Origin of the sequence: Actinomycetospora rhizophila, from assembly GCF_042657905.1 — a bacterium.
Taxonomy (GTDB): Bacteria; Actinomycetota; Actinomycetes; order Mycobacteriales; family Pseudonocardiaceae; genus Actinomycetospora; species Actinomycetospora rhizophila.
The window spans coordinates 1-44,856 of sequence record NZ_JBHSKG010000031.1 but is presented as its reverse complement, the minus strand read 5'-3'; the positions used below and the strand labels follow the sequence as shown (position 1 = coordinate 44,856).

42 protein-coding genes, 1 tRNA gene and 1 pseudogene are annotated in these 44,856 nt (G+C 74.8%); 24 read left to right on the top strand and 20 right to left on the bottom strand.

Annotation, left to right across the window (positions count from 1 at the left end; translation table 11 throughout):
* Nucleotides 1-461 (bottom strand): DUF222 domain-containing protein (locus ACFPK1_RS32515; RefSeq protein ID WP_378025072.1); only part of this gene is annotated, 461 nt, incomplete at its 3' end.
* Between the two features lie 536 nt (nt 462-997).
* Between ACFPK1_RS32515 and ACFPK1_RS32510 the strand changes: the two genes are divergently transcribed.
* Nucleotides 998-1,630 carry a maleylpyruvate isomerase family mycothiol-dependent enzyme gene (locus tag ACFPK1_RS32510; protein WP_378025071.1) on the top strand — a complete coding sequence of 211 codons (633 nt, stop codon included), beginning with the start codon at nt 998-1,000 and terminating at the stop codon, nt 1,628-1,630.
* Between the two features lie 3 nt (nt 1,631-1,633).
* On the opposite strand, the gene ACFPK1_RS32505 is transcribed toward ACFPK1_RS32510, so the two are convergent.
* Both ACFPK1_RS32505 and ACFPK1_RS32500 read right to left on the bottom strand, forming a co-directional pair.
* A complete protein-coding gene (locus ACFPK1_RS32505) occupies nt 1,634-1,918 on the bottom strand; it encodes a hypothetical protein (protein WP_378025070.1) in 285 nt (94 codons plus the stop codon).
* A 32-nt stretch (nt 1,919-1,950) separates the two neighbouring features.
* Complete coding sequence (locus tag ACFPK1_RS32500) at nt 1,951-3,075, bottom strand: sodium:calcium antiporter (protein ID WP_378025069.1); 1,125 nt, start codon at nt 3,073-3,075, stop codon at nt 1,951-1,953.
* A 572-nt stretch (nt 3,076-3,647) separates the two neighbouring features.
* Between ACFPK1_RS32500 and ACFPK1_RS32495 the strand changes: the two genes are divergently transcribed.
* The 4 genes from ACFPK1_RS32495 (at nt 3,648) to ACFPK1_RS32480 (ending at nt 10,440) form a co-directional block, all read left to right on the top strand.
* Nucleotides 3,648-4,244 carry a TMEM165/GDT1 family protein gene (locus tag ACFPK1_RS32495; protein ID WP_378025068.1) on the top strand — a complete coding sequence of 199 codons (597 nt, stop codon included), beginning with the start codon at nt 3,648-3,650 and terminating at the stop codon, nt 4,242-4,244.
* 246 nt (nt 4,245-4,490) lie between these two features.
* Nucleotides 4,491-5,408 carry an N-acetylmuramoyl-L-alanine amidase family protein gene (locus ACFPK1_RS32490; RefSeq protein ID WP_378025067.1) on the top strand — a complete coding sequence of 306 codons (918 nt, stop codon included), beginning with the start codon at nt 4,491-4,493 and terminating at the stop codon, nt 5,406-5,408.
* A gap of 126 nt (nt 5,409-5,534) precedes the next feature.
* Nucleotides 5,535-6,941, top strand: coding sequence for a dihydrolipoyl dehydrogenase family protein (locus tag ACFPK1_RS32485; protein ID WP_378025066.1), 1,407 nt, complete (start codon nt 5,535-5,537; stop codon nt 6,939-6,941).
* Nucleotides 6,942-7,188: 247 nt separating this feature from the next.
* Nucleotides 7,189-10,440: an acetyl-CoA carboxylase family protein gene (locus ACFPK1_RS32480; protein WP_378025065.1), complete on the top strand. Its 3,252-nt coding sequence runs from the start codon at nt 7,189-7,191 to the stop codon at nt 10,438-10,440.
* Between the two features lie 70 nt (nt 10,441-10,510).
* Here the strand turns inward: ACFPK1_RS32480 and ACFPK1_RS32475 are convergent, their stop codons facing one another.
* Entirely contained in the window at nt 10,511-11,101 is a 591-nt protein-coding gene (locus ACFPK1_RS32475) for an NADPH-dependent FMN reductase (protein WP_378025064.1), read from the bottom strand.
* Between the two features lie 75 nt (nt 11,102-11,176).
* On the bottom strand, nt 11,177-11,806 hold the full coding sequence (locus ACFPK1_RS32470; RefSeq protein ID WP_378025063.1) for a uracil-DNA glycosylase family protein: 630 nt from the start codon (nt 11,804-11,806) through the stop codon (nt 11,177-11,179).
* A gap of 106 nt (nt 11,807-11,912) precedes the next feature.
* Between ACFPK1_RS32470 and ACFPK1_RS32465 the strand changes: the two genes are divergently transcribed.
* The 6 genes from ACFPK1_RS32465 (at nt 11,913) to ptsP (ending at nt 17,518) form a co-directional block, all read left to right on the top strand.
* Nucleotides 11,913-12,392, top strand: a complete 480-nt coding sequence (locus ACFPK1_RS32465; protein ID WP_378025062.1) for a DUF4396 domain-containing protein — start codon at nt 11,913-11,915, stop codon at nt 12,390-12,392.
* 99 nt (nt 12,393-12,491) lie between these two features.
* A complete protein-coding gene (locus ACFPK1_RS32460) occupies nt 12,492-12,944 on the top strand; it encodes an FAS1-like dehydratase domain-containing protein (protein WP_378025061.1) in 453 nt (150 codons plus the stop codon).
* On the top strand, nt 12,941-13,339 hold the full coding sequence (locus ACFPK1_RS32455; protein WP_378025060.1) for a MaoC/PaaZ C-terminal domain-containing protein: 399 nt from the start codon (nt 12,941-12,943) through the stop codon (nt 13,337-13,339). The genes ACFPK1_RS32460 and ACFPK1_RS32455 overlap by 4 nt, the downstream gene beginning before the upstream one ends.
* Nucleotides 13,340-13,464: 125 nt before the next feature.
* Entirely contained in the window at nt 13,465-14,466 is a 1,002-nt protein-coding gene (dhaK, locus tag ACFPK1_RS32450) for a dihydroxyacetone kinase subunit DhaK (protein WP_378025059.1), read from the top strand.
* Entirely contained in the window at nt 14,466-15,110 is a 645-nt protein-coding gene (dhaL, locus tag ACFPK1_RS32445) for a dihydroxyacetone kinase subunit DhaL (RefSeq protein WP_378025058.1), read from the top strand. The genes dhaK and dhaL overlap by 1 nt, the downstream gene beginning before the upstream one ends.
* Entirely contained in the window at nt 15,107-17,518 is a 2,412-nt protein-coding gene (gene ptsP, locus ACFPK1_RS32440; protein ID WP_378025057.1) for a phosphoenolpyruvate--protein phosphotransferase, read from the top strand. The genes dhaL and ptsP overlap by 4 nt, the downstream gene beginning before the upstream one ends.
* Before the next feature lie 66 nt (nt 17,519-17,584).
* On the opposite strand, the gene ACFPK1_RS32435 is transcribed toward ptsP, so the two are convergent.
* The 3 genes from ACFPK1_RS32435 to ACFPK1_RS32425 are packed head-to-tail and all read right to left on the bottom strand — an operon-like array spanning nt 17,585 to nt 20,675.
* Nucleotides 17,585-18,541 carry a fumarylacetoacetate hydrolase family protein gene (locus ACFPK1_RS32435; RefSeq protein ID WP_378025056.1) on the bottom strand — a complete coding sequence of 319 codons (957 nt, stop codon included), beginning with the start codon at nt 18,539-18,541 and terminating at the stop codon, nt 17,585-17,587.
* On the bottom strand, nt 18,538-19,482 hold the full coding sequence (locus ACFPK1_RS32430) for an MBL fold metallo-hydrolase (RefSeq protein WP_378025055.1): 945 nt from the start codon (nt 19,480-19,482) through the stop codon (nt 18,538-18,540). The genes ACFPK1_RS32435 and ACFPK1_RS32430 overlap by 4 nt, the downstream gene beginning before the upstream one ends.
* Nucleotides 19,482-20,675, bottom strand: coding sequence for a cytochrome P450 (locus tag ACFPK1_RS32425; protein ID WP_378025054.1), 1,194 nt, complete (start codon nt 20,673-20,675; stop codon nt 19,482-19,484). Before ACFPK1_RS32425 ends, ACFPK1_RS32430 begins: the two co-directional genes overlap by 1 nt.
* A gap of 103 nt (nt 20,676-20,778) precedes the next feature.
* Here ACFPK1_RS32425 and ACFPK1_RS32420 point away from each other — a divergent pair, with 103 nt between their 5' ends.
* Nucleotides 20,779-21,369: a TetR/AcrR family transcriptional regulator gene (locus tag ACFPK1_RS32420; RefSeq protein ID WP_378025053.1), complete on the top strand. Its 591-nt coding sequence runs from the start codon at nt 20,779-20,781 to the stop codon at nt 21,367-21,369.
* A gap of 1 nt (nt 21,370) precedes the next feature.
* Here ACFPK1_RS32420 and ACFPK1_RS32415 read toward each other — a convergent pair whose 3' ends face one another.
* The 3 genes from ACFPK1_RS32415 to ACFPK1_RS32405 are packed head-to-tail and all read right to left on the bottom strand — an operon-like array spanning nt 21,371 to nt 24,056.
* Nucleotides 21,371-22,309 carry a 3-hydroxyacyl-CoA dehydrogenase NAD-binding domain-containing protein gene (locus ACFPK1_RS32415; protein ID WP_378025052.1) on the bottom strand — a complete coding sequence of 313 codons (939 nt, stop codon included), beginning with the start codon at nt 22,307-22,309 and terminating at the stop codon, nt 21,371-21,373.
* Complete coding sequence (locus tag ACFPK1_RS32410; RefSeq protein ID WP_378025051.1) at nt 22,306-23,205, bottom strand: beta-keto acid cleavage family enzyme; 900 nt, start codon at nt 23,203-23,205, stop codon at nt 22,306-22,308. Before ACFPK1_RS32410 ends, ACFPK1_RS32415 begins: the two co-directional genes overlap by 4 nt.
* A complete protein-coding gene (locus tag ACFPK1_RS32405) occupies nt 23,202-24,056 on the bottom strand; it encodes a TetR family transcriptional regulator C-terminal domain-containing protein (RefSeq protein ID WP_378025050.1) in 855 nt (284 codons plus the stop codon). The genes ACFPK1_RS32410 and ACFPK1_RS32405 overlap by 4 nt, the downstream gene beginning before the upstream one ends.
* 125 nt (nt 24,057-24,181) lie before the next feature.
* Here ACFPK1_RS32405 and ACFPK1_RS32400 point away from each other — a divergent pair, with 125 nt between their 5' ends.
* Both ACFPK1_RS32400 and ACFPK1_RS32395 read left to right on the top strand, forming a co-directional pair.
* Nucleotides 24,182-24,751, top strand: a complete 570-nt coding sequence (locus ACFPK1_RS32400; protein ID WP_378025049.1) for a hypothetical protein — start codon at nt 24,182-24,184, stop codon at nt 24,749-24,751.
* A gap of 106 nt (nt 24,752-24,857) precedes the next feature.
* Nucleotides 24,858-26,336, top strand: coding sequence for a class I SAM-dependent methyltransferase (locus tag ACFPK1_RS32395; RefSeq protein WP_378025048.1), 1,479 nt, complete (start codon nt 24,858-24,860; stop codon nt 26,334-26,336).
* Here ACFPK1_RS32395 and ACFPK1_RS32390 read toward each other — a convergent pair.
* Nucleotides 26,302-28,164 (bottom strand): serine/threonine-protein kinase, encoded by a 1,863-nt coding sequence (locus tag ACFPK1_RS32390; RefSeq protein ID WP_378025047.1) that lies wholly within the window; start codon nt 28,162-28,164, stop codon nt 26,302-26,304. The genes ACFPK1_RS32395 and ACFPK1_RS32390 overlap by 35 nt on opposite strands.
* Before the next feature lie 121 nt (nt 28,165-28,285).
* Entirely contained in the window at nt 28,286-29,170 is an 885-nt protein-coding gene (locus ACFPK1_RS32385; protein WP_378025046.1) for an AraC family transcriptional regulator, read from the bottom strand.
* A 125-nt stretch (nt 29,171-29,295) separates the two neighbouring features.
* Here ACFPK1_RS32385 and ACFPK1_RS32380 point away from each other — a divergent pair, with 125 nt between their 5' ends.
* Nucleotides 29,296-30,252: an alpha/beta hydrolase family protein gene (locus tag ACFPK1_RS32380; protein WP_378025045.1), complete on the top strand. Its 957-nt coding sequence runs from the start codon at nt 29,296-29,298 to the stop codon at nt 30,250-30,252.
* Between the two features lie 67 nt (nt 30,253-30,319).
* Here the strand turns inward: ACFPK1_RS32380 and ACFPK1_RS32375 are convergent, their stop codons facing one another.
* Both ACFPK1_RS32375 and ACFPK1_RS32370 read right to left on the bottom strand, forming a co-directional pair.
* On the bottom strand, nt 30,320-31,600 hold the full coding sequence (locus ACFPK1_RS32375; protein ID WP_378025044.1) for an MFS transporter: 1,281 nt from the start codon (nt 31,598-31,600) through the stop codon (nt 30,320-30,322).
* A gap of 155 nt (nt 31,601-31,755) precedes the next feature.
* The gene (locus ACFPK1_RS32370; protein WP_378025043.1) at nt 31,756-32,871 is read right to left on the bottom strand and encodes an NDMA-dependent alcohol dehydrogenase; all 1,116 of its coding nucleotides are present in this window, start codon (nt 32,869-32,871) and stop codon (nt 31,756-31,758) included.
* Nucleotides 32,872-33,083: 212 nt separating this feature from the next.
* Here ACFPK1_RS32370 and ACFPK1_RS32365 point away from each other — a divergent pair, with 212 nt between their 5' ends.
* The 8 genes from ACFPK1_RS32365 (at nt 33,084) to ACFPK1_RS32330 (ending at nt 40,215) form a co-directional block, all read left to right on the top strand.
* Nucleotides 33,084-33,509 (top strand): Zn-ribbon domain-containing OB-fold protein, encoded by a 426-nt coding sequence (locus ACFPK1_RS32365; RefSeq protein WP_378025042.1) that lies wholly within the window; start codon nt 33,084-33,086, stop codon nt 33,507-33,509.
* Entirely contained in the window at nt 33,506-34,660 is a 1,155-nt protein-coding gene (locus ACFPK1_RS32360) for a thiolase family protein (RefSeq protein ID WP_378025041.1), read from the top strand. Before ACFPK1_RS32365 ends, ACFPK1_RS32360 begins: the two co-directional genes overlap by 4 nt.
* A complete protein-coding gene (locus ACFPK1_RS32355) occupies nt 34,657-35,196 on the top strand; it encodes a hypothetical protein (RefSeq protein WP_378025040.1) in 540 nt (179 codons plus the stop codon). Before ACFPK1_RS32360 ends, ACFPK1_RS32355 begins: the two co-directional genes overlap by 4 nt.
* Nucleotides 35,193-35,939, top strand: coding sequence for an SDR family oxidoreductase (locus tag ACFPK1_RS32350; RefSeq protein WP_378025039.1), 747 nt, complete (start codon nt 35,193-35,195; stop codon nt 35,937-35,939). Before ACFPK1_RS32355 ends, ACFPK1_RS32350 begins: the two co-directional genes overlap by 4 nt.
* Before the next feature lie 20 nt (nt 35,940-35,959).
* Nucleotides 35,960-37,039 (top strand): CaiB/BaiF CoA transferase family protein, encoded by a 1,080-nt coding sequence (locus tag ACFPK1_RS32345; protein WP_378025038.1) that lies wholly within the window; start codon nt 35,960-35,962, stop codon nt 37,037-37,039.
* A gap of 65 nt (nt 37,040-37,104) precedes the next feature.
* Nucleotides 37,105-37,779 (top strand): GntR family transcriptional regulator, encoded by a 675-nt coding sequence (locus tag ACFPK1_RS32340; protein WP_378025037.1) that lies wholly within the window; start codon nt 37,105-37,107, stop codon nt 37,777-37,779.
* Nucleotides 37,780-37,864: 85 nt separating this feature from the next.
* Nucleotides 37,865-39,397 (top strand): class I adenylate-forming enzyme family protein, encoded by a 1,533-nt coding sequence (locus tag ACFPK1_RS32335; protein WP_378025036.1) that lies wholly within the window; start codon nt 37,865-37,867, stop codon nt 39,395-39,397.
* Nucleotides 39,394-40,215 (top strand): SMP-30/gluconolactonase/LRE family protein, encoded by an 822-nt coding sequence (locus ACFPK1_RS32330; RefSeq protein ID WP_378025035.1) that lies wholly within the window; start codon nt 39,394-39,396, stop codon nt 40,213-40,215. Before ACFPK1_RS32335 ends, ACFPK1_RS32330 begins: the two co-directional genes overlap by 4 nt.
* Nucleotides 40,216-40,245: 30 nt before the next feature.
* Here ACFPK1_RS32330 and ACFPK1_RS32325 read toward each other — a convergent pair whose 3' ends face one another.
* From ACFPK1_RS32325 to ACFPK1_RS32310, 4 genes are all read right to left on the bottom strand, one after another.
* Complete coding sequence (locus tag ACFPK1_RS32325) at nt 40,246-41,172, bottom strand: LysR family transcriptional regulator (protein WP_378025034.1); 927 nt, start codon at nt 41,170-41,172, stop codon at nt 40,246-40,248.
* A 41-nt stretch (nt 41,173-41,213) separates the two neighbouring features.
* Complete coding sequence (locus ACFPK1_RS32320) at nt 41,214-42,380, bottom strand: acyl-CoA dehydrogenase family protein (protein ID WP_378025033.1); 1,167 nt, start codon at nt 42,378-42,380, stop codon at nt 41,214-41,216.
* A gap of 50 nt (nt 42,381-42,430) precedes the next feature.
* A complete protein-coding gene (locus tag ACFPK1_RS32315; RefSeq protein ID WP_378025032.1) occupies nt 42,431-43,309 on the bottom strand; it encodes an HTD2 family dehydratase in 879 nt (292 codons plus the stop codon).
* A 253-nt stretch (nt 43,310-43,562) separates the two neighbouring features.
* Nucleotides 43,563-43,635, bottom strand: a tRNA-Arg gene (locus ACFPK1_RS32310).
* 664 nt (nt 43,636-44,299) lie between these two features.
* Between ACFPK1_RS32310 and ACFPK1_RS32305 the strand changes: the two genes are divergently transcribed.
* The gene (locus ACFPK1_RS32305; protein WP_378025031.1) at nt 44,300-44,734 is read left to right on the top strand and encodes a DUF6194 family protein; all 435 of its coding nucleotides are present in this window, start codon (nt 44,300-44,302) and stop codon (nt 44,732-44,734) included.
* On the opposite strand, the pseudogene ACFPK1_RS32300 reads toward ACFPK1_RS32305, so the two are convergent.
* Nucleotides 44,731-44,856 (bottom strand): annotated as a pseudogene (locus tag ACFPK1_RS32300) (IS630 family transposase); the annotation flags it as partial. The gene ACFPK1_RS32305 and the pseudogene ACFPK1_RS32300 overlap by 4 nt on opposite strands.

Here is a 44,856-nt window from a genome sequence, read left to right as displayed (position 1 = left end):
TCGGCGACCGCCTGCAACCCCCGCGGTCCCAGCCGGGTGGCCTCGTCGGCCAGCCGCTGCTCGGCGTCCACCCATTCCTGTCGGGGCAGCCCGTCGACGCGGTCGAGGCGGCGCATCGTGGCCCGGATGATCCCGATGTGGGCCGGGCCGATCCGGCCGGCCGCGGCCACCGTCGCGGTGGCGGGCAACCGCGCCGCCAACACCTCGCCGGTCATGGAGCGGCGACCGCACAGGTCGCGGGCCTGGTCGACCAGCCGGCGGGCCTCGAGCGCCCCGACCCGCCAGAGCTGTTCGAGCACCCGCGCGGTGGAGCGGTCCCCGGTCACCTCCGCGACCTGCAGCTCCTCGAGCTCGGCGACCTGCTCCAGACGCACGTAGGCCTCGCGGCGGCGGGCGGTCTCGGCGAGGCGGGCGCGCTCGATCGCGTCCCGCTCCCTCACCCCGAGCACCCGTTCGCTCACGCGTTCGATTCTAGCGGACATCTACGACAGTAGCGACACCCGCGACACCAAGACTGCCTCAGCGATCTCGCGAGGGCCGCGTTCGCCAGCCCGACCCACCCGTCGATCACGCGCACCGTGCCGCTCGCGCCCGGCGCCGTCGCGGCGAGGGGCACCCCTCGCCCCTCTATCCGAGCGAAGGTGCCACTCGCTCAGAGTCGCCGGGGTGAGCAGCCCGACCAGCCCGTTGATCACGGGCACCTGGTGCACCGTCGGCGCCAGGCGGACGTGCACGACGTGCCCGTGATCTCCACGAGCCGGCGCGGCGTACGCCGGCCACCGTTCGGACACCGGCGAGCGGCACGTTCTGCAGCCCGCCCCATCCGCTGATCATGGGCACGGTGCCGCTCGCGCCCCGCCACCGTTCCGGCGAGGGGCGCCCCTCGCCCGTCTATCCGACCGAAAGTGCTTTTCGCTCAGAACGGGTCCGATGAGTCCCGGCCCTCGCGTCCGTCCACCTCCCGACACGCGTCCGCGAGGAAGGGATCCTGATGCAGATGACCACCGACGCCACCGTGCTCGCCGCGACCCGTGCCGAGCGGGCCGCGCTCGCCGACGACCTCGCGGACCTCACCGACGCGCAGTGGGCGACGCCGTCGCTGTGCGGCCGGTGGACGGTCGAGGACACCGTCGCCCACCTCACCGCGGCGGCGAGCGTCGGCCCGTGGCGCTGGGTGCGCAGCGTGCTCGGCGCCCGGTTCGACTTCGACCTCCACAACGACCGGCGCCTCGCCGAGCACCGCGGCGCCACGCCGGCCGAGACCCTCGCGCGGTTCCGGGCGATCATCGGCAGCACGACGTCGACGTGGGGCCCGAAGCAGGCGTGGCTCGGTGAGGTCGTCGTGCACGGCGAGGACGTGCGCCGCCCCCTGGGCCTCGTCCGCACGCCACCGGTCGAGGTGACGACGGAGGTCGCCCGTTTCGTCGCGAGCCGCGACTTCACGGTCGCCGGCAAGACGATGTCCGCCGGCCTGCGCCTCGTCGCCACCGACGGCCCGTTCACGGCCGGCGAGGGACCGGAGGTCACCGGCCCGACGCTCGCGCTCGTCATGGCGATGGCCGGACGTGCCGCGCACCTCGACGCCCTTGACGGCCCCGGCGTGGCGACGCTGCGCGAGCGTCTCGCCTAGACGTCAGCCGTCGTCATCGTCGTCGTCGCCGTCGGTGTCGCCGGGCTGTTCCTGCTGCTGGGGGGCGGGCTGCTCGGCCTGGCCGCCCGGCGCGGGCTGCTGCACCTGACCGGGGGCGGGCTGGCCCGGGGCCGGCTGGCCCGGCACGGCGGGGGCGACCTCGCTGGTCTCGGGGCCGTCGTCGTCATCGTCGCCGCCGGGCTCGGACTGGGGGAACTGGAAGACCAGTACCAGTCCGATGATGGCGGCGAGGACCGCGAGACCCGCTCCGACTCGATCCTTGGTCACTGTCGTCGTCCTCTCTGGCGGTGCGGAGCGGGTCAGTCGTCGACGGGGACCTCGCCGAAGAGCACGAGGCTCAGGACGAAGTAGGTGACGTAGAGGGCGAGCAGGACGACGCCGTGCCAGCGCCGCAGCTTGCCGGTGGCCAGGAAGACCGCGGAGAGCACGGTCATCACGAGCAGCACGGGCAGGTGCCAGGCCAGGGTGTCGTCGTCGACGAGGATCGCCCCGCCGACCAGCAGGATGATGCCGAGCTTGCCGGTCACCGAGAACACGACGCTGCCGATGACGTTGGCGATGCCGATCTCGGGGGCCCCGCGCCTCGAGGGTTCGACCGAGAGCAGGATGTCCTCGAGGGTCAGCGCGAGGGTGGCGATGGTGACGCCGAAGACGGTGCCCTCGATCTCGAAGGTCTCCAGGATGCCCTCGGTGCCCTGCCCGGCGATCAAGGCACCGACCACCAGCCCGATCAGGGCGACGACCGCGAGGATGATCGTGCCGGCCGGGGAGGTGGCGCGGGCCTTGAGGAAGCCCTGGTCGACGCGCAGATCCGGCGGCAGGTCGAAGCGGTGCGGACGGCCGCTGTCCGCGGTGGTCGTGTCCCCGCCGGTCGTGTCCCCGCCGCCGCCCTCGCGGGTCAGGGTGGCGGTGGCCGTTCCCCCGCCGGCGCCGACGCCGGCCTTCTCGAGCTGTTCGTAGAGCTCGGCGTTGCGGAACACCGGGCGCCGCGCGGAGTACTCGCGGTAAGCGATCCAGCCGACGAACGCCACGAACGCCACGATCAGCACGATCCCGATGCCCGTACCCAGGGTGCCGGTCAGCGCCAGCAGGTACATGACCACCGGGGCGGCGACGAACAGCGCCAGGTAGCTCTTGGGCACGTCGATCTCGCACGGCGCCACGATCGCCATCAGCGCGAGCACGATGCCGGTCATCGCGATCGTGGTCCCGATGACGGTGCCGAGGGCGACCTCGCTGAGGTCCTCGAGGTTCAGCGCGATGCCGAAGGCCAGGTCGTCGAACTCGATGCCGGTGAACACCACCGCGATGAGGAACAGCGACACCGCCCAGCGGCTGGCCACCCCGACCAGATAGCCGATGAGCTTCTCCGCGCTGTACACGAGCACCGCGATGCCCAGGACGAACTCGATGATGGGGATCACGGCACCACAGCTCCTCGATACGCCGATGTCGCAGAGAGATCGCGTCGCAGGTGATGGTGGTGGTGATCATCCGGCCAAGCAACGGTTGACTTGCGTCACACCGTGTGTATGGGTGCGGCCGAACGGCCCCACGGCGGTGTCACGGCGTCCCCGGACGGGACGAGCGTGGCGGAACCGGGTGACCTGGGCCGACTCGCCGCGACCCCTGCCCCGGCCGCCGCGGAGGTCGGCCGGCCCCACCGCGCCGCACGCCGGGGCCGAACCACGATTTCCGGCGCTCCCCGAATTCGATTTCGGCGCGCCGAAACAATTCCTGCGGGTGGCCGACATCGCCTCGTCCGTGGTCGCCGTCACGCATTGTTGGAAATGGCGCGCGCCATTCGCTATGTTGGTCGCAGCGAAGGGGAGTAGCTCCCAACATCGCGGTCGACACGCTGACGCCCCCGGGCGTCCGGCCGCGGCGGCCGCCGGTTCCCGGCGGCGGGCGAGACCTTCGGCGACGGCCCGTTCGACACGGGTCGGGCCGGAGAGTGCGCCCTCGGTCCGACCGACCGAGAGGAGCACACGCCCCCGTGACCGGCTTCCTCGCCGCCACCGCCCTGAGCTTCGCCGTCATCTTCGTCGCCGAGCTGGGCGACAAGTCCCAGCTGATGGCGCTCACGTTCGCGACGCGCTTCCGGGCGCTGCCGGTCCTGCTCGGCATCACCGCCGCCACGGCGGTCACCCACGCGGTCTCGGTCGGCGTCGGCCACCTGCTCGGCGCGACGCTGCCGACGTTCTGGATCGCGCTGGCGGCCGCGGTCGCGTTCATCGTGTTCGGCGTCTGGACGTGGCGCGGCGACGCGCTCTCCGACGAGGAGAAGAACAAGAGCAGCGCCACCAAGCGTTCGGCGTTCGTCGCCGTCGCGATCGCCTTCTTCCTCGCCGAGCTCGGCGACAAGACGATGCTGGCGACCATCACGCTCGCCACCCAGTACCCGGGCGCCGGCGGCGTCACCGGCGTGTGGGTCGGCTCGACGGTCGGCATGGTCGCGGCCGACGCCCTCGCGATCGTCGTGGGCCGCTGGCTCGGGCGGAACCTGCCCGAGAAGGCCATCCGCATCGGCGCCGCGGTGCTGTTCCTCGTCTTCGGGGCCTGGCTCGGGGTGGAGGCGTTCCTCGGGGCCTGAGGCGGGACGCCCTGAGAGCCCGGTGCGCCTCTCGGCGCAGCCCGTTGCCCCTCCACGGCGTGTCGGACACGCGGGGATGATCGTTCGCCGTGCCGGGACCGCCGCCGGTCGCAGCCGCCGGCGGGAGCTCTCAGGGTCGTCCGGGGCCGCGCCGGCGCCGCTCTAGCCTCACGCCCCGTGATCGGACCGACACAGCCCGGCGGAAGTGCGTGACCCGTGGGTCGACACCACTCCGACACCCCCGGCGTGCGGACCCGGAGGGGACCGCGCCGGGCCCTCGAGGCGGCCGTCGTCGCGCTCCTCGCCGCGGCCTCGCTCGTCCTCGGCGTCGCGTCGCAGGAGGAGAGGGCCCCGAGCGGCCCACGCGGTGGGGCCGCGGCGGCCCCCGCTCCCGACCCCGTCGCCGTCGACCCGGCCGCTTTCCCGCCCGGCGGGTGCCTCCGGCTGCCCCCGAGCGGCCCGGGCCCCGCGGCCACGGTCGCCCTCGACGCCGGGCACGGCGGACCGGACCCGGGCAGCGAGGGCACCGTCGACGGGACGGTGCACCGGGAGAAGGAGCTCACGCTCGCCGTCGCCCGCGCCGCCGCGGAGCGCCTGCGCGCGCGGGGGACGACCGTCGTGCTCACCCGCAGCACCGACGCGCTGGGCACCCCGCTCGCGCGCGGCGCGGTCCAGGACGGCGCGCTGACCACCGACGCGAGCCAGCGCGACCTGCTGGGTCGTGTGCGCTGCGCCAACCTCGCGCGCGCCGACGCGCTGGTGTCGGTGCACTTCAACTCGTTCGCCGACGCGGAGGTCGGCGGCACCGAGACGCTCTACGAGCCCGAGCGCTCGTTCGCCGCGCAGAACCGCGCGCTGGCGCAGTCGTTGCAGACCGCCATCCGCACCCGCCTGACCGCCGCGGGCCACGCGCCGCTCGACCGCGGGATCGCCGACGACTCGTCGGGCGCCGAGGCCGGCGGCGGGCACCTCGTGCTGCTCGGACCGCGCATCCCCAGCTACATCGACGAGCCCAGCGCCATGCCGGGCGCGCTGGTCGAACCCCTGTTCCTCACCAACCCCGGCGATCTCGCCGCGGTCGCCGACCCGGCCGGCACCGACGCGCTGGGGGAGGCCGTGGCCACCGGCGTCACGGAGTTCCTGGACGGCGCGAAGCGTCGCTAGGCGGCCGCCGGGAGGGGGTGCGTCCCCGCGTCGGCGGGGGTCGTCGCCCGCGCGTCGGTGGCGCCCGCGGCCCGGCGCCCCGGAGGATGCACCGGACGTGACCGCGGGCGAGGAGGAGAACGGCTCATGAGCGAACTCGAGGTCGACGTCGTGGTGATCGGGGCCGGGCCGGTCGGCGAGAACGTGGCCGACCGCGCCCACCAGCAGGGCCTGTCGGCGGCGATCGTCGAGTCCCGTCTGGTCGGTGGCGAGTGCTCGTACTACGCGTGCATCCCGTCGAAGGCGCTGCTGCGCCCGGTCGACCTGTACGCGGCGACGCAGCGCATGCCCGGGGTGGCGCAGGCGGTGTCCGGCGCGGTCGACGCGGAGAAGGTGCTCGCGCGGCGCGACGCCTTCGCCGGCGAGGACGACTCCGGTCAGGCCGACTGGCTCTCCGGCGCGGGCATCACGCTGCTGCGGGGCCACGGGCGGCTCGCCGGCGAGCGCGCGGTCGAGGTGGCCCACCCCGACGGGTCGACGACCTCGGTCGCCGCCCGCTCGGTGGTCGTCGCGACGGGCTCGGTGCCGGTGTTCCCGCCGGTCGAGGGCCTCGACACGGTGAACGCCTGGACCAACCAGGAGGCCACCCAGGTCAAGGAGGTGCCGGCGTCGCTCGTCATCCTGGGCGGCGGCGTGGTGGGCGTGGAGATGGCGACGGCGTTCCGCGGCCTCGGCGCGCGGGTGACGCTCGTCCAGCACTCCGACCGGCTCGTCCCCGCCACCGAGCCCGAGGCCGGCCGGCGCCTGCACGCGTCGCTGACCGCGTCCGGTGTCGACGTCCGGCTCTCGACCTCGATGACCGCGGTGCGCCGCGACGGGGGCGACGTGGTGGCCACGCTCGACGACGGCACCGAGGTGCGGGCCGCCGAGCTGCTCGTCGCGGCCGGGCGCCGGCCCGCGACCTCGGACCTCGGCCTCGAGACCGTCGGGCTCGAGCCCGGCACCCACCTCGCGGCCGACGACACGACCACCGTGCAGGGCGACTGGCTCTACGCGGTCGGCGACGCGAGCACCGGCGCCCAGCTGACCCACATGGGCAAGTACCAGGCGCGCATCTGCGGCGACGTGGTCGTCGCGCGGTCGCGGGGCGCGGAGCTCGGCGGCCGGTACTCCCACCACGCGACGACCGCGGAGCACACCGCCGTCCCGCAGGTGATCTTCACCGACCCCCAGATCGCCGCGGTCGGGTACACCGAGGCCGGGGCCCGCGACGCCGGGCTCACGGTCCGCGCCGTCTCCTACGAGATCGGGAACGTGGCGGGCGGGTCGCTGCAGGCCGACGGCTACGACGGGTTCGCCTCGATCGTCGTCGACACCGACCGGGGCGTCGTCGTCGGCGCCACCTTCGTCGGGCAGGACGTCGCGGACATGGTCCACGCGGCGACGATCGCGGTCGTCGGCGAGGTCCCTCTCGAGCGCCTGTGGCACGCCGTGCCCTCGTTCCCGACGATGAGCGAGGTCTGGCTGCGCCTGCTGGAGGCCTACGGGCTGTAGGGGTCGCTCGCCGCGCGCACCCGACCGTCACCCGAGCGTCACCGCCCGTGCGTGCCCCCGTCGACGCCACGCGCCGGGACGGCCGGTAGGCAGGTGCCATGGGAGTGCGCCGCGTCCTCGTCCTGCCGGCCGGGCTGGTCTGGCGGGCCGTCGGCGCCGGCTGGTGGGTCAGCCGGGGCTGGTACACCTACCGCCCGAGGCTCGTGCCTGATCGCGATCCGGGCCGCCGTCACCGACACTGACGACGATGTCCACGGACCAGGTCTTCTCGCGCGTGCTCATCGCCAACCGCGGCGAGATCGCCGTCCGCGTCGCCCGGGCGCTGGCCGACCTCGGGATCGCGTCGGTCGCCGTCCACGCCACCGACGAGCCGGACGCGCCGCACGTCGCGAAGGCGGACACGGCGGTGGCGCTCGCGGGCTCGGGGGTCGCCGCCTACCTGGACGTCGACGACGTCCTGCGCGCCGCCGCGGAGGCCGGCGCCGACGCGGTCCACCCCGGCTACGGGTTCCTCAGCGAGAGCCCGGCGTTCGCGCGGGCGTGCGCCGCGCGCGGGATCACGTTCGTCGGGCCGTCGCCCGAGGTGCTGGGCGAGCTCGGCGACAAGACCCGCGCCCGCGAGCTCGCCGCGGCCGCCGGGCTGCCCGTGCTCGACGCGGCCGACCGCGCCGGGGCGGCGGCGCTGCTCGAGAAGGCCGGCGCGGTGATGGTCAAGGCCGTCGCGGGCGGCGGGGGCCGCGGGATGCGCCGCGTCACCGACCCCGGCACGCTGGCGGACGCCCTGGCCCGCTGCGTCTCCGAGGCGCGCGCCGCGTTCGGCGACGACCGCGTGTACGTCGAGGAGCTGCTGCGCCCGGCGCGGCACGTCGAGGTGCAGATCGCCGGCGACGGCACCGGCACGGTCGTCCAGCTCGGCGACCGCGACTGCTCCGTGCAGCGCCGCCACCAGAAGGTCGTCGAGGTCGCGCCCGCCCCCGGTCTCGACCCCGGGGTGCGCGCCGGGCTGCACGCGGCCGCGGTGCGCCTGGGCGCGTCGGTGCGCTACCGCGGCCTCGGCACGGTCGAGTTCCTCGTCAGCGCCGAGCGCTACGCGTTCATCGAGGTCAACCCGCGCCTGCAGGTGGAGCACACGATCACCGAGGAGGTCACCGGCGTCGACCTCGTGCGCGCGCAGATCCGGCTCGCGGCCGGCGCGACGCTCGCCGACCTGGGGCTCGACCCCGCTCCCGCTCCCCGCGGCACCGCGATCCAGGCGCGCATCACCCTCGAGCACACCGCGCCCGACGGCACCACCACGCCGACCGCCGGCACGCTCACCGCCTACGAGCTGCCCTCCGGGCGCGGCGTCCGCGTCGACGGCGCCGGGCACGTCGGCCTGCGCACGAGCCTGCGCTACGACCCGCTGCTCGCCAAGCTGATCGTCTCCGATCCCGGCGCCGACCTCGCCGCCGTCGCCGCGCGGACCGCCCGCGCGCTCTCCGAGGTGGACATCGCCGGCGTCGATACGAACGTCGACGTGCTCGCCGGCATCGTCGGCCACCCCGCCTTCGCCGCGGGCGAGCTGAGCACCGACTTCCTCGACGACCACCTCGCCGCGATCCTCGCCGCGCGGCGGCCGCACCGGTTCGTCCGGTCCGCGGCCGCCCCCGAGGCGCCGTCCCCGCGCCCGGAGCCCGGCCGGGACGCCGTGCACGCCACCGCGCCGGGCACCGTCGTCGCCGTCGAGGTCGCCGAGGGGGAGGTCGTGCGGGCCGGCCGCACGTTGCTCGTGCTCGAGGCGATGAAGATGGAGCACGTGGTGGCCGCCCCGGTGTCGGGCACGGTCGGGACGATCGCGGTGGCGGCGGGCGACACGGTGGCGACCGGCGACGCGCTGCTGGTCGTGGCGCCCGACGAGACCGCGCCCGACGACGTCGAGGACGCCGCCGCCGTCGACCCCGACCACGTCCGCCCCGACCTCGCCGAGGTGCTCGACCGCCACGCGACCGGCCTCGACCACCGCCGCCCCGCCGCCGTGGAGAAGCGCCGCCGCACGGGCCTGCGCACCGCCCGGGAGAACCTCGCCCAGCTCTGCGACCCCGACAGCTTCGTCGAGTACGGCGCGCTGGCGATCGCGGCGCAGCGCGCCCGGCGCTCGCTGGACGACCTCGTGGAGCGCACACCGGCCGACGGCATGCTCGCGGGCACGGCCACGATCAACGCCGACCTCGTCGGCGCCGAGCACGCCCACGCCGTCGTGATCGCCTACGACTACACCGTCCTCGCGGGCACCCAGGGCTTCACCAACCACAAGAAGAAGGACCGCGCGTTCGCGATCGCCGCGGAGCGCCGCTGGCCGGTGGTCGTCTACGCCGAGGGCGGCGGCGGGCGGCCCGGCGACACCGACGGCAGCTGGGCCTCGATGCTCGACGTCCCCGCGTTCGAGCTCTTCGCGCGGCTCTCGGCGCGGGTGCCGCTGGTGGCGGTCGTGGCCGGGCGCTGCTTCGCGGGCAACGCCGCGCTCGCCGGTCTCTGCGACGTGATCATCGCGGTCGAGGGTGCCAGCCTCGGCATGGGCGGCCCGGCGATGATCGAGGGCGGCGGGCTCGGCGTCGTCGCGCCGGACGACGTCGGCCCGATGGACGTGCAGGTGGCCAACGGCGTCGTCGACGTGCTCGTCGCCGACGAGCAGGAGGCCACGCGCGTCGCCCGGAGGTACCTGTCGTACTTCCAGGGTGCGGTGGCCGACTGGGAGGCGCCCGACCAGCGGCTGCTGCGCCACGTCGTGCCCGAGAACCGGGTGCGGGTCTACGACGTGCGCGCGGTCGTCGAGGGCCTCGCCGACGTCGGCTCGGTGCTCGAGCTGCGGCGCGGCTTCGCGCCCGGGATCGTCACGGCGCTCGTCCGCGTCGAGGGCCGCCCGATGGGGCTGATCGCCAACGACCCGGCCCACGTCGGCGGCGCCATCGACCACGACGCGGCCGACAAGGCCGCCCGGTTCCTGCAGCTCTGCGATGCGTTCGGCCTGCCGGTGGTCTCGCTGTGCGACACCCCGGGCTTCATGGTCGGCACCGAGTCCGAGACCCACGCGACCGTGCGGCACTTCAGCCGCGTGTTCGCGGTCGGCGCCAACCTCTCGGTGCCGCTCGGGCTCGTGGTGACGCGCAAGTGCTACGGCCTCGGCGGGCAGGCGATGATGGGCGGCAGCCTCAAGGCGCCGGCGTTCGCGGTGGCCTGGCCGACCGGTGAGTTCGGCGGCATGGGCCTCGAGGGCGCGGTGCGCCTCGGCTACCGCAAGGAGCTCGACGCGGTCGCCGACCCGGACGAGCGCCAGCGGCTCTTCGAGCGCCACGTCGCCGCCGAGTACGAGAAGGGCCGGGCGCTCACCGTCGCCGGGGTCTACGAGATCGACGACGTCATCGACCCCGCCGACACCCGACGCTGGATCACCTCGTCGTTCGTGCCGCGCGCGGTCGGCCCCCCGCCGGAGAAGGTCCGGCCGCACATCGACACGTGGTGATGGCCTGACGGCCTCGTGAGTGATTTGGGTTGCCAGGGCCGCCCGTTCCACTCACGAGGCCGTCAGGCCCTCACCGCACGCCGCGCAGGCCCAGGACGTCGAGCCAGCCGATGATGCCGTCGAGGGCGGCCTTGGCGCCGGCCTCGGTCTCGGCGGCCGGGGTGAAGGTGCGCGCCTCGCCCTCGCCGGAGACGTGCTTGGCGGCGAACGGGATCGGCACGGTGGCCGGGACCGGCGACATGCGCAGGGCGATCAGCACCGGCAGGAGGGCCTCGGTGGCCCGGGCGCCCGCGGCCACGCCGCCGTAGCCGAGCAGCGCGACGGGCTTGCCCGCCCACTCCTGGTTGAGGTGGTCCAGCGCGTTCTTCAGCGCGGCGTTGTAGCTGTGGTTGTACTCGGGGTGGACGATCGCGAACGCGTCCGCGCGGGCGATGGTCGCGCTGAACGCCTTCGTCGAGTCCAGCGTGTAGCGGCCCAGACGGGGGTGCTCGGGCTCGGCGAACATCGGCAGGTCGACGTCGGCGAGGTCGACGATCTCGACGTCGAGCGCCCCGTGCTCCCGGGCGTAGTCGGCGAACCATCGGGCGATCGGCTCGCCGACGCGCCCGGGCCGGGTGCTCGCGACGATGATCTGCAGCAGGGGGCGGGCGGCCTCCGTCATGGGGCTCCTTCACGCGGGGAAGACGGTTGAGCTGACAACCATCTTCCCCCTCGTCGTCGCACGGTGCCGGGTGACCTACGCCGGCGGGGTCGTGCCGAGCCGCTTCGCGATCTCGTCGAAGACGTCGGTGAGCCGCTGGCGCGCACCCGGGTTCGCCATGCCCTGCTGACCGGGACCCGGTCCGCGGACGGGGTCGAAGCGGTCGAGGACGGGGTCGGGGAGCGCCGCGTCCCAGGTGGTCTCCGCGTTGCGGCTCAGCAGGGCGACCACCTGCAGCTTCGGGAGTAGTTCGAGCAGGCCCGGCAGCCAGCGCGCGCCGCCGCGGAGGTCCTCGACGCCCGGGTTCTTCCCCTTCGGCAGGGGCTGGGGGACCGCGTTCCAGTGGGTGACGCGATCGAAGTCCAGCCCGATGCGCCGGCACTCGTCGAAGCAGTTGCGCGACGGGAAGTCCTTGTTCTCCAGCGACAGCAGCCCGGAGCCACCCCGGTCGCGGATCGCGTGCTCACTGGGGTGGGAGAGCACGAACAGGACCTCCGCGCCGGTCCCGCCGTGCGCGGGGTCGGGGTACGGGATGCCCCCGGGCTCCAGGCCCAGGGCCGTGGCGACCTCGTCCGCGTAGGCGATCAGGGGTGCGGCGTGCGGCGCCTTGAAGTCCATCATCTTCATCCGCACGTGCACCCAGTCGGCGTTGGCGTCCTTCTGCACGCGGTCTCCTGACCGTCGACGGTGGGATCCACGAAGCATCGCAGGGCGAGGACGAGCCGCTCCGGTTGGCCTTGACTAAATACCCCCGGGGGGTATGTTGCCAGCCATGGACCACACCACCACCGGGACCCGGGGCTGGGCGTCCGTGTCCTGGTCCACCGCCGCGCAGGCGACGCTGCACTGCCTCACCGGGTGCGCCATCGGCGAGGTGCTCGGCATGGTGATCGGCACCGCGCTCGGGTGGCACGGCGCGGCGACCGTCGTGCTGTCCGTCGCGCTCGCCTTCGTCTTCGGTTACGCCCTGACGATGCGCGGGGTGCTGCGGGCCGGGGTCGGCTTCCGGCAGGCCCTGCGCGTCGCCCTCGCGGCCGACACCATCTCGATCGCCGTCATGGAGCTCGTCGACAACGGCCTCATGGTCGGCATCCCCGGCGCCATGGACGCGGGGCTGGGCAGCGTCCTGTTCTGGGGCGCGCTCGCCGTGTCGCTCGCCGTCGCGTTCGTCGTCACCGTGCCCGTCAACCGCTGGATGATCGGACGCGGGCGGGGCCACGCGGTGGTGCACGCCTACCACCACGCGGGCTGAGCCCGCGCCCTCCGGCGATGTCACGGCACGGCCTGGTCGGGAGCCGACGGCTCTGGTGTGATCACGCGGTACCGGTCCGCGGCCCGCGAGGGAGACCACGTGATCGACAGGTCGGTGATCGGGCGCGAGACCCTCAGCGAGGCCGTCACCCTCGAGCGCAGCCGGCTGCGTCTCTTCGCCCGCCTGCTCGGCTACCCGCCCGACGGCGTGCACCGCGACCTCGCCGCCGCGCGGGCCGCCGGCCACCCGGACCTCGTCGTGCCGCCGACCTACCTCGCCGGGCTCGAGACCGAGACCGAGGCGATCTACCGGACTCTCGAGGACGTCGGCGTCGACCTCGCCGCCGTGCTCAACGGCGAGCAGCACTTCACCCACCACCGACCGCTCCACGCGGGCGACGAGATCGTCTTCACCACCCGGGTCACCGACGTCTACGCGCGCGGCGGCGGACGTCTCGAGCTCCTGGTGCGCGAGTCGGCGGTCACCCGCGCCGGCGAGCTCGTCGCGGAGCTGCGCAACACGATCGTCGTGGTGCACGAGGGGGCGGCGTGATCGAGGTCGGGACCGAGCTGCCGGCGGTCGAGACCGGCCCGGTCACCCGGGCGATGCTGGCGCTGTTCGCCGGGGCGTCCGGCGACCACAACCCCGTCCACATCGACACCGACGTCGCCCGCGCCGCCGGGTTCGACGACGTCTTCGCGCACGGCATGGTCGCGATGGGCTACCTCGGGCGGGTGCTCGTGGCGTGGTTCCCGCCGGAGCGGGTGCGCTCGCTGGGCGGCCGGTTCCGGCGGATCACCCCGGTCCACGCGCGGCCCCGCTGCCACGGCCGCGTCGAGGAGATCGTCGAGGTCGACGGCGAGCCGCGGGCGCGCCTCGCGCTGTGGGTCACGATCGACGACGACGGTCCGGTGATCACCGGCTCCGCCGAGGTCGCGCTCGCTTGACCCGTTCGGCCCAGCACTGCGCGGGACGGGTGACGGCCGGTGAGCATTTCCTTGACCGACTTCGGTGCGGCGGGGTCAGAATCGGGGTCGGCTGACCCCTTGCCGAGAGCCCTTGGAGCGGAACCGTGAAGAAGCTTCTCAACGACCCGGCCAACCTCGTCGCGGAGTCGTTGCGCGGGGTGGAGCGTGCCCACCCCGAGCTGCGCGTCGACCACGAGAACCGCATCATCTACCGCGCCGACGCGCCGGTGTCGGGCAAGGTCGGGCTGCTCTCGGGCGGGGGCAGCGGCCACGAGCCCGCGCACGCCGGGTTCATCGGCCCCGGGATGCTCGACGCGGTGTGCGCCGGCGAGGTGTTCACCTCGCCCGTGCCCGACCAGATGGCCGAGGCCACCAAGCAGATCGACGGCGGCGCGGGCGTGCTGCACCTCGTGTGGAACTACACCGGCGACGTCATGAACTTCGACATGGCGGCCGAGCTCGCCGCCGCGGAGACCGACACGCAGGTCGAGGCGGTCGTCATGAACGACGACGTCGCGGTCGAGGACAGCCTGTTCACCGCCGGGCGCCGCGGGACCGGTGCGGCGATCGCCGTCGAGAAGATCGTCGGGGCGGCGGCCGAGCAGGGGCGCAGCCTGTCCGAGCTCGCCGACCTCGCCCGCCGCGTCAACGACAGCTCCCGCAGCATGGGCATGGCGCTGACCTCGTGCACCGTCCCGGCCAAGGGCAGCCCCACCTTCGACCTCCCCGACGACGAGATCGAGATCGGCATCGGGATCCACGGCGAGCCCGGCCGGCGCCGGGTCCCGCTCGCGTCGGCGCACGACATCGCCGAGATGCTCGTCGACCCGATCCTGGCCGACCGCGACTTCACCGGCGGCGAGGGCGTGTTCGTGTTCGTCAACGGCATGGGCGCCACCCCGCAGCTCGAGCTGTACCTGATGTACAACGAGATCGCCGCCCTCCTCGACAAGGCGGGCATCGTCCCGGTCCGCACGCTCGTGGGGCCCTACGTCACCAGCCTCGACATGGCGGGGTGCCTGGTGTCGATCACGCGCCTGGACGACGACATGCTCCGGCTCTGGGACGCCCCGGTCGCGACCTCGGCCCTGCGCTGGGGCATGTGATGGCGGACGTGGATCTCGACGTCCTGCAGCGCTGGCTGCGGACGTTCGCCGCGTCCGTCGCCGAGCAGCAGGACACGTTGACCTCCCTCGACGCCGCCATCGGCGACGCCGACCACGGCGCGAACATGGACCGCGGGATGAAGGCGGTCGTCGAGGGTCTGGCCGCCACGCCCGGCGACCCGGCGGCCCTGTTCAAGCAGACCGGGATGACGCTGGTCAAGTCGGTCGGGGGAGCGAGCGGTCCGCTCTACGGCACCCTGTTCCTGCGGATGGCCCCGGCCACCGGGGGAGCCGCGACGCTCGACCCCGAGACGTTCGCGAAGGCGCTGCGGGCGGGGCTCGAGGGCGTGGTCGCGCGCGGCAAGGCCGAGGTGGGCGACAAGACCATGGTCGACGCCCTCACCCCGGCCCTCGACGCGCTCGACACCGCCCTGAGCAGCGGTGCGTCGCTGGCGGACGCCCTGCGCGCGGCGTCCGCGGCCGCCGACGAGGGGCGTGACGGCACCACGCCGCTCGTCGCGCGCAAGGGGCGGGCCAGCTACCTCGGCGAGCGCAGCGCCGGGCACCAGGACCCGGGCGCCACGTCGGCCGCCCTCCTCGTCGCCGCGGCGGCCACCGCCGTCGCGGAGCAGGAGGGCGCGTGACGGTCGGGATCGTCGTCGTCTCCCACAGCCGGGCCCTCGCCGACGCGGCGGTGGCCCTGGCCGGGGAGATGGTCGCCGGCGGGGCGGTGCCCCTCGAGGTCGCCGCCGGGCTCGACGACGGGGGCTTCGGCACCGACGCGGTGGCGATCAGCGAGGCCGTCGCCGGCGCTGACCAGGGCGACGGCGTGGTCGTGCTGATGGACCTCGGCAGTGCGGTGCTGTCGGCCGAGCTCGCCCTCGAGCTGGTCGACGACGAGGTCCGCGAGCGCGCCGTGCTGTGCCCCGCGCCGCTGGTCGAGGGGCTGGTCGTGGCCGCGGTCAGCGCGGCGGGCGGGGCGTCGCGCGCCGAGGTCGCCGCCGAGGCGGCCGACGCGCTGCTGGCGAAGCAGGGTCATCTGGGGGCGGCGCCCGAGGAGGCCGGGCCGGGACGGGCGACCACCGGCGCCGAGGAGACCGCCTCGTTCACGGTCGGGATGCCGCACGGGCTGCACGCCCGCCCGGCGGCCGCGCTCGTGCAGGCGCTGCGCGGCCTCGACGCCGACGTGCGCCTGCGCAACGTCACCGTCGACGGCCCCGAGGTGTCCGGCGCGAGCCTGTCGCGGGTCGCGACGCTCGGCGCGCTGCAGGGCCACGAGATCGCCGTCCGGGCGCACGGCGGCGACGCGGCCGAGGCCGTCCGGCGGCTGCTGGCGCTCGCCGGGGACGACTTCGGCGAGTCAGCGGCCGTCGCCGCGCCCGCGCCGGCCGTCACCGGCCGCCCGGTCCCGGCCTCGCCGGGCATCGGGATCGGGCCGGTGCGGGCGGGGGGCGCCACGGGTGTCGTTGTGCCCGCGCCGGTGCCGGGCGACCAGCGCCGTCGCCTCGACGAGGCCCGCGCGGGCGTCCGGGACCACCTGCAGGCCGTCCGCGACCGGGCGGCGCGCGAGATCGGCGCGGCCGAGGCGGCGATCTTCGATGCGCAGGTGCTGCTGCTCGACGACCCGGAGGTCGTCGCGGACGTCGTTGCCCGCCTCGAGGCCGGTACCGACGCCGCGCGGGCCTGGGCGGACGCCCTCGACGACGTGGCGGACCGGCTGGCGGGCGCCGCCGACGAGTACCTGCGCGCGCGGGCCGCGGACGTGCGCGACGTGCGCGACCAGGTGCTGCGGGCCCTGGGCGGGGTGGCCCCCGACGACACCGCGGGCGACGGCGTCCTCGTCGCCGACGACCTCACGCCCGCCGAGGCGGCGGTGCTCGACCCCGCCCGCACGCCCGCGGTGGTCCTCGCCGGCAGCAGCCCCACCGCGCACGCCGCGATCCTGCTGCGCGCCCGCGGCGTCCCCGCGGTCGTCGGGGTCGGCGCCGCGCTCGCCGCGCGGGCCCGCGAGGCCGGGGTCCTCGCCGTCGACGGGAGCACCGGCGAGGTCGTCGCCGACCCCGACGCCGCGACCCTCGCCGACTTCCGGGCCCGCGCCGACGCGCTGACCCGCCACCGCGACGAGGCGGCGCGCCGGGCCCACGAGCCGGCGGTCACCCGCGACGGGACCACCGTGCTGGTCGGCGTCAACGTCGGCTCGCCCGCCGACGCGCGGGCCGGCGTGGGTGCCGACCTCGCCGGGCTGGTGCGCACCGAGTTCGGGTTCCTCGACCGCCACGAGGCGCCGTCGGTCGACGAGCAGGAAGCCGCTTACCGGGCGATCGGTAAGGCCCTCGACGGGCGGCGCATGACCCTGCGCACCCTCGACGTCGGCGGCGACAAGCCCCTCGACTACCTGCCGATGCCGGCCGAGGCCAACCCGTTCCTCGGGGTCCGCGGCATCCGGCTCGCGCTGGCACGCCCGCAGCTCCTCGCCGACCAGCTGCAGGCGATCGTGCGGGTCACCCACGACCACCCGGTCGACGTCATGTTCCCGATGGTCGCGGACGTCGACGAGCTCGCCGCCGCCCGCCGCGCCCTCGACGAGGCGGTCGACGCCGTCGGCCGCGGGCGTCCCGCCGACCTCCGCGTCGGGATCATGGTCGAGGTCCCGGCGGCCGCGCTGAAGGCCGCCGCCTTCGCCCCGGACGTCGACTTCTTCTCGATCGGCACCAACGACCTCACCCAGTACACGCTCGCCGCCGAGCGCGGCAACGACGCCGTCGCCGCGCTCGCCGACGCCCTCGACCCCGGGGTCCTCGCGCTGATCGCGGCGACGGCCCAGGGCGCGGGCGACGACGTGCTCGTCGCCGTGTGCGGCGAGCTCGCCGGCGACGAGCAGGCCGCCGCCCTGCTCCTCGGGCTGGGCGTCCGCGAGCTCAGCGTCGCGCCGGGGTCCGTCGCGACGGTCAAGCAGGCGGTGCGGGACGTGGACCTCGCGCGGGCCCGCGAGCTGGCGACCGCGGCGCTCGCCTGCCCGGACGCGGCGGCGGTGCGGGCGCTGCTGGCGTGATCATCCGCCTGTCAGCGGTGGGCCACCGCAGACACGGGGTGTCCGTAGCGCCACACGCTCGATCCGCTACGCCCACGGCCGCGCCCGCCGCGGCAGGCCCACGCGGGCCTTCGGCAGCGGCACCGGCTCCACGCCGGCGACGACCCGGTTCGACACCGACCCGATGCCCTCCACCACCAGCGTCACGACGTCGCCGGGCGCCAGGGGCGGGGGAGCGCCGTCACCCAGGTGCGCCCAGTACTCCAGCAGGCAGCCCGCGCCGCAGGTCCCGGAGGCGAGGACGTCGCCGGGGCGCAGCTCGGTGCCGCGCGAGGCGTACGCGACGATCTCCTCGAACGACCACCCCATGCTCGCCGAGGTGTCGCCGCCCCCGGGCAACGGGACGCCGTTGACCTCGGCGTGCATCTCCAGCGCGAGCCGGTCGCCGCGGCGGAACGGGGCGAGCTCGTCGGCGGTCACGATCCAGGGCCCGAGGGTGTTGGCGAAATCCTTGCCCTTCACCGGGCCCAGGCCCACCGGGATCACCGGCGGCATGAGGTCCCGGGCGGACCAGTCGTTGAACAGCGTGTACCCGGCGATGTGCTCGCCCGCCCGCTCCGGGGTCAGGTCCTTCCCGGGCCTCCCGATCACGGCGGCCAGCTCGAGCTCGAAGTCCAGCATCCGGCAGCCCGGCGGCACCGCGACCGGCGCGTCGGGGCCGATCACCGCGTTGGTGTTGGAGAAGTAGAAGACGGGCTGCTCGTACCACTCCGGGGGCGGTGCCTCGCGGCCGAGCAGCTTGAGGCTGCCCTCGAGGTGCTCGGAGAAGGTGATGTAGTCGCGCAGCGTCCCCGGCTGCACCGGCGCGAGCAGCCGCACCGCCGACAGCGGGACGGGCCCGCCGATCGCCGTCCGGGCGACGAGGTCGGTGCGGTCCGCCGACGTCAGCACCTCGTCGATGCCGGCGGTGAGCGGCTGGACCGCGTCACCCTCGACGACGCCCACCCGGGTCTCGCCGTCGATCTCGATGCGGGCGATCTTCATGCGGGGCCCCCCAGCTCGAACGCGGCGATGCGGCCGAACTGCTCGAGGCGGTCCGCGCGCGGGCGCGACGGGTCGAGCTCCTCGTAGACGTTGAGCACGTTGGCGGCGATGCGGCCCTGCTCGGACATCACCGCGAACCGGCCGAGGTCGATCGACGCGACGGCCTCCTCGACGGTCAGGCCGACCTCGAACCGCTTGGTCGCCTCCTGCTCGACGAACACGAGGTAGTCGCGCACCCACCGCACGCCGTCCTTGTCGGTCAGCGGGCCGTGGCCGGGGACGATGGCGGCGAGCTCGAGGTCGAGGAGCCGCTCGCAGGCGGCGATGCAGCGCGCGACCGGGCCCGTCCACACGAGCGGGGCGCCGCCGATGAAGAGGATGTCGCCGGTGTAGACGACCCGGGCGTCCGGCACGTGGACGATCACGTCGCCGGGGGTGTGGGCCGGGCCGACCTGGAGGAGGCGGACCTGCCGCCCGCCGACGTCGAGGTCGAGCTCGCCGGTGAAGGTGCGGGTGGGCGGGGTGGCGACGATCCCGGACAGGTCGAAGGGCCCGGAGATGCCGCGGATGAACTCGCCGACCCGGTCGCGGCGGTCGGAGAGGCCGGCCAGCTCGGCGACCGCGGCCGGGGTCATCAGCGCCGCCGCCGCCTCCGACGCGACGATCTCCACCTCGGGCCCGGCGACCAGCTGGTTGCCGTGCCAGTGGTCGCCGTCGGAGTGGGTGTTCACCAGCGTGCGGATCGGGTGGCCCGCGGTCAGCGGGGCGTACCCGTCGAGCATCTCCGCGGTGTGCGGGAGGTCGTAGTGCGTGTCGACCAGCAGCGACACCCCCGCGCCGCGCACCAGCCCGGTGTTGCTCTCGCCCCAGCGGCCCTCGGGGATCAGCCAGGCGTGGCAGTCGCCGCCGAGGGCGTGGGGTCCCTTCGCGTAGCCCGCCATCACGCCGGCACCAGACGGACCGGCAGCGCGTCGAACTTGCGCATCGTCCCGCTGGGGCTGCGCACCGGGTCGCCGGTGCGCTCGAAGCACGCCACGCGGCGGGTCAGCTCGGTCAGCATCGCGGTGGCCTCCATCCGGGCCAGCGGCGCGCCGAGGCAGAGGTGGATCGAGGTGCCGAGCGCCAGGTGCGTGCGGGCGTTCTCGCGGGTGACGTCGAGGCGGTCCGGGTCGGGGAACTGTCGCGGGTCGCGGCCGGTCGAGCCGAGGACGGCGCAGACGGTGGCACCGGCCGGGATCGCGACCCCGCCGACGTCGGCCCGTGCGCGCGTGCGGCGGTAGAAGACGCGGAACGGGGCCTCGAAGCGCAGCAGCTCCTCGACGGCGTTGGGGACGAGGTCGGGGCGGGCGCGCAGGAGGTCCCACTGCTCGGGCTGGGAGAGGAACGCATCGATCGCGTTGCCCAGCAGCGCGCCGGTGGAGTCGACACCGGCCAGCCAGATGGACGCGAGCGTCATCAGGCGCTCCGGGCCCAGCGCCTCGAGCCCGCCGGTGGTGCCGCCGGACTCCGTGATCAGCCGGCCGAGGCAGTGCGCGGGCAGGCCGGGGATGCCGTCCTGGACCAGCCACGTCAGGGCCTCGCCGAGGAGCTCGGTGTGGCGCGGATCCGCGGCCGGCTCCTGGGCGCGCACGACCGCGTCGCTCCAGTCGACCAGCGTCCGGCAGCTCGGCGGCACGAGGCCCGTGAGCATCGCCATCGCCCGGTCGGGCATCGGCTGGGCGAGCGCCGGGACGGCGTCGACCTCGCCGGACGCGAGCGCCGCCTCGACGATCGAGGTGGCGGCGGACTCGATCCCCGGCCGCAGCTGCTCTATCTCGGCGCGGGCGAAGGGCGGCTGCACGGCGCGGCGGATGCGGGTGTGCTCCGGCGGGTCGGTCTCGATCAGCGGGTACCGCTCGCTCCGTCCCAGGGCGCTCTCGTAGGTCGCGCCGTCGCCGGAGACGAACTCGCGGTGGTTGCGCAGCACCGCGGCGGCCTCCGCGTAGCCGGGGACGAGCCAGATGTCGCGCTCGGGCTCGTGGAGGGCCGGCCCGCGCCCGCGCAGCTCGGTGTAGAGCGGGTACGGGTCGCGGAGCGCGTCCGGTCGGTACAGGTCGAGGGATCGGGGCCCGGCGGGCGAGGCTACGTTGGACACACTTCTCCCAGGTGAGAGGGTTGCACTCGAGTGCAAGTGGCGGTGGCGAAACAGTTGCACCCGAGTGCAGGACGTGTCAAGCGTCACGACGGACAGGAGCGATGTGAGCGCGGCCGACGAGGGCGTCCGGGGTGGACGCGCGGCGACGACGAGGGACGTCCTCTACGGGGCGGCGGCCGCCCTGTTCGTCGAGCGCGGCTACGAGGACACGACGATGGCCGACATCGCCGAGCGGGCCGGCACCTCGCGCCGCACCGCGTTCAACCACTTCCCCAGCAAGGGCGACATCCCGATGCTGTGGACGCGGCGCATGGCCGACGTCGCCGTCGAGGTGATCGCGCAGTCCGCGGGGGACCCCGCGCCCGAGCGCATCCGTGCCTACTTCGGGCTGATCAGCCGGCTGGTGGAGGCGGAGCCCGAGCTGACCCGGCAGATGATGCTCGGCTGGACCGCGGCCACCGGGCCCATCCGCTACGAGTCCCAGCTGCTGGCCGACCTCGCGCCGCTGCTGCGCGAGGGGCAGGAGCGCGGGCAGGTCGATCCGGCGATCGACGTGGCCGAGGCCGCGCGCACCCTCTCCGACGTCTACATGGGCGTGGTGTTCCGCTGGGTCCGCGACCCCGGCGCGCTCGGCTCGTTCCAGGACGTGGCGGCCGGCGGCATCGACCTCGTCCTCTCGGCGATCCGGTCGTAGGTCACCGAGCTCCGGGTGACGACGCCCGGGCCTGCGCGACGGCCCGCCGGATCGCGATCACCGCGCGGTCGCGCTCGGCGACCAGGTCGGCGAACGACCGGGCCCCGGCCTCGCCCGCGGTGCCCTCGACCATCGCGTCCCGCAGGTCGTCGGTGAGCTCGGGGGCCTCCAGACGGGTCCACGGCGCGCGCAGCGACGGGCCGAAGTGGTCGAGCATGTGGGCCATCCCGCCCTCGCCGCCGGCGAGGTGGAACGTCAGGCACGGCCCGTGCACCGGCCACCGCAGCCCGGGGCCCTCGGTGATCGCGGCATCGATCTGCTCGACGCTGGCCTCGCCCTGGGCGACCATGTGCAGAGCCTCGCGCCAGAGGGCCTCCTGCAGTCGGTTGGCGACGAAGCCGGGCAGCTCCCGGTCCAGCTCGATCACCGACTTACCGATCGACCGGTAGAAATCGGCGGCGCGCTTCGCGACCAGCGGATCGGTCCCCGGCCCGCCGGCGACCTCGACCAGCGGGATGAGGTACGGCGGGTTGAAGGGGTGCCCGACGACGAGGCGCGACGGGTCGCCCGCCGCCGTCGCCATCTCGCCCATCGGGAAGCCCGAGGTGGACGAGGCGATGACGGCGTCGTCCCGGGTCGCCGCGACGAGCTCGGCGAGCAAGCCGCGCTTGAGCCCGAGGTCCTCGGGCGCGCTCTCCTGGACGAACACGGCGTCCGCGCAGGCCTCGGCGAGGGAGTCCACGACCCGCAGCCGCGCCCGGTCGGCGCCCTCGTCCAGGCCCAGCTCGGTGAGCGCGGGCCAGGCGGCGTCGACGGTGCGCCGCAGGCGGTCGGCGGCGTCGGGCGCGGGGTCCCAGGCGACCACGTCGACACCTCGGGCGAGGAAGTAGGCGGCCCACCCGCCGCCGATGACGCCGGCCCCGATGCAGGCGATCCTCACCGGGCGGCCCGCAGCCCGAAGATCGCGCGGGCCTCGTCGGGGCTCGCCACCTGCGCGCCGAGCGACTCGACGATCGTCACCGCGCGGTCGACCAGCTGGGCGTTGGTGGCCTTCACCCCGCGCGAGAGGTACAGGTTGTCCTCGAGCCCGACGCGGGCGTGGCCGCCGTGCAGCACCGACTGCGCCACCCACGGCAGCTGGTCGCGGCCGAGGGCGAACGACGTGAACTGCGCGTCGTCCGGGAGCAGGTTCACCATGGCCGCCAGCAGCCCCGGGTCGGCGGGCGCGCCGTACGGGACGCCCATGCACAGCTGCATCAGGGCGGGCCGGTCGACGAGGCCCTCGTCGTGCATCACCTTGGCGAACCACAGCTGCCCGGTGTCGAAGATCTCCAGCTCGGGCTTCACGCCCAGCTCCTGGAAGCGCTTCGCGCCGGCGCGCAGCATGTCGGTGGTGGACACGTAGAGCGCGCTGCCGTCGCCGAAGTTGTAGGAGCCGCAGTCCAGCGTGGCGATGTCGGGCAGGAGCTCCTCGACGTGCGGGAGGCGGTCCATGGCGTTGACCAGGTCGGTGCCGTCGACGGGCTTGAGCGGGTCCTCCTCGTCGACCACCAGGTCGCCGCCCATGCCCGCGGTGAGGTTGAGGACCACGTCGACCTCGCTGTCCCGGATGAGCTGAGCGGCCTCGCGGTAGAGGGCGACGTCGCGGGAGCGGATGCCGGTCTCGGGGTGGCGGACGTGGACGTGCACGACGGCCGCGCCGGCCCGGGCGGCGGCGATCGCGTCGTCGGCGATCTGGGCCGGGGTGACGGGCACGTGGGGGCTCTTGCCGGGGCTGTCGGCGGCCCCGGTGAGGGCCGCGGTGATGACGACGTGCCGGTTCACGGGTCGGCTCATGGGGCGTCCGTTCGCAGGATGGCGTGCTGGATGAAGTCGTGGAGGGCGGCGCGCATGGCGGGCGCGGGGGAGGCCCCGGTCATCACGCCGACGCCGAGGCCGTCGACGAGGCCGGTGAGCTGGCGGGCCCGCAGCTCGGGGTCCAGGTCGGCGCGGAAGACCCCGGCCGCGACGCCGTCGCGCAAGGTGAGCAGGACGGTCCGGAACCAGCGGTCCTGGGCCTGGGCGTACAGCTCGCGACGGTCCGCGTCGACGACCGCCTCGACCCACACCTGCATCCAGATCGACCACTCGGGCTCGAGGACCGGACCGGTGGGCATCTGCAGGTCGAGCAGGGTGACCAGGCGCTCGTGCGGGTCGGCGACCGTGGCGAGCGCGGCGGACTGGCGCTCGAACGCGAGCTCCACGTTGTGGCGCAGGGCCTCGCCGAGCAGGGCGTCGCGGCCGGGGAACCAGTAGTGCACCGCGGCGCTGCTGGTGCCCGCCCGCGCGGCCACGTCGGCGACGCGCACCCGGTGGTAGCCCGCCGTGGCGATGAGCGTCCACGCCGCGTCGAGGATGCGCTTGCGCGCGCCGTCGGGATCGGGGGCGACGGTCTCGCGGACCGACGCCGCGGGGACCGCGGTGACCGGCGCGTCACCGTCGGGGGAGCCCCGCTCGAGCCAGACCAGCGGCACGCCGGTGAACCCCGCGATCGCGGCGAGCTCGCCGGTGGTGAAGCGGCGCCGCCCGGCCAGCGCCTTGGACAGCTTCGTCTCGTCGAGCCCGATCGCGCCGGCGACGTGGCGGCGCGTGCCGACCCGGTCGACGGCGGCCGCCACCCGCTCCCGGAGCCCGTCGTTATCGGCCACGCCGCGGACCCTAGGACGCGGTCGGCCGTCTTCGCAAGACTGACTGATCAGGTGGTCAGCCTTGCGATAACTGAACCACACGAGTGTCGTTCGGGCCCGCGGGGCGACTGATAGCGTCGAGAGCGATGAACGGAGCGGCCCGGGACCACCTGCGTCCGGGCCCCGGGCCGTCCTCGGCGCGGACGGCCTCCGTGGTCGCCGTCGTGCTCGTCGCGGGCGGCTTCGACCTGCTGGCCGACCAGACCCTGCTGCACGTCCTCGGGGTCGCCCTCGCGGCGGCGAGTGTCGGTGCGGTCCGCCTCGCGCTGCGCGGCCGCCTGCAGGGCCTGTTCGTCGTGGTCAACCTGGCCGTGATCGTGCAGCCCGCCGCGCACGCGCTGACGACGCTCACCCAGGCCGGCGCCGCGCGACTGCACCACGAGCACGTCGTGCCCGAGCACCTCACCGCGCTGGCGCTCCAGCTCGCGATCACGCTGCTGGTCGTCGTGGTCGCGAGCAGCGAGCCGCTGCTGGTCGCGGGTCGCCACGCCCACCTGCAGCTGCTGCGCGTCGTCCTCGGGCTCACGCCGGTGCCGGCGCCCGGTGTGCCCGCGCCGCGGCCGCCGGAGCCCGTGGACGGCCCGGCGCACCGGGTCGCCCTCCTGCGGTGCCGCCCCCACCGGGGGCCGCCCGCGCTCGCCGCGCCCGCCGCCTGACCCCACCCGGCCGCCCGCCGGGCGGGTGCCGCGCCGGTCCGGCCCGCCGTGCCACGGACAACCGCTCGACCCCGTACTGGGGTCGACCCATCTCGAAGGCTGCCGCGTGACGCTGTCCGCTCTCCCGACGACCGACCTCCCCGCCCTCACCGGCGACGACGACCCGGTGTCGCTGACCTGCCCGTGGTGCCGCGGCACCCTCGCGTTCACCCCCACCCCCGACCCCTCGTTCGACGGCACCTTCGGCGTCCTGACCTGCGGGTGCGGCGAGTACCCCGTCCTCGACGGCATCCCGGTCGTGCGCCGCGGACGCGTCGACGTGCAAGAGCACGCGACCGGTCGCACCGAGGTCCACGGCCCCACCGTCGCCGAGCTCGTGGCCCTGCTGCGGGCCGGGCGCGGCGCCGACGCGCTCGTGGCGATGCTCGCGTTCCCGCCCCGCCTGCCGGGTCGCCTCACCCGGCGGTGGCCGCTGGCCGGCCTGGCGCTCGCCGCCCGTCGCGCCGAGGTCCGCGCCATGCTCGACGACGTCGACGCGCTGACCGCGCAGGACTGGATGGAGCTGGCCTACCTCCGGTCCTCGGAGCGGATCGACCAGGAGATGTTCGGCTACTTCTTCGTGCGCTACGGCCAGCCGCGCTACCTGGCGTCGATCTCCCTGCTGCGGGCCCTGCCCGCCACGGACGCGCCGGTGCTCGACCTCGCCTGCGGCTTCGGGCACACGATGTACCACCTCGGCGCGCGGGAGCGCCCGCTGCGCACGGTCGGCGTCGACCGCAACTTCTTCCAGCTCTGGGTCGGGCGGCGCTACATCGCCCCCGAGCAGACGTTCGTGTGCGCCGACCGGGTCGACGCGCTGCCGTTCGCCGACGACGCGTTCGCCGCCGCCACCTGCACCGACGCGTTCCACTACTTCGACGACCAGCAGGGCGCGATGGACGAGCTGCGCCGCGTGGCCCGCGCGGACACCGTCCTCGTCGACCGCGTCGGCAACCGCACCATGGAGCCCCGCGACGCCACGGGGGAGCGCGACGCCGCCGGGTACGTCGCCCTGCTGCGCGGCGCCCCGTGGCGTCTGACCAGCGAGGACGAGGTGGTCCGCGACTACCTCGACGGCCACGGGCCCCGCCTGGCCGCGCCCCGCCACCCCGCCGAGCTGCGCCGCAGCAAGTGGCTCGCGCTGTTCTCGAGCACCGACCGCGGCCTGTTCGCCGACCACGGCACCTTCGAGGCGCCGCCGCACGCCGCGGGCGCGCCGGGAATCAACCCGGCGTACGAGGTGCGCCGCGACGGCGACGAGGTCGTGCTCGCCTTCGCGTTCCCGTCGACCTGGTACGCGTTCGAGAACGCGGCGATGCTCGCCTACACCTCGCCCGGTGAGCGCCTGGACGCCGAGGAGTTCGAGGCCCTCGTCGCGGGCCGGCCGGAGGGCTCGGTCGCCGAGCTCGTCGACCGCTTCGTCCTGCTCGGGCTGCCACCGCGCTACGCCCGCCCGCCGGGGTCGCCGTCGCGGTCGTCGGTGCTGCGGGGGCTGGGGGCCGGGGTCCGGGCTACGCGGGCGGGCGCGAGACGTCGTCGATCGTGAGCGTGCCCAGGTCGGTGTTGGCGATCCAGACCTCGGTGCCGTCCGGGGAGACGGCGAGGGCGACGCCGTCGGCGAACTCCTCCACGAACCAGCCCACCCGGACCGTCTCCGTCGCGGTGTCGACGGCGGCGAGCACCGGCGGGTCGGTGGCGAGCGTCGCGAACACGCGGCTGCCGTCCCGGGCGACGGCGAGCCCCGACACCGGACCGGGCAGCGCCACCTCGTCGAGCGGGGTGGCGCGGTCGGGGTCGACGACGGTCAGGGCGTGCCGCGGGTCCGTGCCGCCGAGGTAGACCGTGTCGCCGCCCGGCGCGGCGACCGCGAGGTGGGCGGGCGCGCCGAGCGCGATCGACGTCGTGGGCGCGCCGGTGCGCGTGTCGAGGACCTCCGCGGTGGAGCGGTGGTCGTCGACGGTGAGCAGCCGGGCGCCGTCCGCGCCGGCCGCGAGGCCGGAGGCGCGCAGGTCGAGGCGGCCCACGACCCGTCCGGAGCCCGGGTCGACGACCAGGACACCGTGGCGGACCGGGACGAACACGGTGGTCCGGCGGGCGTCGACCACCGGTGTCCCCACCGGCGGCTCGGGCAGGGGCACGGTGGCCGCGACGCTCGCCCGGCGCAGGTCGATCACCACCAGCTCGTCGCGCGCGCGGCGGGTGGTGGCCACGAACAGCTGCTCGCCGGCGGCGTCGGCGACCGCGCCGACGGTGCGCCCGTCGCCGAGCGGGATCTCCGCGACGACGCCGCGACTGCCGGTGTCGAGCACGGTGACCGTCCGGCTGCCCGCGTTGGCGACGACGGCGGTGGTGCCGGTGGCGGTGAAGGCCACCGCCACCGGGCTGATCCCGATGGAGATGCCGGTGCCGGCGTAGCGGCGCACGGCCGCCACACCCGCGACGACCAGGAGGACGACGAGCGCGACGACCAGCGTGCGCCGGGCCCACCGGGGTGGCAGCGGCAGCCACCGGCGCGGCGCGACGACCCGGTCGGGCGGATCCGGGCCCGGTCCTGGTGGGTCGAGCGGCGCGGTGGGACGGCGCCGCAGCGCCGCCGCCGCGTCGGCGGCCAGCGCGCCGGCGCTCGCGTGCCGCGCCCCGGGGTCCTTCGCCATGCCGCGCGCAACGACCTCGCCCAGCGCGGCCGGGACGTCGTCGGGCAGCAGGGGCGGCGTGCGGTAGAGGTGCGCCCCGACCAGCGCGGACAGGTCCTCGTCACCGAACGGGGGTGTGCCGGTGAGGCACTCGTGGAGGACGCAGGCGAGCGCGTAGACGTCGGAGCGGGCGTCGGCCGGCTCGGCGCGCAGCCGCTCGGGCGCCATGTAGGTGAGGGTGCCGATCACCGCGCCGTCGCCGACCGTCACCGAGCCCGTGGGGCGGGCGATGCCGAAGTCGGCGAGGTGGGCGAAGTCGTCGGGGCCGACCAGGACGTTCGAGGGTTTGACGTCGCGGTGCACCAGGCCCGCCGCGTGGGCGGCGTCGAGGGCCGCGGCGATCTGGGTGACCAGCCCGACCGCCCGCCGGGGGGCGAGGGGGCCGTCGCGGAGCAGCGTGGCGAGGTCGGTGCCCTCGATGAGCCGCATGTCGAGGTAGAGCTGGCCGTCGATCTCCCCGTAGTCGTGCACGGGGACGACGTGCGGTTCCCGCAGGTCGGCCGCCGCCTCGGCCTCGCGGCGGAACCGCTGCCGGTAGGCCTCGTCCGCGCCGAACCGGGGGTGGAGGAGCTTCAGGGCGACCCAGCGCGAGCGGCGCGTGTCGAAGGCGTGGAACACCTCGCCCATCCCGCCGCTGCCCAGCGACCGGCCCAGGCGGTAGGGACCCAGCTCGGCGGCCACGCGTCCAGCGTCCACCAGCGGCGACGCGGTCACCACCGTCCGGCGCACATCGGCCGGGACGGCCTCACGAGATCCGGACGAAGAAGATTTCGTGACCGTTCCCTCCGGAATTGTCCGCTCGTCAGGTCACGCGCGGATCGAACCGCACGGTGTCGAGGGCGGGGCTGGTGCCGAAGACGCGCTTGTAGTCGCGACTGAACCGGGACGGGCTGGCGTACCCCACGGCCGCGGCGATGCGCGACACGGAGTCGTCGTCGATCGCGATGAGCCGGCGCGCTTCGTGGAGGCGGAGCTGCTTGTGGTACTCGATCGGGCTGGTGCCGGTGGCGGCCTTGAAGTGGCGGTGGAAGGTCGGGGCGCTCATCGCCGCGCGAGCGGCGAGCCGCGCGACGTCGACCGGCGTGTCGAGGTGTTCGTGCATCCACCGCGTGAGGTGGCCGATCCGTGCCAGGACGCTGTCGGTCCGGACGAGATGGAGAAGCGCTCCGCCGTCCGGACCGGCGAGCACGCGATAGAAGATCTCCCGCTGCACACCTCGGGCGAGGACACCGGCCGCCGCGGGCTCGTCGAGCAGTCGCAGCAGCCGCAGGACCGGATCGACGACCGCTTCCGGGAGCGGGTGCACGGTCACCGTCTCGTCGGGGGGAGAGGAGAGCGGCGGCATCTCGGCGGCGAGGCCGGCGAGCAGGTCGCGGTCGACCGCCAGCTCGACGGCGAGGTACGGCGCGTCGTCGGTCGCCCCGGTCACCTGGACCGTCGCCGGCAGATCGATGGAGCTGGTGACGAGGTCGCCGGCGCCGTAGGACACGGTGCGGTCGTCGAGCAGCAGCTGCTTGGTGCCCTGGAACACCAGGTACAGCGTCGGTCGGAACAGCAGGGCGACCGGAGGTGAGGGAGCCCGTTCGAGGTAGAGGCGCAGCCCCTCCACGGCGAGTGGCGCGGACCGGTCGGCGTGGGTGGTGATGAGCGTCCGGATCTCGTCGAGCCGGGCGCGCACGGACGTCACCGTGGCCACGGTGCGGCGAGAGGATCGGGCAAGTCGGTGATCGTGAGGGTCATTCTCGTTCCTCCGGTGTCGTCCTAGCGTCGGTGGTGACCGTTCCCGTGATGGTGCAGAGATGAGGATGTGTCATGTCCGCCGTCGAGGCCGACGCCGTGACCGAGACCGACGACCAGCTCGAGGCCGCCCTGGACGGGCTGGCGCAGGGGCTGGCCCACGCCGTGCGTTCACCGATCCTGCGCACGCCCGCCGAATGCGGGCTGGCGTTCGAGGACGTGTCGTTCCCGTCCACCGACGGCACGCCGTTGGAGGCGTGGTTCATCCCGTGCGAGGGCTCGGAGAAACTGATCGTCTTCGAGCACCCGATGATGTTCAACCGGTACGGGTTCGCCGCACACGTCGAGCCGTGGCGCTCGGCGTTCGGGGAGGGGTACGGCAACGACGTCGAGGTCAGCTTCATCCCGAACTACCGCATCCTGCACGACGCCGGCTACAACGTCCTGACCTTCGATTTCCGGAACTTCGGGCTCAGCGGCGCGGCCAACGGCGGGCTGATGTCGGGCAACCGGTTCGAGGTCCGCGACGTGCTGGGTGCGCTGGCGTACGTGCGCTCGCGTCCGGAGCTGGCGGCGATGACGGTGGGCATCTTCGCCGGCTGCATGGGCGCCAACGCGACGTTCCGGGCGATCCACACGGAGCCGGCCGCGTTCGAGGGTGTGCGGTGTCTGGTGGCGCCGCTGCTGCTCTCGCCGATGGCCTTCGTGGAGCGGGCGCTGGAGAACCTCGGCGTGTCCACCGAGCACGCCGGGGAGGTCGAGCGCCGCACGCGGCTGCTGACGAGCTGCTCGTTGAGCGAGGGGTCGCCGGTGGCGTGGGCGCCGTCCGTGACGATGCCGACGCTGACGTACGGGGTGCGCGAGGACGCGCTGGTGGCGCCCGACGACCTCGAAGCGGCCTACGCGGCGATCGGCGCCGACGACAAGTCGATGTTCTGGATCGAGGGCACCCGGGCGCGCTGGGACGGCTACCTGTACTTCCAGCGCCACCCCGAGACGGTCCTCGCCAGGCTCGCCGACCACATGGGCTGACGCGGACGTCGACCGTGCCGCGACGTCACGGTGTGCGATCCCCCGGACAGGCCGCGGGGTCGGCCCGTCAGGATCGGGCGGTGCCGACGGCAGCCAGGTCGGAGCTGACGCCGGTGAGCGAGCGGTCCGCGGTCTCGGGCAGGACCTTGAGCAGGACCAGCCCGACGGCCAGGGCGATGGCGGCCAGGTAGAGCGCGGGCGCGACGGGGCTGCCGGTGCCCGCGGCCAGGGCCGCGGCGACGAGCGGCGCGGTGCCGGCGATCGGTCCGACGCCCAGGCTGTAGGCCAGCGCGGCGGCGCTCGACCGGGTCCGGGCCGGGAACAGCTCGACCAGGACGATCGAGGACATGACGTTGAGCCCCGCCTGGGGGACGGCGAACAGGCACATGCCGGCCAGGGCGAGCACGGGCGATCCCGAGCCGACGAGGAACAGGACCGGGACGGCGAGCACCGCGTGGGCGAGCGCGCCGCCGATGTACACGGGCCGTCGCCCGATGCGGTCGGAGAGCCGGCCCGCGAGGGGGCACAGGGCCACGTAGACGAGCAGCGCGAGCGACGCCACCGCGAGCGCGGTGGTGCGGGAGCCGCCGACGGACATCGCGTTCGCGAAGTAGGTCGCGAGGTAGTAGAAGCCGACGCCGGTGACCGAGGCGCAGGCGAAGGCGATCCAGAGCGCCCGGCGTTCGGTGCGCAGGGCCTCGCGCAGCGGGGTCGCGGGGACGTCGTCGGTGCGGCGCAGCTCCCGGTAGACCGGCGTCTCGTCGAGCCGCAGGCGCAGGTAGAGCCCGATCAGGCCCAGCGGCGCCGCGAACAGGAACGGCACCCGCCAGCCCCAGGCCTCCATCTGGGCGGGATCGAGCAGGGCCTCCAGCGCCAGCACCGACACGATGCCCGCGACGATGGCCAGGCCGCCGGAGGCCGAGATGAGGCTGGCCCGCGCCCCGCGCCGGCCGGTGGGCGCGTACTCGACGAGGAACGCCGACGCGCTCGTCCACTCACCTCCGGCCGACAGACCCTGGATGCAGCGCAGCAGGACCAGCAGCACCGGGGCGGCGAGCCCGATCGCGGCGTAGGAGGGGAGCAGGGCGCTCAGGGTGGTCGCCCCGCTGATGCCGAGGACCGCGGTCGACAGGGCGACACGCCGTCCGTACCGGTCGCCGATGGAGCCGAGGACGGCCCCGCCGAGGGGGCGGAAGACGAACGCGGCGCCGAACACCGCGAGCGAGGCCAGCAGCGAGGCCGTGGGGTCGGCGGACGGGAAGAAGACGCGCCCGAGGGTGGTCGCGACCGCGCCGTAGATGGCGAAGTCGAACCACTCGGTGAAGTTGCCGATGACGGTCGCCGTCACGACGGAGCGCGGTGGGGTCGGCGGCGTCGGCGGTGTCGATGGCGTCGGCGGGATCGATGGCGTCGTTGGCATGGGGGTGCTCCGGGGGGTCGAGGCGGGTGCGGGAGGCGGGACCCGGCCGGCAGCGACGCCGCTGCCGTGGTCCTCCCCGCTGCTCACTTGCTGAAGTCGAGGACGCCGCGGATGATCTTGCCGTCGCGGAGGTCCTGGTAGCCGTCGTTGACCTGGTCGAGCGTGTAGCGGCTGGTGACGAGCTCGTCGAGCTTGAGCCGACCGGCGTCGTAGAGACGCAGCAGCCGCACGATGTCGTACTGCGGGTTCGAGGAACCGAACAGCGTGCCCTTGACGGTCTTCTGGTTGTAGACCATCGCCGAGCCGGACAGGTGCACGGTGAGCTTCTCGGGGTTCGCCACCCCGGTGATCACCACGGTGCCGCCCTTGCCGACGACGTCGAAGGCGTCGCCGACCACCTGCTCGTCCATGACCCCGACGACGCACAGCGCCTGGTCGGCGCCCTCGCCCCAGGTCAGTTCCTTCACCGCTGCGGCCGCCTCGGCGGCGTCGGCGAAGACGTGGGTGGCCCCGAACTCGAGGGCGGTCCGCCGCTTGAACTCGACGGGGTCGACGGCGACGATGTACTTGGCGCCGGCGTGGACGGCGCCCTGGACCGCGTTCATCCCGACGCCGCCGACGCCGTAGACGACGGTGGTGTCGCCGGGACGGACGCCGCCGGCGTTGACGGCGGTGCCCCAGCCGGTGGGGACGCCGCAGCCCACGAGGACCGCCGAGTCGAGGGGCAGCCACGGGTCGACCTTGACGCAGGAGGCGTCGGAGACCGTGGCGTACTCGGAGAACGACCCGAGCATGCAGAAGGCGCCGACCTCGCCGAGGCGCTCGTGGCGCATGCGGAAGGTGCCGTCGGGCATGCTGCCCTCGAGGATCGTGGCGCCCATGTCGCACAGGTTCTGGCGGCCGGTGGAGCAGTAGCGGCAGGTGCCGCAGGCCGGGGTGAAGCTGCAGACCACGTGGTCGCCGGGCGCGACCTTCGTGACGGCCGAACCGACCTGCTCGACGATGCCGGCGGCCTCGTGCCCGCCGACGATCGGGAAGCGGACGACGTTGTCGCCGTCGACCATGTGCAGGTCGGAGTGGCACAGGCCCGACGCGGACATCTTCAGCAGCACCTCGTGCGCGCCCGGCTCGTCGAGCTCGAGCTCGACGATCTCGAACGGCGTGTGCGGTCCGGTCAGGACGGCGGCGCGGGTCTTCACGGTCTCCTCCTCGTATCTTTGATACATCTGGTCAGGACGCGAACCCGGGAGTCGGTGGCTCGGTCGGGGTGGTCAACGGTGCGACAAGCACTGGAGCTGCCGTTGCGGGCGGCTCGGTGACCTCGCCCACCATCGCATGGTGACAAACTTGTATCAAGGATTTAGTTTGCGGATGGCTCGCCGAGGGCGAGCCCCGATCCCAGGAGGGACCGATGTCCACCCCCGTCGCGGTCGACCGCCCGTTCCGGGCCGACCTGCTCACGCTCGACCCCCCGCGGCTGCACGGCTCGCGCTGCCCACGCTGCGCCACGACCGTCTTCCCGCCCCGCGGCTTCTGTCCGGCGTGCCGCTCCGGCGCCGAGCCCGACCGCGTCGCGCTGAGCGGGGAGGGCCGCATCTGCTCGTTCACGGTCGTCCGCCAGGCCCCGCCCGGGCTCGAGGTGCCCTACGTCCTGGCGCAGGTCGACCTGCCGGCCGACGGGGTGCGGCTGATGGCCGCCGTGGTCAGCGCCGAGCCCGAGGACGTCGTCCTGGACGCGCCGGTGACGCTCGAGACCTGCCCGTTCGGCACCGCGGACGACGGCGCCGCCCTGCTCGGCTACCGCTTCCGCGTCGCGGGGCCGGAGGTGACGGCATGACGCTCGCGCCCGCCCACGTCGCCGGGGTCGGCATGATCCGCTTCGGCCGCTACCCGGCGGAGGTCACCCTCGAGGACATGGCGGTGCGGGCGGCCCGCACGGCGCTCGACGACGCCGGGGCCGGCCTCGCCGCCGTGGACGGCCTCTACGTCGGCCACGTCTTCGGCGGGCCGGTCGCGGGGCAGCGCGTCGCCGCCCGGCTCGGCCTCGACGGCCGCCCCGTGTCCAACCACGAGAACTACTGCGCGAGCGGCGCCACCGCGATCCGCGAGGCGTGGGTGGCCCTGGCCGCCGGCCTGCACGACGTGGCCCTGGTGATCGGCGTCGAGAAGATGACCGACCGCGTCGCCGGCGGCGTCCGGCCCGACCCCGGCGACCTCGACGCGGCCGTCGGCTACGTCATGGCCGCCGGGCACGCGATGAGCGCCCGGCGCTACATGGCCGACCACGGCGCGACCCGCGACCAGATCGCCGCGGTCGCCGTGAAGAACCACGCCCACTCGGTGCACAACCCCTGGGCGCAGTACCAGGAGCCGATCGACCTCCCGACGGTCCTCGGCGCCCGCCCGATCGCCGAACCGCTCGGGCTGCTCGACTGCAGCCCGATCTCCGACGGCGCCGCCGCGGTCCTGCTGTGCAGCCGGGCCGGCCTGCGCCGGCTCGGCATCGACGGGCCGGCGCCGCGGGTGCTGGGCGTCGGCCTGGTCAGCGGCTCGGTCCAGACGGGTCTCGGGGACCTCAACGCCGAGGACGTGTCGAGGCGGGCGGGGGAGCAGGCCTGGGCGCTGTCGGGGGTCGGCCCGGACGACGTCGACCTGGTCGAGATGCACGACTGCTTCACGATCGCCGAGATCGTGCGGATGGAGGGCCTCGGGCTGGTCCCGCGCGGCGAGGGTGCCGCGTGGACCGCGGCCGGTCACACCGCGCTGGGCGGCCGGCTCCCGGTCAACCCGTCGGGCGGCCTGCTGTCCCGCGGCCACCCGGTGGGCGCGACCGGTGCCGCCCAGGTGTGCGAGCTGACCTGGCAGCTGCGCGGCAGCGCCGGCGGCCGCCAGGTCGAGAACGCCCGCACGGGCCTCGCCTACTGCAAGGGCGGCACCGTCAACGGCACGGACGGGGGCTCGGTGACCACCGTGGTGATGGCGCGATGACCGGCATGCTCGACGACCGCCGCGACCTGGTCGCGGCGGTGCGCGGGGACGGAGCGCTCGTCCCGGCCGTGCGCGAGGCCCTCGCCGCCGTCACGCCCGGCCTCGCTCCCGCCTGCTGCATCGTGCCGCGGGTGCCGGCGCCGGCACCCCTGGCCGACCTCGACGACGAGCGCCTCGACCGCGACGTCGGCGACGTCCTCGTGGCCGTCCTCGCGGAGGTGCAGCGCGCCGCCGGCGCCTTCAGCGGGGGCGGGCGGCTGGTGGTCGTGCTGCCCCACGCCCCGCTCCTCGGGATCCCCGGCGGCGTCGCGGCCTCGGCGGTCACCAACGGCGTGCTCTCGATGGCCCGCACCCTCGCCATCGAGCTGGCGCGCGACGGCGTCACGGTCAACGTGCTCGCGGTCGACGCCGCCGCCCCCTCGATCCGGGCGCTGACCGCGGGGCTGGAGGCCCTCCTCGGCGACGCCGGCGCGGACGTCACCGGCCAGGAGGTCTACCTGACCGCGGGCACCGACCTGGGGAGGCTGCGACCGTGAGCGCCCCGACGATCGACACCGCACCCGTCACCCTCGTGACCGGCGGCGCGGGCGGCATCGGCCGCGCCATCGCCGCCCGGATGGCCACCGCCGGCCACACCGTCGTCGTGGCCGACCTCGACGCGGACGCGGTCGAGGCGACCACGGCGGCGCTCCCCGGCGCGCACGGGTTCGTCCTCGACGTGGCCGACGCCGCCTCCCGCCGCGCCGCCGTCGCCGCCTGCGACGACCTCGGGGGGACGGCCGTGCTGGTCAACTGCGCGGGCGTCCTGCGCGACGCGCGGCTGGCGAAGCTCGATCCGGCCGTGTTCCGGCGCCTGCAGGCCGTCAACCTCCTCGGACCCCTCGCTCTGACGCGGCTGGCCGCGCCCGGGATGGTCCGGCGTGGCGGCGGCGCCGTCGTCAACCTCGCCTCCCGCGCGTGGCTGGGGACCTTCGGGTCGACGGCGTACTCGACCGCCAAGGGCGGGCTCGTCGGCGCCACCCGCAGCCTCGCCCTCGAGCTCGGGCCCCGCGGGATCACCGTGAACGCGCTCGCGCCGGGCTTCGTCGACACCGCGATGACCGACGCCCTCCCGCCGGAGATCCGGCGGCGCACGCTCGACGCGATCCCGGTCGGCCGTGCCGGGCGCCCCGAGGACGTCGCCGACGCGGTCGCCTTCCTCGCGGGCGCGACCTACGTCACCGGGCAGGTGCTGCCCGTCTGCGGCGGCCGCAGCGTGTCCGACCCCTACGCCGCCTGACACCACCGGAGGTGGACATCATGAACGGACCGCTGACAGGTGTCCGGGTCGTCGAGTTCGGCGGCCTCGGTCCGGCACCGTTCGCCAGCATGCTGCTCGCCGACGCGGGTGCCGACGTCGTCCGCGTCGACCGTCCCGGGGGCCCGGGCGACGGGGGCGCGCTGCTGCGCGGCCGCCCGTGGATCGGGCTCGACCTCAAGGACGGGGCCGACCTCGCCACCGCCCGGGGGCTCGTCGCCCGGGCCGACGTCCTGCTCGAGGGGTTCCGGCCGGGCGTCATGGAGCGTCTGGGCCTCGGCCCGGAGTCGTGCCACGCCGGGCTGGTCTACGGCCGGATGACCGGCTGGGGACAGGACGGCCCCCGCGCCCACCAGCCCGGCCACGACATCAACTACCTGGCGCTCACCGGCGCGCTGCGCTCGATCGCCCGTCGTGGCAAGGCGCCGGTCCCGCCCCTCAACCTGGTCGGCGACTACGGCGGCGGGGGGATGCTGCTGGCCTTCGGCGTGCTCGCTGCGCTGCTCGAGCGCGGCCGCACCGGCCGGGGACAGGTCGTCGACGCCGCCATGGTCGACGGGGTCAGCCTGCTGATGACGGGGATCTGGAGCCGCGCCGCGCAGGGACGCTGGCCGGGCGAGCCGGGGACCAACGACATCGACACCGGCGCCCCGTTCTACGACGTCTACGCGACGGCCGACGGCGAGTACATGGCCGTCGGCAGTATCGAGCCGCAGTTCTGGCACCGGGTGCTCGACGGCCTCGGGCTCGACCCGCAGGTCGTGGGCGATCAGTGGGATCGGGCACGGTGGCCCGAGGTCAAGCGCCTCGTGGCCGCGGCGTTCGCCACCCGCACCCGCTCGGAGTGGACCGATCGGTTCGACCGCGTCGACGCCTGCGTGACGCCGGTCCTCAGCATGCGCGAGGCCGCCGCAGACCCGCACCTCGCCGCCCGCGCCACCCTCGTGCGGGACGCGGACGGCCACCCCGGACCGGCGCCCGCGCCGCGGCTGTCCGGGACACCCCTGCGGACCCGGCCCACCGACCCGGCCGAGGACGTGCTCGGGCGCTGGGGTGTCGCGGTCGGGGTGGGGGCGTCGTGAGCGCGGCCGGGACCGGGCCCTCCGCGCTGATACGTTATCCGCGACGGCGAGAGCAGGAGGCGGACGTGACGGGACGCCGGGCGGGCCGGCCGACGATCCAACGGCGACGCAGCGGCATCGAGGTCGCGGAGTACATCCGCAGCATGATCTTCGACGGGACACTCGCGGCCGGTCAGCGCGTCCCGCAGGACACCATCGCCGCGGACCTCGGCGTGAGCCGCCTGCCGGTCCGCGAGGCACTCATCTCGCTCGAGGCCGACGGCCTCGTGGCCTCCGAGCCGCACCGGGGCACCTACGTGGTGCCGATCCGGGCCGAGGACATCGAGGACCACTACCGCATCTACGGCATGGCGCAGGGTCTCGCCGCGGCGGGCGCGGCCCGGCGGATCACCGAACCCGTGCTGGAACGCCTCGAGGACCTGCACGCACGGATGGCGGGCAGCGACGACCCGGAGCTCCTGCACGACCTGAACTGGGAGTTCCACTCGCTGATCAACCACACGGGAGCCAGCCGCCGCACCCTCTCGGTGCTGCGCCACCTGTCGCGCAACCTCCCCCGGGAGGTCTACAGCCTGCCGGCGGCGGCGAGTGCCGAGGCCAACGAGGAGCACGCCGCGATCGTCGCCGCCCTGCGGGCCGGCGACGCGCGCGAGGCCGACCGGACCAACCGGGAGCACATGCAGCACGAGGGCGACCAGGTCGTCGCGGCGCTCAAGCGCTCCGGGGTCCTCAGCGACTGACGCGGGCCGGAGGTGTGGTGCCTCTCCCCGACCCGAAGGAGTATCAATGATCACGGATGTGACGCGTCCCCACGGAGAGTCCTCCGTGGCCGACGGCCCCGCGCGGACCCTCGTCGACGCCGTCGACCTCGCGCCGCCCGGCGCGGAGGCCGTCGTCGGGGACGAGGGCCGGGTCACCTACGGCGCGCTGCGCGACCGGAGCACGCGCCTGGCCGCCGATCTCGTCCGCCGCGGGCTGCGGCCGGGCGACCGGCTCGCGGTCCTGCTCCCCAACGGGGTGCGCTGGGTGGTGACGGCGCTGGCGGCCCACCGCGCCGGGCTGACGGTCGTCCCGCTCAACACCTGGTACCGCGCCGCGGAGCTCGGACACGTCCTCGCGGAGGCCGACGTGGCACTCGTGGTCACCGACCGCGCCGTGTTCGGCCGCGACACCGTGGCCGAGCTGGAGTCCGCCGGGTTCCCGCGCCGCCCGTCGGACGGCGTCCTGCTGTGGGGTGAGGGCGACGACCTCCCCCTGGCCGCCGACCCGCCGCCCGTCGAGCTGCCGGGTCCGGGGCCCACCGACGTGGCGCTGATCCTCTTCACCAGCGGCAGCACCGCGCGCCCGAAGCCGGTGCCCCTCGAGCACGGCAAGCTGATGGCCAACACCCGCGAGATCGCCCGGCGCCTGCACCTGCGTCCGGACGACCGGATCTGGCTGGGTGCACCGATGTTCTTCGGCTACGGGTGCTCCAACGCCCTGCCCGTCGCCGTCGGTGCCGGCGCGACGCTGTGCCTCGAGTCGCGTCTCGACGGCGACCGGTCGCTGGCGTTCATCGCCCGCGAGCGCTGCACCGTCTACTACGGCTTCGGCGCGACCACCCGGCTGCTCCTGGCCGCGCCCACGTTCGCCGACCACGACATCTCCTCGCTGCGCACCGGGACCACGGGCTTCAGCGCCGAGGAGAAGCGGCTGGTCGTCGACGAGCTCGGCGTCGAGCGCGTCTGCAGCGTCTACGGGCTCTCCGAGGCGTACGGGCACTCGGCGATGTCCGACGCCGACGACGACCGCGAGGTGCGCCTGCACACCAGCGGCACGGTCCTGCCGACCCAGGAGCTGCGCATCTGCGACCCCGACGGCGCCGTCCTGCCGGCGGGAGGGACCGGGGAGATCGAGCTGCGCGGATGCGTCATCGACAGCTACCTCGGACGGGCCGACCTGGACGAGGGGACGTTCCGGCCCGGCGGATGGATGCGCACCGGCGACCTCGGGGAGCTGGACGAGCACGGGCGCCTGCGGGTCGTCGGGCGCCGCAAGGAGATGCTCAAGGTCAAGGGCATCAACATCGCGCCCGTCGAGGTGGAGGACCTGCTGATCGCCCACCCCGCCGTCGCCGAGGCCTATGTGGTCGGCGTGCCGGGCGAGGACGGCGACGAGACGATGGTGGCCGCGGTGGTGGCCTCCCGTCCCGCGACCGACCTGCCCGACGCGCTCGTCGCCTGGATCCGCGAGCGCGCCGCCAGCTACAAGGTCCCGTCGCGCATCGAGCTGCTCGCCACCGGGGAGATCCCGCTGACGGCCACCGGCAAGGTCAGCAAGCAGCTGCTGCGCGACGAGCTCGCGAGGAGGACGCGATGACGGCGGCGCGCTCCCCGGCGGTCCTCGCCGAGGGCATCGGGTTCACCGAAGGCCCCCTGATCACCCGCGACGGCCGGCTGCTCGTGGTCGCCCTGTCCCGCGGCCTCGTGGTCGAGATCGACCTCCAGCGCGGCGGCGTCCGCGGGACCGTCGAGGTCGGCGGCGGGCCCAACGGGCTCGCCGAGACCGATGACGGCGCGGTCTGGGTCGCCCAGAACGCCGGCGCGGTGACGTCCAGCCGCTCGTCGCGGCCGACCCGGCCGGGGCTGCAACGGATCGTCGGCGGCACGGTCCTCGACCTGCCGGTACCCGGCACGCGGGCCCCCAACGACCTGGTCGTCGGCCCGGACGGACGCCTCTGGTTCACCGACCCGGGACCGCCCGGCGACACCGACCACGGCCGTCTCCTCGCCCTCGACCCCGCGACGGGAGAGAGCGAGACCCTGCTCGACGAGCAGGACTTCCCCAACGGCCTGGCGTTCGACCGGGACACCGCGACGCTGTGGCTGGCGCACACGGAGGAGGAGCGGATCCGACGGCACCGGTGGGAGGACGGGCGGCTCCGGCCCCTCGACACGGGACCGCGGTTGCCCGACGGGGGCCCGGACGGGCTCGCGCTCGACGCCCGCGGGCTGCTCTACGCGGCGGCCCCCGCCGCCGACGCCGTCTTCGTCTACACGCCCTCCGGCGAGCTGCACGAACGTCTGGACCTCGGCGAGCGCACCTTCCCGACGAACGTCTGCCTCGCCGGCGAGCAGCTCGTCGTCACCGCCGCGCGCGGCGGTCGCGTGCTCGTGGTGCCCGCGGTCGCGGGCTGAGCGGGCGACCGGGGAGCTCGCCGACAGCCGTCACCCCGGATCGGCCGCCCGCGAGCCCTCCGCGCTCCCCTCGGCGGACCCCGTACCCGCGGTGACGAACGCGGCGAACCGCGCGACGACGGGGGAGCGCGGGCGGTCGCGCGGCCAGGCCAGGCCGATGACGCGGTGGGCCGCGGCGTCGGTGAGCGGGACGTAGACGACGCCGGGCTCGGCGCGGTGGGGGCGCGGGGCGGGCACGATCGCCACGCCGAGACCCGCGGCGACGAGCCCCTCGAGGGTGCCGATCTCGGTGCTCTCGAAGGCGATCCTCGGCGTGATGCCGGCGCGCGCGCACAGGTCGTCGGTCTGCCGGCGCAGGCCGATCGGCTCGCGCAGCATGACGAACGGCTCGTCGGTGGCGTCGGCGAGATCGATGTCGTCGCGCCCCGCGAGGTCGTGGCCGCCGGGGACCGCGAGGCAGAGCTGTTCGCGCCGGAGCGGGGACCAGGTGATCGCTTCCTCGTCGGGACGGGGTGCGGTGAGCGCGACGTCGACACGCCCCTCGCGGAGGTGGTCCAGGATCTCGTGCCCGGCCGCCTGCGTGAGCTCGAAGGTGACGTCGGGTGCCGCCGCGCGGAAGGTCCGCAGGACCTCCGGCGCGAGCCAGCTCGCGACCGAGTGCAGGAAGGCCAGCCGGACCGTCCCGCGGTCGGGGTCCCGCAGGGTCGCGATGCGATCCCGGGCCACGTCCAGCTCCATGAGCGAGCGCCGCGCGTGTGCGAGCAGGACCCGGCCGGACTCGTTGAGCCGGAGCCGCTTGTGGATCCGGTCGAACAGGGGCGCCCCCACCTGCCGTTCGAGGCGCGCGAGGGCCCGGGAGAGCGTCGGCTGCGAGACGTTGAGCTGCTCCGCGGCACGCGTCACGTGACCGGTCTCGGCGAGCGTCACGAACCACGCGAGGTCGTCGATCGTCGTCACCGGGTCATCATCCCGCCGCGTCCGGCTCGGCATGGCCTCCGTTACCAGCGGTCGAGACCTCCGCGCTTGACGAGCTGGGAGGCGATGACGTTGCGCTGGATCTCGTTGGTGCCCTCGCCGACGATCATCAGCGGCGCGTCGCGGAAGTAACGCTCGACGTCGAACTCGGTGGAGTAGCCGTACCCGCCGTGGACGCGCACGGCGTCGAGCGCCACCTCCATCGCGACCTCGGAGGTGAAGAGCTTGGCCATCCCGGCCTCCATGTCGCAGCGCTGCCCGGCGTCGTACTTCCGCGCGGCGTGGAGGATCAGCTGGCGCGCCGCGGTGAGCTTCGTGGCCATGTCGGCGAGGTAGTTGCCGATGGACTGGTGCTGCCAGATCGGCTTGCCGAAGCTCTCGCGCTCCTGGGCGTAGCGCAGGGCGTCCTCGAGCGCGGCGGTGCCCACGCCGAGCGCGCGGGAGGCGACCTGGATGCGGCCGGTCTCGAGGCCCTTCATCATCTGCGCGAAGCCCTTGCCCTCGACGCCGCCGAGCAGCGCGTCCGCGGGCGCGCGGTGGTCCTCGAAGACGATCTCGCAGGACTCGACGCCCTTGTAGCCCATCTTGGGCAGGTCCTTCGAGACGGTCAGGCCCGGGCCGTGCTCGACGAGCAGGATCGAGACGCCCTTGTGCTTCGGGGTGGCCTGCGGGTCGGTCTTGCACATCAGGGCGATGAGCCCGGAGCGCCGCGCGTTGGTGATCCAGGTCTTGGCACCGTTGACGACGTAGCCGTCGCCGTCGCCGTCGCGGCGCGCGTGGGTCGTCATCGCCTGCAGGTCCGAGCCGCCGCCGGGCTCGGTGAGGGCCATCGTCGCCCGGAGCTCCCCGGTGGCGAGGCGGGGCAGGTAGCGGTCCTTCTGCTCCTGGGTGCCGAACTCGACGATCAGCTTGGAGACCACCGTGTGGCCGCCCATCGCACCCGCGAGGCTCATCCAGCCGCGGGCCAGCTCGGCGGTGACCAGGGCGTAGCAGGGCATCGAGACCGGGACCTCGCCCCAGGGCTCGGGGATGGCGAGCCCGAAGACGCCGAGCTCCTTCATCTGCTCGATGAACTTCTCCGGGTAGGAGTTCGCGTGCTCCATCTCGCGGACCTGCGGCTTGACCTCGCGGTCCACGAACTCGCGGACGAGGTCGACGACGGCCTGCTCCTCGGAGTCGAGCTCTGCCATGACGGGGTGTCCTCTCGGGCTGCTGCGGTGGCTGACGGAGACGTGCCCGGTCAGCGGAACCGGACGGAGGCGGTGAGCGACGGCGCGGTGCCCGCGGCGGCGACGGCGACGTCGGCACCCGTGTCGGTGGGACCCCCGGCGGCGACGAGGGTCGCGGGGTGGAAGGCGGGCCGGACGAGCCGGTACGAGGCCGTGCGCACGGTCTGCGCCGGTGCGTGGAGGCGGGGCAGCTCGAGGGCGAGCAGGGCCAGCAGGGGCCCGTGGATCACCAGGTCCGGATAGCCCTCGACGCCCGTGGCGTACGGGGCGTCGTAGTGGATGCGGTGCCCGTTGTAGGTCAGGGCGCTGAAGCGCGACAGCAGGACCGGGTCGGTGGCGAGCTCGCGTCGCCAGGGCCCGGGCAGCTCGACGCCGTCGTCGACGGGGCGGGCGAGCTCGCGCCTCGGCGCGTCGCCGGGCTCGGAGCGGTAGACGATGTCCTGCTCCTCGACGCCGACGGGCTCGCCGTCGGCCGCGAGCTCGCGGCGCACCGTCACGAACGCCATCTCACCGCTGCGCCCGGCCTTCACGGTCACGTCGGCCACCGACTCGCGGCAGTCGAGGCGCACGCCGATGTCGATCGCTCCGGTGAGCTCGAGCCGCCCTCCCGCGAACATGCGTCGCCGTCCCGGGATCGGGGGGAGGAACGGCCCGTCGACGGGGTGCCCGTCCTCGCCGATCTCGGCGGTCGCCGGGTGATCGAGCAGGGTGAACCAGTGCCAGAAGGGCGGCAGGGGGTCACCGGCCCCGAGGGACGGAGGCGTGCTGTCGAGCAGGGCCGTGAACGCCGACGCCGGCCACGGATCGACGACTCGTGCGCTGTGACGGGCGGCGGGGCTCCAGCCGGCGAGCGCGTCGGCGAGGCCCCCGCCCGGCGCGGTCCGGGTCATGTCGTCCTCCGCGACGCCGTTCGATGTCAGATGACCGGCTCGACGTCGCCGCCGGCTCGGAGCAGCGTGGACCCACCACACCTGATTCGTGAAATAGCGATCTTTCGGTCGGTTGATGCATCCGAGTCATCAAGGATCGCCGACCGGGCCGGCGTGCGCGCTCGCACCGGGATGCTCGCGCCGACCGCGGCGGGGGCCAGATCGGCGGGGCGAGGCCGCATCGTCGGCATGGAGGTGTTCCGCACGACCCGAGCGCCCCCGGCAGGATTCGAACCTGCGACACCGGCTTTAGGAGAGCCGTGCTCTATCCCCTGAGCTACGGGGGCCCGGGAGAAGGGTAGCGGCAGGGAACGCTCGGCGATCGTCGTCCCCGCGCGGGAACATCACCGGCCGGTGCCGACGTCCGAAGGTCACCCGACCCGAGGAGCCCGACATGACCGCACCTGCCGCTCAAGCGGGGCCCGGCGACCGGGGTCGGGCGGGCCTGGCGCTCTACATGATCGTCCTGGTCGGCTCGGTGGGCGCTGGTGGGGCTGGAGCACCGCCCCGTTCTTCACGGCGGACAGTCGTGCGGGAGCCCTCGCGTGCACCGCCCTCGGCCAGGTCCTGCTGACCACCGCGGGCCCGGTGGCCGTCGCGCTGGCGGCCGCTCGCCCTCGTCGGCGTCGCGCGCGCGGATCGGCGGTGGGCGGGCGCCGCCTGGGCGGTCTGGGGCGCGTACTGCGCCGTGTGGTGGGGGCTGCTGCTGACGAGCTGAGGAACCCGCGCCGACCAGCGGCGCAACCCGGACGCAGGTGACGCCGCCCGCCCCGTTTCGGAGGGGCCCCGGTTCGGGAAACGATTGGGCACTGCTGGCCGACGGCCGGCGGTCGGGACGGCTCCGCCGGCCGTTGAGCCACCAGCGACGGCGGGGTCGTCGCCGCTCGCCCGGATGTGATGTGGGCCACTCGCCACGGACGAACGATCACGGAACCGTGCTGGTCTGCGGGCATGGACCTCGAGACCGTGACGGCCGCGCTCCGCCACCCCGACACGCTGATCATCGAGGCGGACGGGGACGTCTTCGCCATCTGCGACCCGGACGGCACCTACGAGCAGCGCCCCCGGAACGGGTGGGCCACGGTGGTGACCTCCGACGCCCACGACACGGCGTCCGACCTCGACCGGCCCGGCGTGTTCCGCCTGAACATCGGGCTGCCGCGGGAGCGTGCGGCCGAGGTCGTCGGCGGTCGCACCGACCTGGCCGAGCACGACCTCACCGCACTCGACGTGCTGATGCCGCACCCGGTCTACGGCGCGTACGGCTTCGTGTGCGTGCTCAACCCGGACCGGACGTGGCCGCAGGTGCTGGGGCTCCTCGACGAGGCGCACGCACACGCGGCGGCGCGGGAGGCGGCACGACGCCCGCGGCGGGAGACGTCCTAGTGTCCTGAGTCAGAAATTCGCCGGCAGTAGTTGGCGATGCTGTCGAGGATCTCGTCGGCGGTCTTGGTCCAGACGTAGGGCTTGGGGTCGTCGTTCCAGGCCTTGATCCAGGCGCGGATGTC

Coding starts and splice junctions, on each gene's coding strand:
- ACFPK1_RS32465 (WP_378025062.1), top strand. CDS start 11,913: ATGGACCACACCACCACCGGGACCCGGGGCTGGGCGTCCGTGTCCTGG.
- ACFPK1_RS32430 (WP_378025055.1), bottom strand. CDS start 19,482: ATGGCGGGCTACGCGAAGGGACCCCACGCCCTCGGCGGCGACTGCCAC.
- ACFPK1_RS32380 (WP_378025045.1), top strand. CDS start 29,296: ATGTCCGCCGTCGAGGCCGACGCCGTGACCGAGACCGACGACCAGCTC.
- ACFPK1_RS32365 (WP_378025042.1), top strand. CDS start 33,084: ATGTCCACCCCCGTCGCGGTCGACCGCCCGTTCCGGGCCGACCTGCTC.
- ACFPK1_RS32435 (WP_378025056.1), bottom strand. CDS start 18,541: ATGAAGATCGCCCGCATCGAGATCGACGGCGAGACCCGGGTGGGCGTC.
- ACFPK1_RS32360 (WP_378025041.1), top strand. CDS start 33,506: ATGACGCTCGCGCCCGCCCACGTCGCCGGGGTCGGCATGATCCGCTTC.
- ACFPK1_RS32475 (WP_378025064.1), bottom strand. CDS start 11,101: ATGACGGAGGCCGCCCGCCCCCTGCTGCAGATCATCGTCGCGAGCACC.
- ACFPK1_RS32410 (WP_378025051.1), bottom strand. CDS start 23,205: ATGAGCCGACCCGTGAACCGGCACGTCGTCATCACCGCGGCCCTCACC.
- ACFPK1_RS32400 (WP_378025049.1), top strand. CDS start 24,182: ATGAACGGAGCGGCCCGGGACCACCTGCGTCCGGGCCCCGGGCCGTCC.
- ACFPK1_RS32345 (WP_378025038.1), top strand. CDS start 35,960: ATGAACGGACCGCTGACAGGTGTCCGGGTCGTCGAGTTCGGCGGCCTC.
- ACFPK1_RS32330 (WP_378025035.1), top strand. CDS start 39,394: ATGACGGCGGCGCGCTCCCCGGCGGTCCTCGCCGAGGGCATCGGGTTC.
- ACFPK1_RS32315 (WP_378025032.1), bottom strand. CDS start 43,309: ATGACCCGGACCGCGCCGGGCGGGGGCCTCGCCGACGCGCTCGCCGGC.
- ACFPK1_RS32355 (WP_378025040.1), top strand. CDS start 34,657: ATGACCGGCATGCTCGACGACCGCCGCGACCTGGTCGCGGCGGTGCGC.
- ACFPK1_RS32485 (WP_378025066.1), top strand. CDS start 5,535: ATGAGCGAACTCGAGGTCGACGTCGTGGTGATCGGGGCCGGGCCGGTC.
- ACFPK1_RS32320 (WP_378025033.1), bottom strand. CDS start 42,380: ATGGCAGAGCTCGACTCCGAGGAGCAGGCCGTCGTCGACCTCGTCCGC.
- ACFPK1_RS32510 (WP_378025071.1), top strand. CDS start 998: ATGACCACCGACGCCACCGTGCTCGCCGCGACCCGTGCCGAGCGGGCC.
- dhaL (WP_378025058.1), top strand. CDS start 14,466: ATGGCGGACGTGGATCTCGACGTCCTGCAGCGCTGGCTGCGGACGTTC.
- ACFPK1_RS32480 (WP_378025065.1), top strand. CDS start 7,189: ATGTCCACGGACCAGGTCTTCTCGCGCGTGCTCATCGCCAACCGCGGC.
- ACFPK1_RS32305 (WP_378025031.1), top strand. CDS start 44,300: ATGGACCTCGAGACCGTGACGGCCGCGCTCCGCCACCCCGACACGCTG.